General features: G+C 74.5%; 50 protein-coding genes and 2 pseudogenes (1 of these 52 cut by a window edge). 28 read left to right on the top strand and 24 right to left on the bottom strand.

What is annotated here, in order from left to right; translation table 11 throughout:
- Nucleotides 1-1365: the 5' portion of an SMI1/KNR4 family protein gene (locus tag IE225_RS23840; RefSeq protein WP_190059647.1), read on the bottom strand. It extends 594 nt beyond the left edge of the window; 1365 of the gene's 1959 nt are visible here — the first part of the coding sequence; it begins with the start codon at nt 1363-1365; the stop codon falls past the left edge of the window.
- A gap of 565 nt (nt 1366-1930) precedes the next feature.
- Between IE225_RS23840 and IE225_RS23835 the strand changes: the two genes are divergently transcribed.
- The 4 genes from IE225_RS23835 (at nt 1931) to IE225_RS23820 (ending at nt 5976) form a co-directional block, all read left to right on the top strand.
- Nucleotides 1931-3847: a glycoside hydrolase family 5 protein gene (locus IE225_RS23835; protein ID WP_190059646.1), complete on the top strand. Its 1917-nt coding sequence runs from the start codon at nt 1931-1933 to the stop codon at nt 3845-3847.
- Nucleotides 3751-4263 carry a transposase gene (locus tag IE225_RS34120; RefSeq protein WP_373303265.1) on the top strand — a complete coding sequence of 171 codons (513 nt, stop codon included), beginning with the start codon at nt 3751-3753 and terminating at the stop codon, nt 4261-4263. The genes IE225_RS23835 and IE225_RS34120 overlap by 97 nt, the downstream gene beginning before the upstream one ends.
- Nucleotides 4264-4496: 233 nt before the next feature.
- Nucleotides 4497-5507: a LacI family DNA-binding transcriptional regulator gene (locus IE225_RS23825; protein ID WP_190059644.1), complete on the top strand. Its 1011-nt coding sequence runs from the start codon at nt 4497-4499 to the stop codon at nt 5505-5507.
- A 184-nt stretch (nt 5508-5691) separates the two neighbouring features.
- Nucleotides 5692-5976: a GlsB/YeaQ/YmgE family stress response membrane protein gene (locus IE225_RS23820; protein WP_190059643.1), complete on the top strand. Its 285-nt coding sequence runs from the start codon at nt 5692-5694 to the stop codon at nt 5974-5976.
- A 706-nt stretch (nt 5977-6682) separates the two neighbouring features.
- On the opposite strand, the pseudogene IE225_RS33415 reads toward IE225_RS23820, so the two are convergent.
- A pseudogene (locus IE225_RS33415) lies at nt 6683-7088 on the bottom strand (AMP-binding protein); the annotation flags it as partial.
- A 677-nt stretch (nt 7089-7765) separates the two neighbouring features.
- Between IE225_RS33415 and IE225_RS23810 the strand changes: the two are divergent.
- Complete coding sequence (locus tag IE225_RS23810) at nt 7766-8599, top strand: oxygenase MpaB family protein (protein ID WP_190059642.1); 834 nt, start codon at nt 7766-7768, stop codon at nt 8597-8599.
- 100 nt (nt 8600-8699) lie between these two features.
- Here the strand turns inward: IE225_RS23810 and IE225_RS23805 are convergent, their stop codons facing one another.
- Nucleotides 8700-9194: an ArsI/CadI family heavy metal resistance metalloenzyme gene (locus IE225_RS23805; protein ID WP_190059641.1), complete on the bottom strand. Its 495-nt coding sequence runs from the start codon at nt 9192-9194 to the stop codon at nt 8700-8702.
- Between the two features lie 238 nt (nt 9195-9432).
- Here IE225_RS23805 and IE225_RS23800 point away from each other — a divergent pair, with 238 nt between their 5' ends.
- The 3 genes from IE225_RS23800 (at nt 9433) to IE225_RS23790 (ending at nt 10896) form a co-directional block, all read left to right on the top strand.
- Nucleotides 9433-9807, top strand: coding sequence for an ArsR/SmtB family transcription factor (locus tag IE225_RS23800; protein ID WP_190059640.1), 375 nt, complete (start codon nt 9433-9435; stop codon nt 9805-9807).
- A gap of 65 nt (nt 9808-9872) precedes the next feature.
- Nucleotides 9873-10346, top strand: a complete 474-nt coding sequence (locus IE225_RS23795) for a GNAT family N-acetyltransferase (RefSeq protein ID WP_190059699.1) — start codon at nt 9873-9875, stop codon at nt 10344-10346.
- Nucleotides 10347-10476: 130 nt separating this feature from the next.
- The gene (locus tag IE225_RS23790; RefSeq protein WP_190059639.1) at nt 10477-10896 is read left to right on the top strand and encodes an arsenate reductase ArsC; all 420 of its coding nucleotides are present in this window, start codon (nt 10477-10479) and stop codon (nt 10894-10896) included.
- 244 nt (nt 10897-11140) lie between these two features.
- Here IE225_RS23790 and IE225_RS33410 read toward each other — a convergent pair whose 3' ends face one another.
- The 4 genes from IE225_RS33410 to IE225_RS23775 form a co-directional block, all read right to left on the bottom strand.
- Nucleotides 11141-11350 carry an NUDIX domain-containing protein gene (locus tag IE225_RS33410; protein WP_229879974.1) on the bottom strand — a complete coding sequence of 70 codons (210 nt, stop codon included), beginning with the start codon at nt 11348-11350 and terminating at the stop codon, nt 11141-11143.
- Entirely contained in the window at nt 11272-12042 is a 771-nt protein-coding gene (locus IE225_RS33405; RefSeq protein ID WP_229879953.1) for a class I SAM-dependent methyltransferase, read from the bottom strand. The genes IE225_RS33410 and IE225_RS33405 overlap by 79 nt, the downstream gene beginning before the upstream one ends.
- A gap of 92 nt (nt 12043-12134) precedes the next feature.
- Nucleotides 12135-13403, bottom strand: coding sequence for a methyltransferase domain-containing protein (locus tag IE225_RS23780; protein ID WP_229879952.1), 1269 nt, complete (start codon nt 13401-13403; stop codon nt 12135-12137).
- 712 nt (nt 13404-14115) lie between these two features.
- A complete protein-coding gene (locus tag IE225_RS23775; protein ID WP_190059698.1) occupies nt 14116-15144 on the bottom strand; it encodes a LacI family DNA-binding transcriptional regulator in 1029 nt (342 codons plus the stop codon).
- A 298-nt stretch (nt 15145-15442) separates the two neighbouring features.
- On the opposite strand from IE225_RS23775, the gene arfA reads away from it, so the two are divergent.
- The 4 genes from arfA to IE225_RS23755 all read left to right on the top strand — a co-directional run bounded on the left by arfA (nt 15443) and on the right by IE225_RS23755 (nt 20250).
- Nucleotides 15443-16948 carry an arabinosylfuranosidase ArfA gene (arfA, locus tag IE225_RS23770; RefSeq protein WP_190059637.1) on the top strand — a complete coding sequence of 502 codons (1506 nt, stop codon included), beginning with the start codon at nt 15443-15445 and terminating at the stop codon, nt 16946-16948.
- A gap of 56 nt (nt 16949-17004) precedes the next feature.
- Nucleotides 17005-18351, top strand: a complete 1347-nt coding sequence (locus IE225_RS23765) for an ABC transporter substrate-binding protein (protein WP_190059636.1) — start codon at nt 17005-17007, stop codon at nt 18349-18351.
- 118 nt (nt 18352-18469) lie between these two features.
- The gene (locus IE225_RS23760) at nt 18470-19324 is read left to right on the top strand and encodes a carbohydrate ABC transporter permease (RefSeq protein ID WP_190059635.1); all 855 of its coding nucleotides are present in this window, start codon (nt 18470-18472) and stop codon (nt 19322-19324) included.
- On the top strand, nt 19321-20250 hold the full coding sequence (locus IE225_RS23755) for a carbohydrate ABC transporter permease (protein ID WP_190059634.1): 930 nt from the start codon (nt 19321-19323) through the stop codon (nt 20248-20250). The genes IE225_RS23760 and IE225_RS23755 overlap by 4 nt, the downstream gene beginning before the upstream one ends.
- A gap of 110 nt (nt 20251-20360) precedes the next feature.
- Here the strand turns inward: IE225_RS23755 and IE225_RS23750 are convergent, their stop codons facing one another.
- Both IE225_RS23750 and IE225_RS23745 read right to left on the bottom strand, forming a co-directional pair.
- Entirely contained in the window at nt 20361-21962 is a 1602-nt protein-coding gene (locus IE225_RS23750; protein ID WP_190059633.1) for an alpha/beta hydrolase, read from the bottom strand.
- Nucleotides 21963-22041: 79 nt separating this feature from the next.
- Nucleotides 22042-23205 (bottom strand): annotated as a pseudogene (locus IE225_RS23745) (serine hydrolase domain-containing protein); the annotation flags it as partial.
- Between the two features lie 536 nt (nt 23206-23741).
- Between IE225_RS23745 and IE225_RS23740 the strand changes: the two are divergent.
- The 4 genes from IE225_RS23740 (at nt 23742) to IE225_RS23725 (ending at nt 28447) form a co-directional block, all read left to right on the top strand.
- Entirely contained in the window at nt 23742-24188 is a 447-nt protein-coding gene (locus IE225_RS23740; protein ID WP_190059632.1) for a Fur family transcriptional regulator, read from the top strand.
- A 25-nt stretch (nt 24189-24213) separates the two neighbouring features.
- Complete coding sequence (katG, locus tag IE225_RS23735; protein ID WP_190059631.1) at nt 24214-26448, top strand: catalase/peroxidase HPI; 2235 nt, start codon at nt 24214-24216, stop codon at nt 26446-26448.
- A 175-nt stretch (nt 26449-26623) separates the two neighbouring features.
- The gene (bla, locus tag IE225_RS23730) at nt 26624-27586 is read left to right on the top strand and encodes a class A beta-lactamase (protein WP_190059630.1); all 963 of its coding nucleotides are present in this window, start codon (nt 26624-26626) and stop codon (nt 27584-27586) included.
- Between the two features lie 168 nt (nt 27587-27754).
- The gene (locus IE225_RS23725) at nt 27755-28447 is read left to right on the top strand and encodes a GAF and ANTAR domain-containing protein (protein ID WP_190059629.1); all 693 of its coding nucleotides are present in this window, start codon (nt 27755-27757) and stop codon (nt 28445-28447) included.
- A gap of 42 nt (nt 28448-28489) precedes the next feature.
- Here IE225_RS23725 and IE225_RS23720 read toward each other — a convergent pair whose 3' ends face one another.
- Both IE225_RS23720 and IE225_RS23715 read right to left on the bottom strand, forming a co-directional pair.
- Nucleotides 28490-29065, bottom strand: coding sequence for a DUF488 domain-containing protein (locus IE225_RS23720; protein ID WP_190059628.1), 576 nt, complete (start codon nt 29063-29065; stop codon nt 28490-28492).
- Between the two features lie 163 nt (nt 29066-29228).
- Nucleotides 29229-30533: a PP2C family protein-serine/threonine phosphatase gene (locus tag IE225_RS23715; RefSeq protein ID WP_229879964.1), complete on the bottom strand. Its 1305-nt coding sequence runs from the start codon at nt 30531-30533 to the stop codon at nt 29229-29231.
- A 199-nt stretch (nt 30534-30732) separates the two neighbouring features.
- On the opposite strand from IE225_RS23715, the gene IE225_RS23710 reads away from it, so the two are divergent.
- Together IE225_RS23710 and IE225_RS23705 are read left to right on the top strand one after the other, a co-directional pair.
- Entirely contained in the window at nt 30733-31545 is an 813-nt protein-coding gene (locus tag IE225_RS23710) for an SAM-dependent methyltransferase (RefSeq protein ID WP_190059626.1), read from the top strand.
- 162 nt (nt 31546-31707) lie between these two features.
- A complete protein-coding gene (locus tag IE225_RS23705) occupies nt 31708-32007 on the top strand; it encodes a hypothetical protein (RefSeq protein WP_190059625.1) in 300 nt (99 codons plus the stop codon).
- 123 nt (nt 32008-32130) lie between these two features.
- Here IE225_RS23705 and IE225_RS23700 read toward each other — a convergent pair whose 3' ends face one another.
- The 3 genes from IE225_RS23700 to IE225_RS23690 form a co-directional block, all read right to left on the bottom strand.
- Nucleotides 32131-32598, bottom strand: a complete 468-nt coding sequence (locus IE225_RS23700; RefSeq protein WP_229879951.1) for an ATP-binding protein — start codon at nt 32596-32598, stop codon at nt 32131-32133.
- A 5-nt stretch (nt 32599-32603) separates the two neighbouring features.
- Nucleotides 32604-33122 carry a DUF1360 domain-containing protein gene (locus IE225_RS23695; RefSeq protein WP_190059624.1) on the bottom strand — a complete coding sequence of 173 codons (519 nt, stop codon included), beginning with the start codon at nt 33120-33122 and terminating at the stop codon, nt 32604-32606.
- A 449-nt stretch (nt 33123-33571) separates the two neighbouring features.
- The gene (locus IE225_RS23690; RefSeq protein WP_190059623.1) at nt 33572-33892 is read right to left on the bottom strand and encodes a DUF2795 domain-containing protein; all 321 of its coding nucleotides are present in this window, start codon (nt 33890-33892) and stop codon (nt 33572-33574) included.
- Between the two features lie 500 nt (nt 33893-34392).
- Here IE225_RS23690 and IE225_RS23685 point away from each other — a divergent pair, with 500 nt between their 5' ends.
- Nucleotides 34393-34791: an SseB family protein gene (locus tag IE225_RS23685; RefSeq protein ID WP_190059622.1), complete on the top strand. Its 399-nt coding sequence runs from the start codon at nt 34393-34395 to the stop codon at nt 34789-34791.
- 43 nt (nt 34792-34834) lie between these two features.
- Here the strand turns inward: IE225_RS23685 and IE225_RS23680 are convergent, their stop codons facing one another.
- The gene (locus tag IE225_RS23680) at nt 34835-35236 is read right to left on the bottom strand and encodes a MarR family winged helix-turn-helix transcriptional regulator (RefSeq protein WP_190059621.1); all 402 of its coding nucleotides are present in this window, start codon (nt 35234-35236) and stop codon (nt 34835-34837) included.
- Between the two features lie 39 nt (nt 35237-35275).
- Nucleotides 35276-35632, bottom strand: coding sequence for a VOC family protein (locus IE225_RS23675; protein ID WP_190059620.1), 357 nt, complete (start codon nt 35630-35632; stop codon nt 35276-35278).
- A 501-nt stretch (nt 35633-36133) separates the two neighbouring features.
- On the opposite strand from IE225_RS23675, the gene IE225_RS23670 reads away from it, so the two are divergent.
- Together IE225_RS23670 and IE225_RS23665 are read left to right on the top strand one after the other, a co-directional pair.
- Nucleotides 36134-37144, top strand: coding sequence for an SMP-30/gluconolactonase/LRE family protein (locus IE225_RS23670; protein WP_190059619.1), 1011 nt, complete (start codon nt 36134-36136; stop codon nt 37142-37144).
- Between the two features lie 324 nt (nt 37145-37468).
- Nucleotides 37469-38305: an undecaprenyl-diphosphate phosphatase gene (locus IE225_RS23665; RefSeq protein WP_190059618.1), complete on the top strand. Its 837-nt coding sequence runs from the start codon at nt 37469-37471 to the stop codon at nt 38303-38305.
- A gap of 115 nt (nt 38306-38420) precedes the next feature.
- Here the strand turns inward: IE225_RS23665 and IE225_RS23660 are convergent, their stop codons facing one another.
- Complete coding sequence (locus IE225_RS23660) at nt 38421-39614, bottom strand: D-alanyl-D-alanine carboxypeptidase family protein (protein ID WP_190059617.1); 1194 nt, start codon at nt 39612-39614, stop codon at nt 38421-38423.
- A 216-nt stretch (nt 39615-39830) separates the two neighbouring features.
- Between IE225_RS23660 and IE225_RS23655 the strand changes: the two genes are divergently transcribed.
- The gene (locus IE225_RS23655; protein WP_190059616.1) at nt 39831-41096 is read left to right on the top strand and encodes a cytochrome P450; all 1266 of its coding nucleotides are present in this window, start codon (nt 39831-39833) and stop codon (nt 41094-41096) included.
- Nucleotides 41097-41141: 45 nt separating this feature from the next.
- Here the strand turns inward: IE225_RS23655 and rho are convergent, their stop codons facing one another.
- The gene (gene rho, locus IE225_RS23650) at nt 41142-42296 is read right to left on the bottom strand and encodes a transcription termination factor Rho (protein WP_190059615.1); all 1155 of its coding nucleotides are present in this window, start codon (nt 42294-42296) and stop codon (nt 41142-41144) included.
- 495 nt (nt 42297-42791) lie between these two features.
- Here rho and IE225_RS23645 point away from each other — a divergent pair, with 495 nt between their 5' ends.
- On the top strand, nt 42792-43529 hold the full coding sequence (locus IE225_RS23645) for a class I SAM-dependent methyltransferase (protein ID WP_190059614.1): 738 nt from the start codon (nt 42792-42794) through the stop codon (nt 43527-43529).
- A gap of 25 nt (nt 43530-43554) precedes the next feature.
- Here the strand turns inward: IE225_RS23645 and IE225_RS23640 are convergent, their stop codons facing one another.
- From IE225_RS23640 to IE225_RS23630, 3 genes are all read right to left on the bottom strand, one after another.
- A complete protein-coding gene (locus tag IE225_RS23640; protein WP_190059613.1) occupies nt 43555-44523 on the bottom strand; it encodes an acetylxylan esterase in 969 nt (322 codons plus the stop codon).
- Nucleotides 44524-44630: 107 nt separating this feature from the next.
- Nucleotides 44631-45215 carry an Rv1733c family protein gene (locus IE225_RS23635; protein WP_190059612.1) on the bottom strand — a complete coding sequence of 195 codons (585 nt, stop codon included), beginning with the start codon at nt 45213-45215 and terminating at the stop codon, nt 44631-44633.
- Nucleotides 45216-45487: 272 nt separating this feature from the next.
- Nucleotides 45488-45907: a MarR family winged helix-turn-helix transcriptional regulator gene (locus IE225_RS23630; RefSeq protein ID WP_190059696.1), complete on the bottom strand. Its 420-nt coding sequence runs from the start codon at nt 45905-45907 to the stop codon at nt 45488-45490.
- A 562-nt stretch (nt 45908-46469) separates the two neighbouring features.
- Here IE225_RS23630 and IE225_RS23625 point away from each other — a divergent pair.
- On the top strand, nt 46470-47273 hold the full coding sequence (locus tag IE225_RS23625; RefSeq protein ID WP_190059611.1) for a putative protein N(5)-glutamine methyltransferase: 804 nt from the start codon (nt 46470-46472) through the stop codon (nt 47271-47273).
- A 40-nt stretch (nt 47274-47313) separates the two neighbouring features.
- Here the strand turns inward: IE225_RS23625 and IE225_RS23620 are convergent, their stop codons facing one another.
- Together IE225_RS23620 and IE225_RS23615 are read right to left on the bottom strand one after the other, a co-directional pair.
- On the bottom strand, nt 47314-48129 hold the full coding sequence (locus IE225_RS23620) for a hypothetical protein (protein WP_190059610.1): 816 nt from the start codon (nt 48127-48129) through the stop codon (nt 47314-47316).
- Between the two features lie 124 nt (nt 48130-48253).
- Nucleotides 48254-50344 (bottom strand): SpoIIE family protein phosphatase, encoded by a 2091-nt coding sequence (locus IE225_RS23615; protein ID WP_190059609.1) that lies wholly within the window; start codon nt 50342-50344, stop codon nt 48254-48256.
- Between the two features lie 316 nt (nt 50345-50660).
- On the opposite strand from IE225_RS23615, the gene IE225_RS23610 reads away from it, so the two are divergent.
- From IE225_RS23610 to IE225_RS23600, 3 genes are all read left to right on the top strand, one after another.
- Nucleotides 50661-51032 carry a hypothetical protein gene (locus tag IE225_RS23610; protein ID WP_190059695.1) on the top strand — a complete coding sequence of 124 codons (372 nt, stop codon included), beginning with the start codon at nt 50661-50663 and terminating at the stop codon, nt 51030-51032.
- 129 nt (nt 51033-51161) lie between these two features.
- Nucleotides 51162-53177, top strand: coding sequence for an NADPH-dependent 2,4-dienoyl-CoA reductase (locus IE225_RS23605; protein ID WP_190059608.1), 2016 nt, complete (start codon nt 51162-51164; stop codon nt 53175-53177).
- A gap of 30 nt (nt 53178-53207) precedes the next feature.
- Complete coding sequence (locus IE225_RS23600; RefSeq protein ID WP_190059607.1) at nt 53208-53783, top strand: PadR family transcriptional regulator; 576 nt, start codon at nt 53208-53210, stop codon at nt 53781-53783.
- 15 nt (nt 53784-53798) lie between these two features.
- Here IE225_RS23600 and IE225_RS23595 read toward each other — a convergent pair whose 3' ends face one another.
- Nucleotides 53799-54374, bottom strand: a complete 576-nt coding sequence (locus tag IE225_RS23595; protein WP_190059606.1) for a hypothetical protein — start codon at nt 54372-54374, stop codon at nt 53799-53801.
- A gap of 884 nt (nt 54375-55258) precedes the next feature.
- Here IE225_RS23595 and IE225_RS23590 point away from each other — a divergent pair.
- On the top strand, nt 55259-56107 hold an 849-nt coding region (locus tag IE225_RS23590), incomplete at its 3' end, for a glycoside hydrolase family 75 protein (protein ID WP_190059605.1).

The following is a 56107-nucleotide window of genomic DNA, read 5'->3' as shown; positions in this document are numbered from 1 at the left end:
TTCGCTCAGCACGGCCCCGTCCCCGCCTCCGTCCGCGAGGCGTCCGGGCAGTTCCTCCGGCTCCACACCTTCCACCAGGACGAACCGGTAGGACGTGCGGTTGTTGCCCGGGTCCGGCTCCGCGAGCCACGCCAGGTTGCCCGGGTCCAGCCCGGCCGTCGGCCTCGGTGCCTCACCGCGCTGCCCGCCCCTGGGAGTGGACAGCAGCTCGCGGCCCCGCTCCGGGGTCAGCAGCGGCCCGAGCAGAGGGTCGGCCACCCACCCCAGCGGCGCCAGGTGGTCCGGGCCCAGCGGTTCCCACCGGGGCAGAGCGTTCATCAGCGTCCGCCATGCTCCGTCGGTGTCTCCCCACCGCGCCAGCTCCCGCGCCCGCTCGACCGCCTCCCCGAACGGTCCGGCCGCCGTGTACCGGTACGTGCCGTTGCGCACCTGCTCCAGCGTCGCGTACGCCAGGGACACCAAGTCGCCGTCGGCACCCCGCAGAGGGAACGTCAGCGTGGAGTCGTCCCGGTGGGAGTGCGCCGCGTGCTCGGCGACCAGCGGCGGCAGCAGCTCGGGCGCGTACCGCGGGTCCGTCACCAGGTCGTCGAAGTACACCATGTAGGTCTGTCCGAGCAGGCGGCGTATCTGGTCGCCCAGCCCGGCGGCCCGCGGCCGGCCGTACCCCTTGGCCTCGTCCAGCGTCTTCAAGGCCCGTTCCCAGTCGCCGCGCAGCGCCTCCAGCCGGGCCTCCTCCACCAGGGCGTCCAGCTTCCGCGTCGTGTCGTTGACGAACACCGGCTCCCCGTCGCTCCGGTGCGCCCGCAGGCTGTGGAACTCCCGGTACATGTCCCGCATGAACTCGAGGAAGTTCGCGTGCCGTTCGGGTGGCGCGGCCCGCCAGCTCGCCCACGTGTACACGGCCCACTCGCCGTCCTCGTCCACGTCCCCGGGATCCATCAGGACGTGGGTGATGTCGGACTCGACGTCGAGCTGCAGCCCGCGCCGCCAGACGTCCGCCTCCCGCCGCTCCTCGGGCCCGGCGTCCTCGTCCAGGTACTCCTCGAAGATGTCCGCGAGTCCCGACTCGTTGTCGTGCCAGCGCGCGTCCTCGGTCCCCGCCAGCAGCCACACGAATCCGCCCGCGTGCCGCCAGCCGTCGCTGACCTTGAGGAACTCCCGGTACGACGGGGGCATCCGTCGGCCGAGGCGTTCCTCCATGGCTGCGATCCGCTCCTCGGACGCGGGTGGGAAGCCCAGCCACCGCGCCCGTCGCGCGGCCTCGTCGTCCTCGCTCCGCGTCTCGCTGTCCGGCAGGGAATCCGCCCACTCCCCGCTCCACCTGAGCAGGAAGGACCGCCAGTCGAATGCCGTGGTGTCCGTCATGCGCCCGATGCTGTCACCCGCCACTGACAACAACGCTCCGCTGCTCGCCCGCGCCGGCGGGACTCGGCACCTCCTTCCTCGGCGATCCCGGGGATCCGGCAACAGCCCTGGTACACGGGGGTCTTGAACCACCCCCCGACACGCCGAACCTGCGGCGGTGTTCCCGCGGTCGTCGCACGAGGAAGCGCGGGGCGGGGCCGGACACGTCGGCGCCGGACGGGTGGACGGGTGGGCAAACACGTGAAGCCTCTGGAGAGCGCGGACTCCTTGGTCGAGAAACCCTGTTCAGCAGGGGATTTGCCCATGTGCCGACCCAACTTGCCGATTCACGCGCCCGGTTGGGAAAGACGCGGTGCGGGATTCCGTCTCGCGCGGTCGACGCCTTCGCTCGCGAAGGCTAGTATCCGCACGCCAAATGCTTCCGGGACAACGACAGTTGTCGCGCAGACTGACGGGCACTGCCCAGGGGCGGCCGTGCCGATCGGGTGCGCGACAACTGCTGAGGAACGCCGTGCCCTGCGCAGCCCGTCACCCCCACACGTCAACGTCTGTTTGCAGAGGACCCATGCCCATCACCAGTATTGTCAAGTACCTGACAGGCATGGCGTCGGCCGTGATGCTGCTGGCCACGGCGCCGGGGGCGCTTGCCGCTCCTGCCGCCTCGAATCCCACGAATCCCACGGAGCCCCGCGCGGCGGCGGAGGCCGACACCTGGCAGCCGCCCTTGTCGACCCGGGGCCGGTACATCGTCGACGCGGCGGGCAACCGGTTCCGGCTGAAGTCGGCCAACTGGGACGGTGCGCAGGGATCGTGGACCGGAAGCGGCGACATCGCCGATCCCGCCCACCACCACGCCGGCCAGAACTCCCACGGCATACCCCTCGGTCTGGACCGCGTCCCCCTGGCCCGGCTGCTCGCCGATTTCCACGCACTCGGCATCAACAGCATCCGGCTGCCCTTCTCCAACGAGATGATCCACACGACGGCCCCCGTGCCGGACGCCGCGGTCACGGCCAATCCGCAGCTGCGCGGCAGGACACCGCTGCAGGTCTTCGACTCCGTGGTGGCCGCTCTCACCCAGGACGGCTTCGCGGTCGTACTCAACAACCACACCGTCACCTCCCGCTGGTGCTGCGGCATCGACGGCAACGAGCGGTGGAACAGCAGCCAGGACACCCAGCGGTGGGTGAACGACTGGATCTTCATGGCCCGCCGCTACGCCTCCAACCCCCGCGTGGTCGGAGCCGATCTGTACAACGAGGTACGACGGGACGTTCTGCACGATCCCGACTGGGGCGACGGCGACGCATACGACTGGTACGCAGCCGCCCAGCTCGCCGCGGACCGCATCCTCACCGAAGCCAACCCCGACCTGCTCATCGTCATCGAGGGGATCAACTGGACCGGCCTGCCCGTCGACGGGTTCCCGCACGGCCGCCCGACGCTCACCCCCGCACGCACGCTCTCGCACACCCTCGTGGCCGCCGGCAAGCTGGTCTACTCCGCGCACTTCTACGGCTACACCGGCCCCCACCACAGCGGAGCCACCGGTGTCGGTGAGACCAGCGACCCCCGCTATCAGGACCTCACCCGCGACGAGCTCGAGCAAGCCCTCCACGACCAGGCCTTCTTCGTCTCGGAGGAAAGCGGCCGGCACTTCACGGCGCCCTTGTGGATCAGCGAGTTCGGCATCGGGGCCAACGAAACCAACAGCGCCGCCCGCACCTGGTTCGACAGGATCACCGACTACTTCGCCCGCCATGACGCCGACTTCGCCTACTGGCCCCTGGTCGGCTGGGAGGGACACGACGACTGGGCTCTGCTGCGCTACGACACCGACGGTCACCGGCATGGTCTTCTGGACCAGGCCGACTGGCGCCAGGCGGGCTGGACCCGTCTCATGACCTCGCCGACCCGCACCGGACCCGTCGCCCCCGTGCCCACCTGGCGCATGCTCACCACCGACCACGGCGATCACGTCCAGTCGCTTCGGGTGCGCGCCGACGGCGACTGGGACCAGGGCGCCTACAAGGCCGCCTGCCCCGACGGGCTGAGGCTGATCGGCCTCAGCCACACCACGGGCCGCGGATTGTGCACCGACGTCACCGCCGGCGACCTGCGTGCCGCACAGGACACCCAGATTGTCGTGACCGACGAACGCCACGTTCCGCAAGGCGGCGACTGGGCGTCCGGCTACACGAAGCTGCAGTGCCCTTCCGGCTCCTTCCTGATCGGCTACAGCCGCCGCGGTGGCCGCATGTCGGCAGCCCTGTGCGTCCCCGGCCGCACCTCCCTCGGCACCACGGGCCGGACCGTCTGGTTCGACCGGTCGGACAACCGCCCCGCCTCGGGCGGTGACTTCGCCTACGGCGACTACAAGGGCCAGTGCGCCGACGACGAGTACGCCGCCGGGATCGCGTTCACCACACGCGTGGGCAGCTCCGGGGGCCCTGCCGCGCTGCTCTGCCGCCGGCTGTCCTGAGGCGGACGGGGACCGGTCCTCCGAATGGACGGTGGGGACGGATCGTGCCGGACGGGCCGCGGGGGGTCACCAGACCTCCACTGCCGTCGGCGTGGGTGCGTTTGCAAGGTGGCGGGGGCGCGGACATCGATGAGGAAGCGGCGTTCGCGGCGATCGTCCACGTCCTGGCCGGTGGTTGTGCCTGGCGGGCCTTGCCACCGTGCTCCGGGGCGTCGAAGCCGACGGTGCACCGCCGTTTCCCCATCCGGTCCCGGATCGGCGTGTGGGGCCGACCCGGGACCGGAAGACGCATCGAGATGCCCCGGGCCGTGCTCGACACCGCCCACGTCAGGGCGGAAAGGGGACGAAATCGCAGGCCCGGGTCCCGTGCACCGTGGCACTGGCTCTGCTGGTGCCGGGCTGCCACGTCGACGTGACGGCCGCTCTGCCGCGGTCCCAGGTCCTCCTGCCTTTCGGGCTGCCGTTCACCTCGGTCCCGCTCCGGTGGCTCACGAGCAGGACCACGGCGATGGAAACCTGCGCGCATCGACGTGGGTGTGATGCGTTCCTCGGCTCGGTGGGCGCGGCCATCCGACGGCTAACCTGAAGGCGGCCTTCGACGCCGCCGGTTGATGCGGTGTCACCCGAGCGGCGAGAGGAAGAGGGGCAGTTGGAGGGACGACGAGCGACGCTCGACGCGGTGGCGGCCCGTGCGGGGGTGGGCCGGGGGACCGCGTCACGGGTGATCAACGGCTCCGACCAGGTCAGCCAAACCGCCCGCGAGGCCGTGCTGCGCGCCGTCCGGGAGCTGGAATATGTGCCCAACTCGGCTGCCCGGGCCCTGGTGCGCCGGCGCACCGACACGGTCGCCCTCGTCGTCGCGGTCGACGAGGAGCGGGTCTTCTGGGAGGAGCCGTACTTCTCGGCCATCGTGCGCGGGGCCACGGCGGGCCTGGCGGCCGAGGGGGTCCAGCTGCTGCTGGCGATCTCCCAGTCCCAGCAGGACCGGGACCGGCTGACCGAGTTTCTGAAGGCGCGTCACGTCGACGGGGTGCTGCTCAGTTCGCTGCGTGGCTCGGACCCCCTGCCGGGCGAACTGGAGCGGTCCGGGATCCCCACCGTTCTGGTGGGCCGGCCGACCGGCCATGCCGCGGACTGGTCCGTCGACGTCGACAACGTGGCCGGCGCACGGCTGGCCGTCCGGCATCTCGTCGAGCGCGGCCGGCGCCGCATCGCGACCATCACCGGTCCGCTGGACATCCAGGCGGGCGTGGACCGGCGCACCGGCTGTCGCGAGGTGCTCCAGGAGAGCGGACTGGACCCGCTCGTCGAGGTGCAGGGCGACTTCACCCGCGCCTCGGGTGTCGCAGCCATGCGCGAACTGCTCGAACGCTGCCCGCAGTTGGACGGGTTGTTCGCCGCGTCCGACAGCATGGCGGCCGGAGCGCTGCACGCCCTGCGGCAGTCGGGGCGCCGGGTTCCCGACGACGTGGCCGTGGTGGGCTTCGACGACTCTCCTGTGGCGGTCGACGCCGATCCGCCCTTGACGACCGTGCGTCAGCCCCTGGAGGACATGGGCCGGGAAATGGCCCGACTCCTGATCACCCGGCTCAACGACGGGACCGCCGCGGGGCGGAAGTCGGTACTCCGGCCCGTACTGGTCGTACGCCAGTCGTCCTGAGGCGGCGTGCCCGACCGGAACCGCCCCGGCCCGCACGGTGTCCGGGCCGGGGTCTCGCGGCGGCGCGGGGCAGGGCGGCGGAGGCGAGGCGGAGGCGAGGCGGAGGCGAGGCGGATCGTGAGGGGCAGTTTGGTCACGCGCTTCTTGGAAACACGTTCGGCGAACCGAGAGGCAAGGAGAAGACATGGGTATCATCGCGTGGATTGTCATCGGTCTGCTCGCCGGAGCCATCGCCAAGCTGATCATGCCGGGGAAGGACCCGGGCGGGATCATCGTCACCATGCTCATCGGTATCGCCGGAGGTCTGCTCGGGGGCTTCCTCGGAAAGGTGATCTTCGGAGTCGACTCGATCGACGGCTTCTTCGACCTGTCCACCTGGGTCGCGGCCATCATCGGGTCCGTCATCCTCCTCGCCCTGTACCGGCTGTTCACCGGCCGCGGGCACGGGCGTCGGCACGTCCACGCGTGACAGGCCCGGGTGACCGCCGCGGCCGGCTGCGCGGCGGCATGAAGGACACGGGTGCCCCCGTCCTCGGGACGGGGGCACCTTTTCGTCTCTCACGCCTCGGGCGGTGAGACGCACGGGCTTTCGCCGTGATCCGTGACTTCCGGGGCCGCACCGCCGCCCGCGGGACGACGGGGAGGCCGGCCGTGCCGGGAGACCGGCTGGGCCTGCGGCCCGGTCGGCCGCGGCGGTTTTGGGGGCGCATTCAACCTCGTCACACCTGGCGGCGAGTCGGGAACGCCGCGGCGTTTGCCTCACCCACGTTCACGGGGCCGTCGTCGCGGTGGAACGAGCATGGGGGCGCGCGGAGGTGGACGGGGACGCCGGAGGGTGACTCGGGTGCAGTGCGGCCGGGAGCGGGGCGAGCGACACGCACAGCGACGTCGGGAAGGCCGGTTCGACGCGGTGTACGTCCCGGCAGCCCCCGGCCGTACCGTGTGCGATCGGCACCCAGCCGCGGTGCTCGGCCCGGAGGAACCAGCGGTCGCCCAGCCGGGACGAGCAGCCGGGTCCGGCCGCGCCGCAGACCGGTCCGGTGGGCCAGGAGATGCCCAGTACCAGCCACTTCCCGTCACCTCCTGGGGCGCGGTGAACTCGAGGACGGCGTCCCGGGCCTGCCGGCCGCGGCCAGGACGGCGGAGAGCTCCTGCGCCTGGGGGATCGTGCGGGGGAAGCCGCCGAAGACCACGCTGTGCGGCAGCCCGAGCCGGGTGCAGGCCGGCATGGCGAAGACGGCCTCGGGGATCATCGGCAGTTGGATGGCGACCCCGGTCACCGGCCGTGAGGCCCAGCGAGAGCAGGGCATTGGCGGCCTTGCGGACCTCGCGCCGCAGTTCGGCGCAGGTGAGGGTGCGGGTGTCGCCGGGCTCGCCCTCCCGGTGGAAGACGACCTCCTCGCCGTGACCGGCCTCGACGCGGCGGTCGACGCAGTGGTGCGCGGCGTTCAGCCTTCCGCCGGTGAACCAGCGGGCGAACGGCGCGTTCGTCCAGTCCAGGACGGTGGGCCGGCGGGTCTCCCGGTGCAGGTGCTCCGCCTGCCGCGCCCAGAACGCGAGACGGTCGTCTGCGGCCTCTTCCGCGCCGACGGACGGGCGGCCGCCGACGGGCGGGCGGCCGGATGCGGGGCGGAGGCCGGAGCGGGGGGACGTGCCGGTGTTTCCTCCGGTGACGCGGGTGGTGGGTGACGCACGGGCCGTTCGGGGAGCCGCGGGGCACGGCCCGCCCGTCACCAGGTCTCCACGGTGGCCGGGGCGGGCCGGCGCGAGGTCGGCGCCGACGGGCGCGGCTCCCACGGACGCGGCGCGCGGCGGCCGTGCGCGGGCAGGGCGAGGCGGAGCGCCGGCGGCGCGGCGCAGTGACCTCCGGCGGCACCCGGAACGGGGCGGCCTCCCGCTGCGCCGGCCGGTCGACGAGCCGTCCGGCGAACTGCGCGGCATCGCCGGCGACGCCGAGACCCCGGTGATCACGCCGGGGTGCCCGGCCGTGCCGGGGCTCGGCAGGACGCGCCGCCCGGCGCCCTCCCCGGCGGTGAGCGGGCCGTTCGCGCGGTGCCGGCCGACGACGCCCTGGCACGTGGTGGTCATCGCGCGGACCGCGTCGGCCGGGATCGGCGTGGTGAACGGGCCCCGGGCGGTACCGGCTGCGCCCGCGCCGGGCGGCATGGTGTGCTGGAGGTGGTCGCGCGGGGCGGCGCAGCGGGCCCAGGGGTGCGGGCACCGCCCCCGCCGCCCGACGGCCTCTGGAGCGCACCGACATGACGACCCGGACCGAACCGGAACCGCTCGCCCCGGGGAGCATCCTGTGGGACATCGCGGGCGACGTACGGCTGCTGCTCTCGCTGCCCGCCGCCGCCGTCCTCCAGGTCGCCCACCCCGCGGTCGGCGCGGGCGTCGACGACCATTCGGTCTTCCGCACCGACCCCTGGGGACGCGCCCGACGCTCCCTGGACTCCCTCCAGCTGTGGGTCTACGGCGGCGACCGGGCGATCGAGGAGGGACGCCGGCTGCGCCGACTGCACAGGGCCATCAGCGGCACCGACAGCCACGGCCGCGCCTACCACGCCCTCACCCCCGCCCACTACGCCTGGGTGCACGCCACCGCCTACCCGGTCTTCCTGCGGGCCGCCCGCTACGTCTCCCGCCCGCTCACACCCCTGGACGAGCGCCGCCTGTACGACGAACTGCTCCAGCTCGGCCGCGTCCTCGGCATCGACGACCGCGACATACCGCAGACGCCCGAGGAGTTCTGGCCGTACTTCGACACGATGGTCGAGAACGAGCTGGAACGGACGGTCGTGGTGGACGAACTGCTCGACCCGCGCCGCCCCGTCCCACCGCCGCCCGGCGCGGGCGCGCTGTTGCGCCGCGTCTGGCCGCTGCTCCGCGCACCCCTCGTCCGCCTGCACGTCTTCGTCACCGTCGGCCTGCTCCCGCCCGCCGCCCGCGAACGCCTCGGCGTGGCCTGGACGCCCCGGCAGGAACGCAGACTGCGCCGCCTCGGAGCCGTCGTACGCACCGTGGTCCGGTCGCTGCCCGACCGCCTGCGCTATCTGCCCGTGGCCCGGGCCGCCCGCTCGGCGGCACGGTGAGCCCGGTGGCGGCGGAGTTCCGCGGAGGCCGGACGATGCTGCGCCCGACGACCCGCGGGAACGCGCCGCCCGGTCGGCGCGGAGGTCCGCCACGGGCCGGTCAGCAGCTGTCTGCGGCGGCGGGCTCCTCGGCGTCGGTGGCGGCGGGCTCCTCGGTGTCGGCGTCGGTGTCGGTGGCTGCGGCCGGGCTGGTGCAGCAGGTGCTGCCCTGCTGTTCGGCGAGGGTGCCGGCGTCGGCCTTGACGACGTACACCTCCCAGGGTTCCCGGCCGGGGCCGTGGACCCAGACCTTGTCCTGGAGGGCGTAGCAGCAGGTGGTGTCGTTCTCCTCCGCGGTGGCCAGGCCGGCCTCGTTCAGGCGGGCGGTGGCGGCGCGGACGGCCTCGGCCGACTCGACCTCGACGCCGAGGTGGTCCAGGCGGGTGGCCTCCTCCGCCGCACCTTCGATCAGGACGAGCTTGAGCGGGGGCTCGGCGACGGCGAAGTTGGCGTAGCCGTCGCGGAGTTTGGCGGGTTCGGTGCCGAACAGCCTGCTGTAGAAGGCGACGGACGCGCCGAGGTCGGGGACATGGAGGGCGAGTTGGACGCGGGACATGGTGCACCTCTTGCCGGGTGGGCGGATGGGTGGATGGGTGGGGGTGGCGGCTCGGCGGCCGCCCTTTGATTCGACAGTTGTCGATGACTTGGTGCGGTCAGTGTGACACCTGATTCGACAAACGTCAACATAGACATTCGCCGAATCAGTGGATCGGGGTGGGGGTGGTCGACGTGGCGGTCCCGCCCGTTCCGGCGCGGCATCGTCCAACTGGTTCGACGCGTGTCAACATAGATGCATGTCGAACACGAAGGTGCTGCCGCTGATCGCGCCCGAGTCCGATGCCGTGGCGCCGTGCTGCCCCCCGCTCACCGAGCGCCCGTTCACCGCGGAGGAGGCCGAGACGGCCGCGCGGATGTTCAAGGCGCTGGGCGATCCGGTGCGGCTGCGGCTGTTCTCGGCGGTCGCCTCGCACGAGGGCGGCGAGGCGTGCGTGTGCGACATCTCCGACGTCGGCGTCTCCCAGCCGACCGTCTCCCACCACCTGAAGAAGCTCAAGGAGGCCGGGCTGCTCACCTCCGAACGGCGTGGTACCTGGGTGTACTACCGGGTCGAGCCGTCCGTACTGGCGGCGATGGGCAGACTGCTGACCGTCGCGCCCGCCGCGACCTGACCCCGACCGGAAACCCAGGGAGTTGCGACACCGTGTCCGACCCGACCAGCGTGACCGTCGCGCCGATGACCGCCGCGCACGCCGACGAGGTCCTGGCGATCTACCAGGCGGGCATCGACGAGGGCGACGCCACCTTCGAGACGACCGCCCCGGCCTGGCAGGCGTTCGACGCCGCGAAGCTGCCCGAGCACCGCTTCGTCGCCCTGGACGAGCGCGGGGCCGTCCTCGGCTGGGTCGCCGCCACCAGGGTCTCCGACCGCTGCGCGTACGCCGGTGTCGTGGAGCACTCCGTGTACGTCCACCCCGACGCCCGGGGACGCGGAGTGGCCTCCGCCCTGCTGAAGGCCCTGATCGACTCGACCGAGGCGGCGGGGATCTGGACCATCCAGTCCGGCATCTTCCCCGAGAACACCGCCAGCCTCGCCCTGCACCGGCGGGCCGGCTTCCGCGTCATCGGCACCCGCGAACGCGTCGGCCGCCACCACGGTCGCTGGCGCGACGTCGTCCTCCTCGAACGCCGCAGCCCCGTCGTCCTCTGACCGCTGCCCCGTGCCGGCGACGGCCGGCCTCCCCGGCCGATGCCGACCGGTCGACCCTGCCGATGCCGGCCGGACCGCCTCGAGTCGGCCCCTTCACCGCCGACCGCGAAAGAAACTGAAGGAAGTACCGATGTCCTCCCGCCCGCTCGCCTCCGTGCTGTTCGTCTGCGTCCACAACGCCGGCCGCTCGCAGATGGCCGCCGGATTCCTCAGGCACCTCGCGGGCGACCGGATCGAGGTCCGCTCCGCCGGGTCCCTGCCCGCCGACCAGGTCAACCCGGCCGCGGTCGAGGCGATGAAGGAGGTCGGCATCGACATCGCCGACCAGAAGCCCAAGGTGCTCACCCCCGAGGCCGTCCAGGCGTCCGACTATGTGATCACCATGGGCTGCGGTGACGCCTGCCCGGTCTTCCCCGGCAGGAAGTACCTCGACTGGCGGCTGGAGGACCCGGCGGGCAAGGGCGTCGAAGCCGTACGCCCGATCCGCGACGAGATCAGGGCTCGCGTCGAGGCCCTGATCGCCGAGATCGACGCGCCGCGGGGGGTGTGACGCCGTGCCCCGCCCGGCCCTGTTCGACGAGTCGGCCGTCCGTCCTGAGCGGCGGTTCGGCCGCCGGCACCGCCTGCTCGGCGGGCTCGGGCGTCGCGGAGGGGGCGACGGGGTAGCGGTGGACGGGCGGCAGGCCGGTGAGCAGGCCGGGCCGGACGGTGTCGATGACGTGTGCGCTGGGGGGTGAACAGGGGCTGGGGGAGCGTGGGCAGGTCGGTGGGCTCGTGCCACTCCCAGCGGCGGATCAGGTGCGGCTCGGTGACGGCCGGTTCGCCGGTGTGGGCCGTGATGCGGACGGCCGCCGCGTCAGGCGGGGGACGCCGTGGACGTAGTCCATCAGCAGCGCCAGGAGTCGTGCGTCGGTACGGTCGGCCTTCAGGCCGGTCTCCTCCTCCAGTTCGCGCACGGCCGTGTCGAGGAAGTCCTCGCCGGCGTCGTTCTTGCCGCCGGGCAGCTCCCAGACGCCTCGCGCCGACCAGCCCAGCAGGATCGCCCTTTCGCGTCGGTGACGACGACTCCGGCACCGGTCGGCGCGTGCGGGGCGGGGCGCCCCTTGTCGGCGCAGGCGACGCGGGTGGGGAGGGGGTCGCGCAGGACGAGGAAGGCGAGCCCGTCGGCGTCGTGGCGTTCGGCGACCCTCCAACCGGTGCGCAGCAGGTCGAGTTCGTCCTCGTCGAGCGCGATGTCGCGCTTGCCGTCCGGTACGGCGCCGGCGACGGGGGTGACCACGCAGAGGGTGCCGTTCGGGCGCAGCCGTTCGCGCAGCCGGTTCAGCACGCGGGTGCGGTCGCGGACGAAGGCCCGGCTGAGGCGGAAGACGATCAGGTCGTAGGCGGGGTGGGGCAGGTCGTCCGGGTCGCCGTGTTCGCTGCCGGACAGCCGGTGGGTGACCGCCGCGGGGCCGGTCTGCCCGGCTTCGGCCCGGGCGAGGGCGGCGGATGCGATGTCGACGGCGTCGACCCGGTAGCCGGTGGCGGCCAGGTGGCGGGCGAGTTCGCCGGTCCCGCGGCCGGCATCGAGGGCGAGGCCGCCGTCGGGGGCCGGTGCGTGCTCGGCGAGCAGACGGCGCTCGGCGTCCGTAAGGAGCCGGAAGGTCTTGCCGTCCGCGTAGTGCGTGTCCCCTTCCTGGGGCGGAATATGTCCCACCGTGAGGGTCTCCTGGTCTGGTCCATCGGCCGGGACCGGTGGGGAACGGTTGGTGCGGAAACGCGACGCATCAAGGTGGCCGTCGTACCGGCTCATGGCGGGTTTTCCTCCCGGCGCGGGCGCGGATCGACCAGCGGCCAGGACAGGGCGGTGCGGCCCCGCCCGGCGGCGGCCCACTGCTCACCGTCCGCGTCGAAGCCGATTCGGTAGGCGGCGGGTTCACCGGCTGCCCGCCACCGGGCCGCGACCTGCTGGATCTCGTCCCAGAGGGCGCGCGGCCCGCATTCCGTGACGGTCCAGGTACCGTCTCCGTCCGGGCGGGCACGCACCCACGAGCCGCATTCCGGGGCGCCGATCTCCAGGTGCTGCGCGCCGAGGTTGCGCACCAGACCGGGACGCAGATGGTCCAGGGCCAGCCACATCCCCCGGGCCTGTCGCGGCGGCGGTGCGGGACAACCGCGTACGGTGCGGCCCCGCCCGGCGGCGATCCGGTCGCGGAACGCGGCGGACAGGAACAGCCGTTGCCATCCCCACCCGGCCCGGTGCCCGTACTCGACCGCGCGCAGTTCTCCCTCGATCCGCCCCCCTGCCGTCCTGGTGATCACGGCCAGGCCCGGCCAGGACGGGGAGGACGTACCGATCGTCGCCAGCGCGCGGCCCCCACGGGCGAGCTGCTCCACGAGCGCGGCCGGCACGCGGGGGACGGCGAAGGAGACGAACACCCGGTCGTACGGCGCCCTGTCGGGCCATCCGGCCTCCCCGTCGCCGGTGACCGCGGCGGGCCGGTGGCCGAGGGCGGCCAGGTGCCGGGCCGCGGCCGCGGTGACATGCTCGTCGAGGTCGATCGTGACCACGCCCGCGTCCCCGCAGACGAAGCACGCGACCGCCGCGGTCACCCCCGCTCCGGTGCCCACGTCCAGCACCCGTTGCCCGGGCCGCAGATCCAGTCGCTGGAGCAGTCCGGCCGTCATCCCCAGCACGCTCGACATCGCGGTGATGGCCCCGCCCGAGCGGAAGCCGCCCGCCCGGGCCCGCATCGCCTCCCCGTCGTGCTGCACGGCGACGCTGTCGCCGCTGTGCAGCACGCGCAGCAGCTCCGGACGGTGGGCGGGGACGGCCCAGTCCAGCAGCTCCCAGCGCGGTGGGGTCTCGTCGGGTGCGCTGCGCCGCACGTACGCCTGGGGCATGAGCACGTGGCGCGGCAGCGCCAGCAGGGCTTCGCGCACCGGGCCGGGCCGGAGGTCACCGCTCGCCTCCAGCCGGGTGACCATCTCGGCGCGGGCGGCGGCCGCCTCGGCGTCGGCCACCTCGGGGGCAGGGACCGGGGTGCCGCCGATCGCGGGGCATGCGGGTTCGGACACCGTGGTGACCTCCATGAACAACGGACGGGGCGGGGGCGGGGATGCGTTCGCGGGTCGGGACCAGCTTGTTCCGGGGCAGCGGCGTTTGCGCCGGATGCCGTCGATCGCGGCCCGGGTGCAGGCCACGGCCGGCTCCGGCAGCGCGTCGAGGGGGTGGTACGGCCGGTTCGGGCAAGAGCCCCTCCGGTCAGAAGTCAGCCGCGTTCAGCGGTCGCGGGACAGGGCGAGGAGTTCGGCGAACAGGCCTCCCGCACGGGCGGGTTCGCCGTAGGCGCCGGACGTGCGGTGCGGGTGGCGCGGAGCCGCGCGGCGTCAGCGGCGCGTCCCGGACGCGCCCGTGCGGAAGACGAGCCCCAAACGGCCTGTTCGAGGACCGGAAGTGAGAGGGAGGGGACGGCGGCGAAAGGCACGGGCTCCTCCTGCGGGCGGTGGGGCGGGGCCGGTGACGTGACAACGCGCCTGACGCAGAAGGCGTTACGGGCGAGGGCGGGCTAATCGCCGGACGAAGACGCGAGCCGGCGGGCAGGGGGCGTGCGGGAACCGGTGAGGAAGCCGTGACGCGGTGTTCGATCACTCCTGCGGGTGGTCGTCGCCCGGTTGAGGAGGTGCGGTCAGGGGTGCGGGCCGGCCGGGAGTTGACCTTCCGGACCGGCGCGGCGTACGCGCCCCGTATGCCAGGGCGTCCGCGTCCCCGTCCGCCGCCGCGGCGGGCTCACGGCTCGCACCGGGTGCTCTCCCGCACCAGCAGCCGGTGTTCCGCGGTCACCTCGCGCGGGTTCGTACGGCGGCGGGCCGCGTGCCGCACGCCGGTGAGCTGGGCGTCCAGCATGTCGACGGCGGCGCGGGCGATCTGCGCCTTGTCGGGGGAGACCGTGGTGAGGGTCGGGGTGCTGTAGCGGCCGTCCTCGATGTCGTCGAAGCCCGCCAGGGCGATGTCCTGCGGCACGCGCAGACCGGAGGACAGAACGGTGCGCAGGGCGCCGAGGGCCAGCAGGTCGTTGAAGCAGAAGACGGCCTGGGGAGGTTCGGGCAGGTCCAGGAGGTGCCGCATGACCTGCGCGCCGTCGGCGCGGTGGTAGGACGCCGTGGGCGGGGCGAGCCGCTCGTCGTAGTCGATGCCCGCGGCCCGGAGCGCGTCGCGGTATCCGGCCAGGCGCAGGTGCGCGGTGTTCGCACCGGGGTTGTCCTGCCGGCCGATGGCCGCGATCCGGGTGTGGCCGCACGCGATCAGGTGCTCGGTGACCTCGCGGGCGGCCCGCTGGTTGTCGATGGCCACGTGGTGGGTCGGGCCGTCGAGCACGCGCTCGCCGAGCAGGACCAGCGCCGTGGTGTCGGTGCGGGCGGCCAGTTCCTCGCGGCCCACCGCGATCGGGCTGAAGATCAGCCCGTCGATGCGCTGCTCCCGCACTCCCTCCAGGACCTCCCGCTCCCGTTCGGGCAGCCCGTCGGTCTGCTCGATGAGGACGGTCCAGCCGCGGTCGCCGGCGGCCTCGATCACGAAGCGGCTCAGCTCGGCGAAGTAGGGGGCGTCCAGTTCGGGCAGCGCCAGGGCGATGACCCCGGTGCGGCCCCGGCGCAGGTTGCGCGCCGAGAGGTTGGGCCGGTAGTCGAGCTGGGCCAGGGCCCGTTCGACCTTCTCCCGCGTGGGCGGTGACACGTACGTGTAACCGTTGACCACGTTGGACACCGTCTTCACGGACACGCCGGCCAGTGCCGCGACGTCCTTCAGGCTCGCCCCCACCCTGTTCACCTCCATCGCACCCCGCGGGTGCTGCTGCCCCGTTGCACGTCTCACCGTCGCACACGGCCCGCGCGCGGCGGGCCGGGCCCCGCCGCGGCGCCCCGGACGCATTGTGCGAAGAATCTTGCCGCCCCTATTTACGACGCTGTTTCAACGATGTAATCGTAACGGGCGACGACGGCCCGCGCCTCCCCGGCCATCCGAGCGGCCGTCCGCGCCCACCTCACGGTGGTGCGTGCCGCCGCCGACGGCCGCGGCACGCACCACCGTCCGCAGAGACCCCAGGGAGCCCAGCTTCATGCCCACGGCCCGCCTCACCCTGGACCCGGCCTTCCGGATCGGGTCCGTCGACCGGCGTCTGTTCGGCTCGTTCGTCGAGCACATGGGCAGGTGCGTCTACACCGGCGTCTACGAGCCGGACCATCCCGCCGCCGACGAGGACGGTTTCCGCACGGACGTCCTGGACCTGGTGCGCGAACTCGGTGTCACGGTCGTGCGCTACCCGGGCGGCAACTTCGTCTCCAACTACCGCTGGGAGGACGGCGTCGGGCCCCGCGAGGCCCGCCCCCGCCGGCTCGACCTGGCCTGGCGCAGTGTGGAGTCGAACGCCTTCGGCCTCAACGAGTTCATGGCCTGGGCCGGCAAGGCCGGCGTCGAGCCGATGATGGCCGTCAACCTCGGCACCCGCGGCACCGCCGAGGCGCTGGACCTGCTGGAGTACACCAACCACCCCTCCGGCACGACCCTGTCCGACCTGCGCCGCTCCCACGGCGTGGACAAGCCGCACGACGTCCGCATGTGGTGCCTGGGCAACGAACTCGACGGCCCCTGGCAGATGGGCCACAAGACGGCGCACGAGTACGGCCGGATCGCCGCCGAGACGGCCCGGGCGATGAAACGCTTCGACCCCTCACTGCAGCTCGTGGCCTGCGGCAGCTCCAACGCCCACATCGACACCTTCGCCTCCTGGGAGGCGACGGTGCTGGAACACACCTACGACTTCGTCGACTTCGTCTCCCTGCACGCCTACTACGAGCCCGTCGGCGGGGACGTCGACTCCTTCCTCGCCAGCGCCGCCGGGATGGACCGGATGATCACGGCCGTCACGGCCACCGCCGACCACGTGGGCGCCAAACTGCGCAGCGACAAGAGAATCAAGCTCTCCTTCGACGAGTGGAACGTCTGGTACCAGAGCCGGTTCGCGGGCGAGCATGCGCTCGACTGGCGGCCCGCGCCCGAACTGATCGAGGACGTGTACGACGTCACCGACGCCGTCGTCGTGGGCAGCCTGCTGATCACGCTGCTGCGCCACGCCGACCGGGTGGGCGCGGCCTGCCAGGCCCAGTTGGCGAACGTGATCGCGCCGATCATGACCCGGCCCCAGGGACCGGCCTGGCGGCAGACGATCTTCCACCCCTTCGCCCGCACCGCACGGCACGCGCGCGGCACCGTCCTGCGCGTCGAACCGGACTCCCCGGTGGTGGACACCGCCCGGTACGGCGAGGTGCCCGCCCTGTGGGCCACCGCCACGCACGACGAGGAGAGCGGCGAGGTGGTGCTGTTCGCCGTGCACCGCGGCCGCGGGGAACCGCTGACCCTCACCGCCGACCTGCGCGCCTTCCCGGCGGCGCGGGTGAGGGAGCACCTGCTCCTGCACGACGCCGACACCACCGCGGCCAACACCGCCGAGCAGCCCGACCGCGTCCGGCCCCGCCCGGTCGCGGGCACCAGGGCCGACGGCGGCGCGCTCACCGTCGAACTGCCCCCCGTGTCCTGGACCATGATCCGCCTGGCCACGCGCTGACTTCGATCCGACCGTCCCCGGGCCCGGTCGCGGGCCCCCGTTCGAGGAGCACCGGAATGCGTACCACCACATCCCCCGGCCGCCCGTCCCGCAGGGCCCTGCTCGGCGCCACCGCCGCGACCGCCGCGGGACTGCTCACCGCCTGCAGTTCGGGCACCAGGATCGGATCGGACCAGGGCGGGGAGCCGGCACCGGCCTTCAGCGGCGGCGAGTACGACGGCCCCAAGGTCACCCTGGAGTACTGGAACGGCTTCACCGGCGGCGACGGCCCGCACATGCAGGCCATGCTGGCCTCGTTCAACAAGCGCTACGCCGGCCGCATCACGGTCAGGAACACCACCCGCCAGTGGGCCGACCTCTACCCGGCGATGCCCACCGCGATAGCCGCCGGCAAGGGACCGGACGTCGCGGTCATCCACAACGACCAGATCGCCACCTTCGCCGCGCGCCGCACCCTGGTGCCGCTGGACGACGTCGTCTCCGCGCTCGGCCTGAGCGAGTCCGACTTCATCCCGGCGGTCTGGCGGGCCGGCGTCTACGACGGCAGGCGCTACAGTGTGCCGCTCGACGTGCACTGCCTGGCCGACTACTGGAACGCCCGCCACCTGGCGAAGGCCGGTCTGAAGGACGCCCCGAAGGACCGCGAGGGCTTCGAGGGCGCGCTGCGCGAGCTGAAGTCCGCCGGGATCGCGCACCCGTTCTGGATGCCCAACAAGTGGCCCGGCCACCTGATGTTCATGACCCTGCTGTGGCAGTTCGGCGGCGAGCTGTACGACGAGGAGGGCACCAGGGCCCTGTGGGGCTCCGACGCCGGCAAGGAGGCGCTGAACTGGATGGTGAAGCAGATCCACCAGGGCTACAGCCCCGCCCAGGTCGCGCAGGACGCCCAGTACAACGCCTTCAAGAACAACAAGGGCAGCTTCACCTGGGACGGCATCTGGCAGATCAACGACCTGAAGGAGACCGCCAAGAGCGTCGACTGGCGGATGTCGCCGGTGCCCTCCATCGGCGGCACCGCGGCGGTGTGGACCGCCGGCCACAACTTCGTGGTCACCTCGCAGGCCGCCCGGGACAAGAACAAGGTGAAGGCCGCCAAGTTCTTCATCGACTACATGAGCGCCCGCTCCACCGAGTGGGCCAAGGCCGGCATGATCCCCGCCCGCAACAGCGTGCGCGCCAAGCCCGAGGTGGCCGCGCTGCCGCAGGTCCCGCTCGCCGAGGACGTCGGCGTGTTCCGCTTCCTGCCGGCCCTGCCCGGCATCGGCGACGTGCAGACCAAGGCGCTGGAACTGGCCGTGCAGCAGGCCGTGCTGGGCAGGAAGTCGCCGGCCGAGGCGCTGGAGGAGGGCGTGCGGACCGCGAACAAGGTCCTGGCCGAGAACAAGCAGAAGTACGCGAAGTGAGGCGGTCCGGGTGGTGCAGCGGCTGAAAGCCGGACCGTCCGCCGCGCAGGAGAGGCGGCCCCGGGGCGGCACCCCGCCCCGGGCCGTTCGCCACCGGTGGTGGACCCCGTACGTGTTCATGGCGCCCTACCTGGCGCTCTTCCTCACCTTCGTGGTGGCTCCCGTCGTCTACGGACTGTGGATCAGCCTGCACGACTGGGACATCAACGTGCCCGTCAAACCGTTCGTCGGCCTGGACAACTACCGGGAACTGTTCGACCCCGACGGCGTGGACGGCCCCAGGTTCTGGCGGGCGATGCGGGCCACCGGCGTCTTCACCGCGCTGTCCGTGCCGCTGCTGCTGGTGGTGCCGCTGCTGGTGGCCCTGCTGATGAACGGCAGGTTCCGCGGCCGCACCCTCTACCGGGCGGTCTACTTCGCCCCGTACGTCCTGGGCGTCGCCGTGGTCGGCCTGCTGTGGCGCTTCCTGCTGGACGGCAACATCGGCCTGGTCAACCACTACCTCGGCCTGCTCGGTCTGCCCGACGACCTGCAGTGGACCACCGACACCCCGGCCGCCTGGTGGGGCCTGGTGCTGGTCACCGTGTGGTGGACGCTCGGCTTCAACGCCGTCATCTACCTGGCCGGCCTGCAGGACATCCCCGCCGAGCTGTACGAGTCGGCCCGCGTGGACGGGGCCAACGCCTGGCACCGGTTCCGCCACGTCACGCTGCCCGGCCTGCGGCCCGTCGCCCTGTTCGTGGTCAACTCCACTCTGCTGGCCTCCGCCAACATGTTCGGCCAGTCCTACCTGATCACCACGGGAGCGCCGGCCGACGAGACCAAGACCGCGATCTACCTGATCGCCGAGACCGGCCTGCGGCGCTTCGAGATGGGCTCGGCGTCCGCGATGAGCTTCGTGCTGGCCCTGGCGCTGATGGCCGCCAGCGCCCTGGTCTTCCGCATCTTCCGCGAGCGGCAGGAGGACCGATGACCGAGACGCACGTCCAGCACTCCCGAGGCCCCGCATCCGCCGCGTCCCCACAACCGGCCGGCGGGCCGTCCGCCCCGGGCGGCACCGCGGGGGTCGTCGCCCGCCGGCGGCTGCGGCGCTCCCTGCTGCACCTGGTGCTCGCCGTGGTGGCGGCGCTGTACCTGAGCCCGCTGCTGTACATGCTGGTCACCTCGTTCAAGACCAGTGCGCAGGCGGGGTCCACGACTCCGCGGTGGATTCCCTCACCGGTCACCCTGCACGCCTACCGCACGGTGCTCGGCGCCACCGACAGCCCCGTGCTGCGCTGGCTGCTCAACAGCGTCCTCGCCGCGTCCGCGCACACGGCCCTGGTGCTCGCCACGGCCACTCCGGCGGCCTACGCCCTCGCCCGGATGCGCTTTTGGGGCCGCACGGCGATCTTCACCGCCGTCGTGGCCACGCTGTTCGTGCCGCCGATGGTGCTGCTGATCCCCAACTTCCTGATCGTGAACCAACTCGCCTGGGTGGACAGCCTGCCCGCGGTCGTCGTGCCCGGCGCGGCGAGCGCGTTCGGCGTCTTCTTCCTGCGGCAGTTCTTCCTGACCCTGCCGGGCGAGCTGGAGGAGGCGGCGGAGATCGACGGCTGCAACCGGTGGCAGATCTTCGTCCGGGTGGTCCTGCCGCTGACCAAGCCGGCCCTGGCCACGCTGGGCCTGCTGGCGTTCCTGGCCAACTGGAACGACTTCCTGTGGCCGCTGTACGTCCTGCTCAGCCCGGAGTCGCTGACCCTGCCCGCCGGCCTGGCGAACTTCCAGAGCGCCAACACCATCCACTACGACCTGTTGATGGCCGGCGCCGTCATCGCCAGCGTCCCCGTGCTGCTGCTGTACGTCGTGGCCCAGCGCTGGGTGATCGAGGGCGTCTCCCGGTCCGGCCTGAAGGGCTGACCCCCTGCCTCCCCGCCCCGCCGGGACCGGGGGCGGCGGGGCGGGGAGGTGCCGGCACTCCGGACGGGGAGATGCCGGCCCCCCGAGGCGACCCTCCGGGGCGGGCCCCGTCAGAGCCGTTCGCAGGTGAGGTCCCCGGCCGGCAGACGGCCGGTGGCGAGGTAGGCGTTGACCGCCGAGTCCGCGCAGGAGCTGCCGAAGACGCCGTACACCGCGTGCTGGTCCGCGCCGCGCAGCGTCACCAGGCGGGAGGAGCGCCAGCGGTGGCGCACCGCGAGCGCGCCGTCGTACGGGGTGCGGGGGTCGCCGGTGGCGTTGACGAGGAGCGCCGGCAGGTCGGGGCGGACCGCCGTGGGCCGCTCGCGCGGCGGCTGCCAGAAGGCGCAGGGGCCGATGTCGTGGGTGACCGGGCCGAACAGGGGGTCCGCGGCGCGGGCGCGTTGCACGTCCCGCCAGTACACCTCGGGATCGCGCGGCGCCGGCACGTCCCCGCACAGGATCGCCGTCTGCGCGCTGCCGTAGGAGGAGTCGGATCCGGTCAGCACGAAACGCAGGGCGTCGGCCAGCCAGGGCGACGGCGCGACCCGGTGCCCGTCGGCGGCCCGCACGAGGTCGCGCACGGCCCGCGCGAGGTCGCCGTAGGCGGAGTCGTTGTCCTGCGAGAGGCCGTTGAAGACGACGACGGGCATCGTGTGCGCGTCCACGCGGTAGCCGCCCACGTGCAGCGGGGCGCGCTCGGCGGCCGTCCGGACACGGTCGACGGCGGCCAGCACCTCGTCCCGGGTGCGCCCCAGCCCGTAGGTGCCGTCGCGGGCCGCCGTCCACGCCGCCCAGTGGGTGAGGGCGGCGCGGTGGGCGGCCGTCGCGCCGAGCAGCAGCCGCGGCCCGTAGCGGTGCGGGTCGATCACCCCGTCCAGGACCACCCGGTCGGTGCGGCCGGGGAACATCGTGGCGTACACCTGGCCCAGGTAACTCCCGTACGAGTAGCCGAGGTAGGAGATCCGGTCCTGGCCGAGCGCGGCCCGCACCACGTCCAGGTCGCGCGCGGTGTCGCGCGTGGTGGCGTACGGCAGCAGGTCGCGCGCGTACGCCCGGCAGCGGCGGGCCAGCTCCCGGGAGAGGGCCGTCACCTGCTCGAAGCCGGCCCGGCCGGTGCCCGCCCCGCGGAAGGAGGTGCCGGTGGGCCAGTGGCAGTCCAGCGGCGTGCTGCGGCCGACGAAGCGCGGATCGACGCCGACGATGTCGTAGCGCGCGCCGGCGTCCCGCATCGCCGTGCGCACCCACGGCGGATCGCCGAGCGTCTGCCCGCCCGGGCCGCCGCTGTTGAGCAGCAGCGCGCCGACGCGGTGGGCGGTGTCCGTGGCCCGGATGCGGGAGATCGCGACGGTGATCGTGCGGCCGCCGGGCACGCCGTAGTCGAGGGGGACGGTGACGTCGGCGCATTGCGCCCCGGCCCGTTCCAGCTCCTTGCCCAGGTCGTCGCCGGAGCCGCGTACACAGCTCTGCCAGGCGAGGTGCTGGTGGTGGTAGCGGGCCAGGGGGTCCGCGGCGGCGGCACCGGCCCGCGGCGCGAGCACGCGGAGCACGCCGGTGAGGCAGACGGCCGCGGCCACGGCGGTGCGGAACGCCGGCCGGCGCAGGCGGGCGGCGCGGCGGCGGGAGGCGGCGGTGCCCGGGTGGTTCCGGGACGCGGGCGCCGGGACGGCGGTCATGCGGTTGCCCTGCCTTTCGCGGTGGGATGCGCCGTGGGGTGCGTCGCCGTGGGGTGCGCCGCGGTGAGGTGCGTCGCGGTGGGGGCGTCGCGGTGGGCCGTTCCTCGCACAGGGCCGTGCGCACCACGTCCAGGAAGTCCTCCTCGGCCCGGAGGCTGTCCGGTACGCCGTTGAGCGCCACGGCGACGGTGCGGCCGCCGGGCGCGACCGCGACGAGGGCCCGGTGGCCGCCGGGCACGGTTCCGGCGTGCCCCAGCCACCGCCCGCCGCACGGCAGCGGGGAGCTGATCAGGCCCAGGCCGTAGCGGGCGCCGGGCCACAGCCGGTCCGGGTCCGCGGCCACCGTGCGCCGCATCTCGGCGAGTTGGGGCGCCGGCAGCAGACGCCCGCCGAGCAGCGCGGTGGCGAACCGGGTGAGGTCGGCGGGGGTGGAGACCAGGGCGCCGCCCACGCCGGCGAAGGTGGTGTTCCACTCGGTGCCGTCGGCGCGGCGGCCGTCCGCGGCGGTGAAGCAGCTGTGCGAGTGCGGCCCCCGGAGGTGCGGCGAGTCGCCGGGCCAGTACGTGTCCCGCAGGCCGAGCGGGCGGATGACGCGGCGGGTGATCTCGGCCTCGGGCGAGTGCCCGGTCACCTTCCGGACGATCAGCCCCGCGACGAGGTAGTTCGTCGTCGCGTAGTGCCAACCGCCCCGCGGACGCGGAAGGTCCAGCGCCCGGCGGACGAGCCGGCGCGGGGCGAAGTGACGCCGGCGCAGGCGCTCCGGGTGCTCCCACTCGGGGGCGTCGAGGTAGTCGGGCAACCCGCTGGTGTGCCGCAGGAGTTGACGGACGGTGATGCGCCGGCCGTCGTAGCCGTGCCCGCGGATCAGTCCGGGTGCGTAGTGCTCCACGGAGGCGTCCAGCGCGAGGCGGTGCTCGGCGGCGAGCTGGAGGACGACGGTCGCGGTGAACGTCTTGGTGACGCTGCCGACGCGCAGCCGGTCGGTGGCGTTCATCGGGCGGCCGGTGCGCAGGTCCGCGGTTCCGGCGCGCACCGCCCACCGGCCGCAAAAGGTCCCCGGGCCGCAGTCCGTGACCAGGGCGGCGGCTCCCGGGATCCCGTCCCGCACGGTCAGGACGCGCAGCGCCCGCCGCAGCGCGCCGTGCGCGTCGCAGGCGGCCGGGGAGCCGCCGGCCCGCGGCGGCGCGGCGGCGGCCGCGGGGACCGCGACCGCCGGCCCGGCCAGCAGCAGCGCGGCGGTCAGGGCCGCCGCCCCGGTACGCCGGCCACATGCGCGCGCCGGGGGAGCCGCGGGTGTCGGGGAAGCCGCCTGTGCCGGGGAAGCCCCGGTTGCCGGAGGTGCCCCCGGCGCCGGGCGGGCCGGGGAACCGGCGGCGGCACCGGCCGGGGAATCGGGTGGGGAGCCGAACGGAGAAGCGGGTGGGGAACCGGACGGGGAACCGGCACGGGAACCGGGTGCCGGGCCGCTGGGGAGGCCCGCCGACGGGCGGGCCGACAAGGTTGTCATGCGCCCCCACGCCAGGCACGGGCGGCGGCGCGAACACTCCGGCGGGCAGCAGGTTCGCACCGGGGGATCCCCCCACCGCGGCGAGGGGGCCGCCCGCACCCGACGACAGCGGTCGCGGCACCGCGTCGCCGCCGCAGCCGCGCCGTGACCAGCGGCGACACGGAGAGCGCGGCGCGGCGCCGCGACGGTCGGGGCAGCCAACTGACGGAATGTCAGACTTGAATCGTTCATTTTCCTGTACTGCTCGCCTCAAGCGCGGTAGGTTCGGCGCCATGACCGCATCCCGGCCTTTGGGCATCGCCGAGGAACTGCGTGGTGCCGGCCTGCGGGTGACGGCCGCGCGCGTCGCACTGCTCGAGACCGTCCGCGCGGGCGACCACCTCAGTGCCGAGGCGATCGCCTCCGGGGTGCGGGAACGCGTCGGCCACATCTCCGTCCAGGCCGTGTACGAGGCCCTGCACGCGCTCACCGACGCGGGGCTGATACGTCGGATCGAGCCGCCCGGAAGCCCGGCGCGGTTCGAAGGGCGGGTCGGGGACAACCACCACCACCTCGTCTGCCGGTCCTGCGGAGTCCTCGCCGACGTCGACTGCGCGGTCGGACAGGCGCCCTGCCTGACCGCGTCCGACGACCACGGCTTCTCGATCGACGAGGCCGAGGTCATCTACTGGGGCCTGTGCCCCGGTTGCTCCACCGCTCGCAGTTCCTCAGCACCGTGACTTGCTCTGCCCCGGAAGGATGTCCATGTCCGAGAACCCCGATGCGATCGTCACCGACCCCAAGACGGACGGTGACTCAGGCGGCTGCCCGGTCGCGCACGGGCGTGCCCTCCACCCGACCCAGGGCGGCGGAAACCGCCAGTGGTGGCCGGAACGGCTGAACCTGAAGATCCTGGCCAAGAACCCCCCTGCCGCCAACCCGCTCGGCGAGGACTTCGACTACGCCGAGGCGTTCAAGAGCCTGGACCTGCCGGCGGTCAAACGGGACATCGCCCAGGTGCTCACCACCTCGCAGGACTGGTGGCCCGCCGACTTCGGCCACTACGGCCCGTTCATCATCCGCATGGCCTGGCACAGCGCCGGCACCTACCGCATCAGCGACGGCCGCGGCGGCGCCGGCGCCGGCCAGCAGCGCTTCGCCCCGCTCAACAGCTGGCCGGACAACGCCAACCTCGACAAGGCCCGCCGCCTGCTGTGGCCGGTGAAGAAGAAGTACGGCCAGAAGATCTCCTGGGCCGACCTGCTGATCCTCGCCGGCAACGTGGCGCTGGAGTCCATGGGCTTCAAGACCTTCGGCTTCGGCGGCGGCCGCGAGGACGTGTGGGAGTCCGACGAGGACGTGTACTGGGGTCCCGAGACCACCTGGCTCGGCGACGAGCGCTACAGCGGCGACCGCGAGCTGGAGGAACCGCTGGCCGCCGTCCAGATGGGCCTGATCTACGTCAACCCCGAGGGCCCCAACGGCAACCCGGACCCGCTGGCCGCGGCCCGCGACATCCGTGAGACGTTCCGCCGCATGGCGATGAACGACGAGGAGACCGTCGCCCTGATCGCCGGCGGCCACACCTTCGGCAAGACCCACGGCGCCGGCCCGGCCGAGCACGTCGGCCCCGACCCCGAGGCCGCCCCGCTGGAGGAGCAGGGCCTCGGCTGGCGGAACACCTACGGCACCGGCAAGGGCAACGACACGATCACCTCCGGCCTGGAGGGCATCTGGACGCCCACCCCGACGCAGTGGGACAACAGCTTCTTCGAGACGCTGTTCCGCTACGAGTGGGAGCTGTACAAGAGCCCGGCCGGCGCCTGGCAGTGGCGGCCCAAGGACGGCGCCGGCGACGGCACCGTGCCCGACCCGCACGACCCGTCCAAGCGCCGTCACCCGACGATGCTCACCACCGACCTGGCGCTGCGCTTCGACCCGGTCTACGAGCCGATCTCGCGCCGGTTCGCGGAGAACCCCGACGAGTTCGCGGACGCCTTCGCGCGCGCCTGGTTCAAGCTGACCCACCGCGACATGGGCCCGGTCGTGCGCTACCTCGGCCCGGAGGTTCCCAGCGAGACGCTGCTGTGGCAGGACCCGCTGCCCGAGCGGACGTACGAACTCATCGACGACGAGGACGTCGCCGCCCTCAAGGCGCAGGTCCTCGCCTCCGGCCTGACGGTGTCGCAGCTGGTGTCCACCGCGTGGGCGGCGGCCTCCTCCTTCCGCGCCAGCGACAAGCGCGGCGGCGCCAACGGCGCGCGCATCCGCCTGGAGCCGCAGCGCACCTGGGAGGTCAACGACCCCGACCAGCTCGCGCAGGTGCTGCGCACCCTGGAGGGCATCCAGGAGTCCTTCAACGCCGCGCAGAGCGGCGGCAAGCAGGTCTCGCTCGCCGACCTGATCGTCCTCGCCGGCTGCGCGGGCGTCGAACGGGCCGCGAAGGAGGCCGGCTTCGAGATCCGCGTCCCCTTCACCCCGGGCCGCGTGGACGCCTCGCAGGAGCAGACGGACGTCGAGTCCTTCGCCGCGCTGGAGCCGAAGGCCGACGGCTTCCGCAACTACCTCGGCAAGGGCAACCGGCTGCCCGCCGAGTACCTGCTGATCGACCGGGCCAACCTGCTCGGCCTCAGCGCCCCCGAGATGACCGTCCTCGTCGGTGGCCTGCGCGTCCTGGGCGCCAACCACCAGCAGTCGCAGCTCGGTGTCTTCACCAAGACGCCCGGCTCGCTGACCAACGACTTCTTCGTCAACCTGCTCGATTTGGGCACGATGTGGAAGCCGACGTCCGAGGACGCCCACACCTTCGAGGGCCGCGACGCCGCCACGGGCGAGCTGAAGTGGGCCGGCAGCCGCGTCGACCTCGTCTTCGGCTCCAACTCCGAGCTGCGTGCGCTGGCGGAGGTCTACGCGAGCGACGACGCCAAGGAGAAGTTCGTGAAGGACTTCGTCGCGGCGTGGGACAAGGTCATGAACCTCGACCGGTTCGACCTCGCCTGACCGGCGGCCGGTTCGACCTCGACTGACCGGCGGCCGGTGACGACGTCCGGGCCGGACCCCGCGCGGGGCCCGGCCCGGACGCCTGTCCGCCCGCTTTCGTCCGGCCGTCGGAAGGGTGGCCGGGTTTCGCCCATGGCACATGACACCGGCCGTTGCTCACTGGTTCGCTGCCGCCATGACCGACGCCTCTCACGCCCCTCACGTCCCTCCCGCCACTTCACTGCCGCGCCGCCGCCTGCTCCGGGCCGCCGGCCTCGCCGTCCCGGCCGCCGTCCTCGCCTCCACCGGGACCGCCGCGCCCGCCGAGGCCGCCGCGCCCGCGCCGGCCCCGGACACCCGACTCCGCGACGCCGAGGACGAGTTGCGCCGACTCGAACAGCGGTACGGCGCACGCCTGGGCATCCACGCCCGCAACACCCGCACCGGGCAGGTCCTGGAGCACCGGGCGCAGGAGCCGTTCGCGATGTGCTCGACGTTCAAGGCGGTCGTCGCCGCGGCTGTCCTGCGCGACCACGGCCACTGCGCCCCGCTGGACAGACTGGTCTTCTACCCGTCCACCGACCTGCTGCCCAACTCGCCGATCACCACCGAGCACTTGGACACCGGCATGACGGTGGGCGACCTGTGCGCGGCGGCGATCCAGTACAGCGACAACGCGGCCGGCAACCTGCTGCTGCGCCAGGTCGGCGGACCGGCCGGCCTGACCCGGTTCTTCCGCACGCTCGGCGACCCGGTCAGCCGGCTCGACCGCTGGGAGACCGACCTCAACGCCGCCGTCCCCGAAGATCCGCGCGACACCACCACACCGCGGGCGCTGGGCCGCAGCTACGCGCGCCTGCTGCTGGGCGAGGCCCTCCCGGCCGCCGAACGCCGGCAGCTGGTGACCTGGCTCAAGGGCAGCGTCACCAGCGGCGAGCGGTTCCGCGCCGGGCTGCCGAAGGAGTGGACCGTCGCGGACAAGACGGGCACCGGCGACTACGCCAGCGCCCACGACGTCGGCGTCGCCTGGACCACCCGGGGCACGCCGATCGCGCTGGCCGTGCTGTCGTCCAAGCCCACCCGGGATGCCGCCGTCGACAACCACCTGATCGAGGCCGCGGCACGGGTCGTCGCCCGGACCCTGGCCCCGGACGAGTGAGGAGCCAGGCCACCACGGGACGGCACCCGCCCACCCGCCCACCGGCCCCGGTGCTCCGGCACCCGCCGGGGGCCCGTGGGCGGGCACCGGAGGCCTTCCGGCCCAGTGGTACCCCGCGCGGCGGGGGATAGTGTGGGGTCAACCGGCGAGTGAGGCGGGTGGTGGCCCATGGAGTGGCGGGAATACGCCGAGGCGATGGCGCTGCTCGCCCGCGACCTGCTGGAACAGGACTCGGTGCAGGCGACACTCGACGAGATCACCTCGGCCGCGGTGAAACTGGTCGACGACTGCGACGCGGCCGGCGTCCTGGCCGTGCGCAAGGGCCGGCCCGTGACGCTGGCCTCCAGCGGGGACCTGGCCCGGGAGTGCGACCGCGTCCAGGGCGAGCTGGGCGAGGGCCCCTGCTTCGACCTGGCCCGCCGCAGGGACGGCGAGCGCCTGTACCGGATCGCGGACCTCGGCCGGCCCCGGCCGACCTGGCGGCGCTTCGCCGCCGCGGCCGGCGAACTCGGCGTGGGCAGCATGACCGGCGTCCTGCTCTACACCCACGACGAGGACTTCGGCGCGCTCAACCTGTACGCGCGCCGGCCCGGAGCCTTCACGAAGGACAGCGAGACCGTGGCCTGGCTGCTGGCCTCGCACGCCGCCGTCGCCCTGGCCGATGCCCATACCATCGACCAGCTCGAACACGCCCTGGAGACCCGGCACGCCATCGGCGAGGCCATGGGCATCCTCATGGAGCGGCACCGCCTCACCGAGGAGGACGCCTTCGGCGTGCTGCGCCGCATCTCCCAGACCCACAACGTCAAGCTGCGCGAGGTGGCCCAGCGCATCCGCACCCGGCACAGCGGCTCCCTCTGACCACGCCGGGCCCGTTCACGGTCACGCCGGGCCCGTCCGCGGTCACGCCGGGTCCGTCCACAGCGGAAGCGTCCCGCCGGCCGCCGGTCCGGTGCCGCCGTCGTACACCAGCAGCCCGTCCCCGCGCAGCCGCGCGCCCGCCGTCACCACGTGCGCCGTGAGCCGCCCGTCGTGCAGGAGGTGGTACGCCGGCACGCGGCGGGCGAGCACCGCGAAGTCCGCGACGATACGGCGGTGACAGCGCCACCAGACCGCCTCGCTGCACATCACCGCCGTGCGCACGGCGGCCGCCTGCTCCAGCAGCCGGTCCATGGCCGCCACGAACTCCGGGGAGCGGGCGTGCGCCGCGTAGCCCCGGAACGACGCGTTGCGCCACACGGTGTCCGGGCCGTCTGCGGGCGGCCTGCGGAAGCCGCCGAGGCCGGGTTCCCACCGGTAGGCGATCCCGTCCGCCGGCAGCCACGCGGCCAGCCGGTGCCGGGACACGTCGGGGTTGCGCCGGCTGCCGGGAGCGGTGCGCACGTCCACCACGGCCGCGACACCGGCCCCGCGCAGCAGTTCCACGATCCGCTCCCGCCGCGCGGTGCCGTGACCGAAGGTCACCAGCAGCGCTCCCACACGGACGAACCTACGCGTCCGCACCGGGAAAGGCGCGGGCGGCAGCGCCCGGCCGCGATACCGGACGCCCGCGGTGTTCGCGGTGTCCGCGGTGTTCGCGGTGTCCGCAATGTCTGCTGTGCCGGCACCGGGGCACGGCGGCACGCCGGTGCCATGCCCCGGGTCAGCCGGCGGAGGGGACCAGCTCCGCCAGGAGCAGCGTGCGGTCGTCCGCGCCGCCCGTGGCGGCCGTGTCCCGCAGGAGGCGCCGGCACAGGTCGTGCAGCGGGTCCGTGCCCGGCTCGGGCGCCGGGCCGGCGGTGTGCGCGGTGACGAGGTCGGCGAGGCGGGCGATGCCCTGGTCGATGTCGCTGTCGCGGGACTCGACCAGGCCGTCGCTGTAGAGCAGCAGGACCCCCGGCTCGGGCACCGGGACCACCGTGGGGTCGTAGGCGTCCGTGCCCAGCCCCAGGGGCAGGCCCGCGCTGGCGAGCGCGACCGGGGCGGCCCGGCCGTCGGGGCCGCGCAGCAGCGGCGGCGGATGCCCGGCACCGACGAAGGTGCAGGTCCGCCGCCGCGGATCCCACTCGGCGTACACGCAGGTGGCGAAGGAGGCGCCGGGCGTGTCGCAGGCCAGGGCGTCCAGCCGGCGCATGATCTCGGCCGGGGGCAGGTCGAGCGCGGCGAGGGTCCGGACCGCGGTGCGCAGCTGGATCATGGCGACGGCGGCATCCGGACCGTGGCCCATGGCGTCCCCGACGACGAGACCGACCCGCCCGCCGGGGCGCGGCAGCACGTCGAACCAGTCGCCGCCGATGACGTTGTCCTGACCGCCGGGCCGGTAGCCGGGCACGATGCGGCAGCCGTCGAGTTTGTGCGCGGTGTCGGGCAGCAGGCTGCGGCGGATGGCCAGCGCGGTGCGTCGCTCGTGCTCGTAGCGGCGCGCGTTGTCCAGTGCCACGCAGGCCCGCGCGGCCAGCGACTGCACGGCCACGGCGTCGTCCGGCAGGAACGGGCCGCGGTCGGGGCCGCGGGTGCAGGCGATGAAGCCGACGGCGGTGCCGCGCAGGCGCAGCGGCACGACCAGGAAGGACGCCGCCCGCAGCAGGTCCTGTACGCGGGCGTCGCCGCCGCCGGAGGCGGCCAGCCGCTGGGAGGTGTGCGAGTCGACCGCGTCCAGGACCTGCGCCTGCCCGGTCGCGCAGGCGCGGGCGTAGGGCGTGTCGCCGGGGAAGACGACCACCTCGTCGACCGGCAGCACGCCGTCCCAGTGCTCCGGCCCGTCCGTCCCCACCCGCAGCGCCAGCCGGCGGGCCTCGATCTGCTCCGGATCGGTGGAGGCGTGCGCGTCCTCGCCGAGCAGCCAGCGCTCCAGCAGGTACACCGACGCGGCGTCGCTGAACCCGGGCGCCAGCGCGTGCACGACATGCCTGCCGGTCAGGTGCAGGTCGAGCTCGGAGCCGATGGCGTCCGCCGCCGGGGCCAACAGCGATCTGCGGCGGGGTGGTGGGCCGGGATCGCCGGGAGGATCGGATGTCTCGTACCGCAGGGTCGTGCCTTTCCGGGGGATCGTGCCTGTCCGGGTGGGGAGGCTGCACCTGTCCGCACGGCACGGGCAGGACCTCGCCGTACGCTGTCGGCAACTATATGATGTTGCGTCAAGTCGTTTCTGGGAATCGGGGGTTGTGGTGACGGACGGCGCAGGTCTGCCGCGCGGCGTGGATCCGAACAAGGCCAGTGTCGCCCGCATGTACGACGCGATGCTGGGCGGGGAGCACAACTTCGCCATAGACCGGGAGGCGGTGGCGGCCTTCACCGCCATCGAACCCCAGGTGCGCACCCTGGCCCGCGCCAACCGCGCCTTCCTCGGCCGGGCCGTGCGCTTCCTCGTCGACTCCGGGGTGCGCCAGTTCATCGACCTCGGCTCCGGCATCCCCACGCAGGGCAACGTGCACGAGGTGGCCCAGGCCGCCGCGCCGGGAGCGCGCGTGGTCTACGTCGACAACGACCCGGTGGCCGTCGCGCACAGCGCCGCCCTGCTCGCCGACAACCCCGACGCGGAGATCCTCGACGCCGACATCCGGCGCCCCGCCGACGTCCTCGCCTCCGCACCCGTGCGGAAGCTGATCGACTTCGACCAGCCGGTCGCGGTGCTGATGATCACGATCCTGCACTTCATCACGCCCGAGGACGACCCGGCCGGCATCGTCGCCGCCTTCCGGGACGCCCTGCCCGCGGGCAGCTGGCTGGCCCTGACCCATGCCACCAACGAGGAACGCCCCGGCACCGCCGCCGCCGTGGGGCAGCTCTACCGCTCCCGGGCCAGCTCCCCGGTCACCCCGCGCTCCCGCGAGGAGATCCTCGGCCTGTTCGACGGCTTCGACCTGGTCGAACCCGGCCTCGTCCACCTGCCCCTGTGGCGTCCCGGCCCGGACGACGAGATCCCGGACAACCCGTCGGAGTACTGGGTGTACGCGGGAGTCGGCCGCAAGTCGTCGTAGCCCCCGGTTCCTCCGGTCCTTCTTCCTTCGCCCTTCTCCCTCCCTCCTCCTTCTTCTTCCGCCCCTCTCCCGCACGTCGTTTCCCCGCCGTGTACGCCGCCCGGACCGGGGAACCCGTCCGGCGCCGACAGAGGGCACCACCGAGGGCAAGGGGGAAGCACGATGCCCGAACGCCCCGCAGACCGTCCCGAGGCGAGTCGGCCCCCGATGCGGGGCGGCGCGGACGTACCCGAGCACGCCGAGCCGGGCCGGCCGAGCGACACCCGGGAACGCGCACACGACGACCGGGCGCCGGAGGCCGTGGAGGACAGGCCGGAGGTGCGGCGGGCCGTCGACGACGACACCACGTCGGAGGCGTTCACCACCGAGCCGGAACAGGACACGGGCGCGGACGCGGACGAGGGCACCGAGGGTCCCGTCTTCCGCGAGCCCCAGCCGCCGCCGGACGGCCCGGCGGACTGAAACCCGGTCGGCCGACCGGGCTGTTCCGCACGTCCCGAAGGGCCTCGTACGCCTCGAAGGAGTTCGCGCGTCCCGTAGGGCCTCGGAGGGCTCGAAGGATCAGGTCTCGTACTCGTAGGAGGATCAGGCCTCGTACGCCGTCTCGTGCACCTCGAAGTCGCCCCGTCCGTCGAACCGGACCGTGAACACGGCGTCGAAGCCGTCGGCGGGGGAGGGGCGGCGCAACCGCCGCAGCGTGTCGTGGACGCCGACGTCGGGCACCCGGTCCCGGCCGGTGCGCAGCGCGTTGCGGCGCAGCGAGCCGGCCAGGTCGGGCGGGAACCAGTAGGCGGTCACAGTGGCGCCGTGGGCGTGCCCCGCCTCGACCAGCGGGCCCCACTCGTCGGGAGAGGGGTTGGTGTTGTCCACGGCGACCGACCGGCCGGCGGCCAGCGCCTCCGTCACCAGCCGCATCTGGCGCGCCTGCTTGTTGCGGGCGCCGCGCGGGAAGAGGTCCTTGCTCACCAGCACGTGGCCGGCGTGCAACCGCCGGCGGTAGAAGGTGGACTTGCCGGAGGCCTGCAGGCCGACGAGCACCGCCAGGTCGGCCACCGCGGTCAGCCCTCCGCGGACTGCTGCGTCATGCTCCAGGCGTACTGGAGCCAGTCCGCCATGGTGACGGCGCTCAGGCCCGCGCAGACCAGACGGGTCGCCCGGGGCGCGCACGCGTAGGAGCCGACCAGGGCCCCGGCCACCCAGGCGGAGGTGCAGAACGGGCAGGACAGCAGGTCGCCCACGGCCCGGCGGACGCCGCCGCCGCGGGAGACGTCCGTCACCTCGGCGGCCGGGTTGTCGGCCTCACGACGGGTGAACGGCGCCCGCAGAAAACTGGTGATCTTGTCCTTGGTCAGCAGCCGGGACGCCTTGAACGTCGCCGTGCCCAGCAGGGCCAGGTCCCACGGCGGGACCTGCTGCGGCAGCCGCACCCCCCGCCGGCGCGCCACCAGCGCGAACAACCCGGCGCCCGTCACGAACGCGGTGGCCAGCAGCGCGTACCCGCCCAGCGGCGTCTCGCCCTCGTCGTAGCCAAGGCCGGCGTCGTCCTGCTCGTCGTAGCCGGTTTTGTCCGCCGTCATGACACCTCCCTCGCATCGCGTCGGTCCGGCCGGGGGCCGGGCCCGGCCCCGAGTGCCCCCGCCGGCGGCGGCGACACGTCGAGCCGGGCGCGCGCCGCCCGCGGGAACGCGGTCACCGGCGCGGCTTCACCCCGTAGCGCGGTAGCGCGGCCCTCGGTCGGGGCTGTCGGCGCCCGCCACCTCGGTGACCAGGCGGTGGACCCGGTGATCATGCTCTGCTCACGGGGAGCCCGGCCGGCCTCGTGGGCGGTGCGGGCCGCGGGCCGGCGCTGCGCCTCGTCGCCTTCCGCCTTCTTGCGCACCGTGCGGCACTCACTCCTGTCCCGTCGTCCGGCGAATCGGTTACGGACGTGGCCCGGAAGGGGCTGCCCGGGGACTGCCCGAAAGGGGCTGCCCGGGGCCGCCCGGCAAGGGCCGCCCGGTCACGCGGGCCGCCCCGGGAGGGCGCGTCAGCGCTCCAGCTCCTCCTCGACGGGCGTCTTCGGCACCTCGCGCAGGTGCTGCGACTGGCCCGGCCTGCCGCCGGCACGGGCCTGCCGGGCACGCTGCGACGCGCTGGTGCCGAGGCCGGAGTCGGGATCGACGCGCACCGACCGGGCCACCTCCTCGCGGTTGGCGTACTGCTCGGGCGGGATGCCGCGCACGGCCGCGACGACCTCCGCGGAGGCACCGGCCTTGCGGGCGGCCTCGACGAGCCGGTCCTTGCCCGCCGGGAAGTCGACGTCCTTGACGGCCTCCACCACGTCACGGGCGCTCGTGCCGTGGGTCATGGGAATCCCCTGACTGCTCCGACTGGTCACTCCTTGCCCGCAGGTCCCCCGAGAACTGCGGGCTTCCCGAGTAACCGCCCTCCCCTGCCCTTCACCTCCCGATCATGGGACGCCGGACGCCGGCATCCCGCCGGCACTCCCGCCCCGGGCACCGTCCTCGTCTCCGGCTCTGTTCCCACGGCCCCGTCCGCGCCGCGTGCACCCCAGGCCGGAGTCCGGCGGCCGGCACCGCGGCCGGCATCGTGGCCGGGACCGAGCGGCCGCCCGGGGGAGCGGGGGCAGGGACACGGGGTACGGGGCAAGGAGCACAGGCACGGGGACCGGGGATGGGACCGGGGTCCTTCACCAGGTCCGTCGGAGTCCGTCATATTCGCCGGACATCGTGACCGAGGCGCATGCCCAGCGGCCGACCGGGTAGGGGACCGGCGTCGGACCGGGGACCGTCGTGTCTCCGGGGCCGGCCGCACGACCGACACCACCAGGGATCCAGGGGATCTGCCATGGAGACACCCGCCCACCACCACGCCACCCCGGCCCAGCGGGCGCTGGACGTCCTCGCCGAGAACGCCGAGGACGCCGAGGCCCTGGACGCGCTCGCCCACAGCGACGTGCTCGTCCCGGTGCCCGACGACGCGACCGAGCAGGACACCGACGACCCGACGCTGGTGGCGCTGCCGGTGCTGGAGCAGCCCGGCGGCCACCCCGTGGTGCCCGTGTTCACCTCCGAGCTGGAGATGGCCGAGCTGCTGCCGTCCGTCTCCCGCTACCGTCTGGTGCCGCTCGGCGCGCTCGCCGCCCAGTGGCCCTCCGACGACCTGTCGCTCACCATCGACGGCAGCTGTGAGCACGGCCTGACCCTCACCTCGGAGGGCGTGCGCACGCTGCTCGCGCGCCCGTAGGGCCGAGCCGGCCGTGAGCCCCGCGCGGGGCTGAGCCGGACCGTCAGGCCCCGCGCCCCTCCTGGAGCATCCGGGCCAGCACCTCCCGCTGCAGCGGGAGCACCTCGGCGTGCAGGGCGCGGCCCTTGCGGGTGAGGGCCACCCACACGCCGCGCCGGTCCTCCGCGCACACGGAACGCTCCACCAGGCCCTCCTTCTCCAGCCGGCCGATCAGGCGGGAGAGGGCGCTCTGGCTGAGGTGGACCCGCCCGACGAGGTTCTGCACCCGGCACTGGGCGCCTTCCTCGGGCGTGCCGGAGGCCAGCAGGTCGAGCACCTCGAAGTCGCTCGCGCCGAGGCCGTACGGGTGCAGGACCCGGTCGATCTCGCACGTCGTGCGCGCGTGCAGCGAGAGGATGTCCCGCCACCGTTCCTCGAGCCGGGCGCCGGCCGCGTTCACTGCCATACACCGCATGTTAATGCGCGTGCATGGACGGTGCAGGGCTCAGTCCTCCCCGGCCGGGTCCTGCAGCAGCCCGATCAGGTTGCCGTCGGCGTCCTTCACCGAGGCGATCAGCCTGCCGCCGCCGACGTCCTGCACGTCCTGCAGCAGCTCGGCGCCCGCCTCCCGCAGCGCCGCCAGTCGCGCCCGCAGGTCGGGGACGTGCCAGTAGGGCACCGGCCCGGTCATGCCCTTGGCGTGCCCGTTCGGGTCGAGCCCCACGTCCTGGCCGGCGGACCGGAAGCCCACGTAGTACGGCTCGTCCGCATACGGCTCGGTCCGCAGCAGCGCCGCGAACAGGGCCTTGGCGCGGTTCAGGTCCTTGACGGGGTAGATGACGGTCTTCAGGGCCGCGGTCATGGCGTCCTCCTGACAGGGACGGTGACGAGGGAGGGGACCGGCGAAGCGCCGCCGGTCCCCTCACGCTACGGCGGAGCACGGGCGGAGGGCTTCTCCGATCCTGACCGTCCCACCACCGCGCCTGTTCCCGGCCCCGTCACCGCGCCTGTCCCCGGCCCCACCACCGCGCCAGTCCCGGCCGCCGTCGCGTTTCGCACGGCCGCCGCCCGCCGGCCCCCGGGGTCCAGGCCCCGCCCGCACCGGGGCGGCGCCCGCCACCCCGGCCCGCTCACCGCCGTGGGGCTTCCGCGCGCCCGGCGCGCCGGATGGGGCGCGGAAGCCCCGGGCGTGGCGCGGGCGCGCCGCCGGACGCGCCGGGTGCGCGGGGGCTCCGCTGCGGCGCGCCGCGCCGCGCACCGCCCGGGTGGCGCGCCTCCTCTGGAAGTCCTCCGGGTTTTTCAGAAGTCTTCTGGAAGGGCTGGGCAGCCGTACCGAGGCCGGTGGCCGGAAGGGCAGGCGTCCATGGAGCAGCATCCCGCACGACTGGTACCGCGTCGCTATGTCGCCGTCGGCGGCCGCGGCCCGGAGGACGTGGTGGCCGACGCGCGCGGCCGCGTCCTCACCGGTGTCGCCGACGGCCGCATCCTGCGCCTGGACGGGCTGGCCGAACCGGACCGGCCGGCGCCGCGGGTCGAGGTGCTCGCCGACACCGGGGGCAGGCCGCTCGGGCTGGAGCTCCTCGACGACGCCCTGCTGGTGTGCGACGCGGAGCGCGGCCTGCTGCGCGCCGACCTCACCGACGGCACCGTGCGGGTGCTGGCCGGCACGGTGGCGGGGGAGCGGCTGCGGTTCTGCAGCAACGCGGTGGCCCTGTCCGACGGCAGCGTGTACCTCACCGTCTCCAGCCGCGTGTACGGCCTTGACCGGTGGATCGGTGACATCGCCGAGCACACCGGCACCGGGCGGTTGCTGCGGCTCGCACCGGGCGCCGCCGAGCCCGAGGTGCTGCTGGAGGGCCTGCAGTTCGCCAACGGCCTCGCCCCGAGCGGGGACGAGTCCTTCCTGGTCGTCGCCGAGACCGGCGCCTGCCGCCTGATCCGGTACTGGCTCACCGGTCCCCGGGCGGGCCGTGCCGAGCCCTTCGCCGCGCCGCTGCCCGGCATGCCGGACAACCTCTGGCGCGCCGGCCCCGCCGGCCCCGTCTGGGTGGCCCTGGCCTCCCCGCGCCGGTCCCCGCTGGAACTCCTCCACCGCTCGCCCGCGCCCGTCCGCCGCGCCGCCGCCCGCCTCGCCGTCCGCGCCCCCTTCCGCCCCTCCGGCACCACGGCCGTCCTCGCCGTCGACGACACCGGCCGCATCGTGCACCACCTCACCCGCCGCCACGCCGGTTTCCGCATGGTCACCAGCGTGTGCGCGACGGGCGGCCGCCTGGTGCTCGGCAGCCTGTGGGAGCCGGGCGTGGCGGTGTGCGAGGCACCGGAGACGGCGTGCTCCCGCCCCGGAAGGGACGCGGGAGGTAAGAAGTCGTTGTGAACCGGCCGCCGGTCGCCGCCTCTCCCGCGGCCGCCGCCCCGCCGTGCCGGCTCACCGGCCGGGGAAGGACCGGTCCCCGCTCCCGGTCGGTTGCCCGGTCACCGGCCGCCCGGCGGCGCCGCAGGCCCCCGCCTGCCCGCCCGGCCCCGCGGTACGAGACACTGCGGCTGACCCGGACGGGGGCGGGCCTCTAGGCTGCCGCCGACGTCGTCGGGAGCGTGACCGCGGGCCTCGGCGCGGACACGCCTCCCTCCGGGTCGGAACAAGACCGAGTCGTAGTAAGACTGTCTACAGCACTGTCGACCAACTCAGAACTGGATCCGCATGAGCGCCATCTCCGTCGGTCAGGCCCTTGTCCTCGGAGTCGTCGAGGGGGTGACCGAGTTCCTGCCCGTCTCCTCCACCGGCCACCTGAAGATCGCCGAGGGCCTGATGGGCATTCCCGTCGACGACGACGCCGTCGTCGGGTTCTCGGCCGTCATCCAGGTCGGCGCCATCGCCGCCGTGCTCGTGTACTTCTTCAAGGACATCGTGCGGATCGTCTCCGCCTGGTTCCGCGGCCTGCTGCACAAGGAGGAGCGGTACCACCACGACTACAAGTTCGCGTGGTGGGTCATCTGCGCCACCCTCCCGATCGTGGCCGTGGGCCTGGCCGCCAAGCCGCTCATCGAGGGCCCGCTCGCCTCGCTGTGGGTGGTCGCCGGTTCCCTGATCGTCGGCAGCGGCGTGATGTGGGCGGCGGACCAGATGGGCCGGCACAAGCGCGGCGAGGACGACACCTCCTTCAAGGACGCCATGCTGGTCGGCTCCTCGCAGATCCTCGCGCTGCTCTTCCCGGGCTTCTCCCGCTCCGGCGCCACCATGTCCACCGCGCTCGTCCTCGACCTCGACCGGGTCGCCGCCACCCGCCTGTCGTTCTTCCTCGGCATCCCCGCCCTGACCGGCGCCGGCCTGTACGAGTTGAAGGACGCGCTGGGCACCGGCGTGGGCGCGGCCCCGCTGGCCGTCGGCACGATCGTGTCGTTCGTCGTCGCCTACGCCTCCATCGCCTGGCTGCTGAAGTTCGTCGCCAAGCACTCCTTCAACGCCTTCGTGCTCTACCGCATCGCCGTCGGCATCCTGCTGTTCGGGCTGCTGGCCACCGGCGTCCTCGAGAGCTGAACCGCGCCGGCGTGGTGCGGTCGCGGTGCGGCGACGCCCCGGGCCCGGACGGCCGCGTCGGCGGTGACGCCCGCACCCGGAGCGTCCCGGGCCTGTCGTGCGAGCTGTCGGCGGGTCAGTTCCGTACGGACCGCCCGGCCCTGCGCAGCACCAGCGCCACCGCACCCGCCCCCAGCCCGACGGCGCCCGCGAGCGCCCCGGCCTCCGGCCAGCCGGAACCGTCCGCCGGCGCCGACACCGGCGTCGGCGTCGACACCGGCGCCGGTGCCGCGGCGCCGGCCCGCATCTCCCGGCGGACGGGGGCCGCGGCGCGCAGGGCGTCCAGCGAGCCCACCGGGCCGACCCGCCCGGACGCCGCGAACCCCCAGTCCAGCAGCGCGCGGGCCTCCTCGTAGACGGTGAGGCCGCCGCCCTGCTGCGGGTTCATCACCGTCACCACCAGGGTGCGCCCGCCGCGCCGCGCCGCCGCGATCAGCGTGTTGCCCGCGTTGCTGGTGTAACCGTTCTTGACGCCGATCAGGCCCGGATACGGCGCCACACCGTCGTCCCCGGTCAGCAGCCGGTTGGTGTTGCGGATCGGGTACGCACCCTCCGTGCCGGGGAAGGGCGCCTCGACGGTGGCGCAGTAGCGCGCGAAGCCGGGGTCGCGCAGTCCGGCCCGGCCGAACACCGCCAGGTCGTACGCCGAGGAGACCTGGCCCGGCGTGTCGTAGCCGTCGGGGGACAGCACCCGGGTGTCGCGGGCGCCCAGCTCCCGGGCCTTGCTCTGCATGCGGGCGGCGGTGGCCCGCCAGCCGCCGCCGAGCTCGGCCAGGACGTGCACGGCGTCGTTGCCGGAGTGCAGGAACACCCCGCGCCACAGGTCGGACACCCGGTAGGTGCGGCCCTCGACGACCCCCACCAGGCTGCTGCCCTCGCCCACGCCCGCGAGTTCCGCCGCGTCGACCCGGTGCCGGGCGTCGCCGGGCAGCATCGGCAGCACGGTCAGCGCGAACAGCGTTTTCAGGGTGCTGGCGGGCGGCAGGGGCCGGTGCGCGTCGTACGAGGCGAGCACGTCGCCGGAGCGGGCGTCGGCCACCAGCCAGGACAGTGCGGAGACCTCCGGCACCCGCGGCGCTCCGGCCCGCGGCCGCACCTGCACCCCGGGGCGGTACAGCAGGTCCGGCGGCGGCAGGGCCGCCCGTGCGCCGCCCGGGGCGACCGGGTCCGGCGTCGGCCGGATGGACGCGGCAGCCGGAGCCGGCGCCAGGAGCCCGGCCACGCACAGCGCGCAGAACGCCACCATCCGGGAGGTAAATCCGATTTTCATACCGGAAACGTACGGTGTGGCGGCCCAACCACCCTGTCGTTCGTGCCGCATGGCGACGGCGAACACCCAAATGCCGCAGATGGACGGCGCCGGGCGGGAACGGCTGTGACGGAAACGGCCGAGGCGGGAACGGCTGTGGCGGAAACGGCCGTGGCGGGAACTGACGTGGCGACATTCCGGCGGTTCTCCCGCAATCCACCGGGGCACCCGCCCGCCATGTCCACCTACAGCCGCTCGTTGACCGACCGGTCCCTGCCGCTGCTCGCGCAGGGCTATGCCTGGCTTCCCCACCGGATGCGCAGGAGCCCGGCACACGTGGTGCGCACCCGGCTCATGGGCCGGCCGGCGCTGACCGTGCGCGGTCCGGACGCGGTGCGCTTCTTCTACGACGAGCGCAACGTCCGCCGCCACGACGCGATCCCCGGGCCCGTCCTGGGCACGCTGTTCGGCCACGGCGCGGTGCACACCCTCGACGGCCCGGTCCACCGCGTCCGCAAGGAACTGTTCCTCCCCCTGCTCGACCCGGCGTCGATCGCCGGCCTGGTCGAGCACGTGACCGACGCCTGGGACGACACGGTGCCCGCCTGGGAACGGCGCGACCGCGTCGTGCTGTTCGACGAGGCGGGTGTCGTCCTGACCCGCGGCGTGTGCCGGTGGGCGGGGATTCCGCTGGACGACGCCGACGCCCAGCCGTTCGCCCGCGACCTGATCGCGATGGTCGACGGCTTCGCCGCCCTCGGCCCGCGCCACTGGCGCGCCCGCCGCGCCCGCGGCCGGCAGGAGGAGAGGCTGGGCCGCCTGATCGAGGACGTGCGCGCCGGCACGGTCACCGCGCCCGCGGACTCGGTGCTCGACCGGGTCGCCCGGCACCGCGACGCCGACGGCCGGCGGCTCGACACCAGGACGGCCGCCGTGGAACTGCTCAACGTCGTCCGGCCCACGGTCGCCGTCGGCTGGTTCGTCGCCTTCGCCGCCCACGCCCTGCACCACCGGCCGGAGAACCGGCGGCTCCTGCGCTCGGGCGACATGGCCCACGTCGCCGCGTTCGTGCACGAGGTGCGCCGCTTCTACCCGTTCGCGCCGTTCCTCGGCGGGCGCGCCGCCCGCGACCTGACCTGGCGCGGCGAGCACGTCGAGGAGGGCGGCCTGGTGCTGCTGGACGTCTTCGGCCAGAACCACGACGATGAACTGTGGGGCGACCCGTACGCCTTCCGCCCCCGGCGGTTCCTCGAACACCCCGTGGAACGCGACGAGTTGATCCCGCAGGGCGGCGGGGATCCGCGCACCGGCCACCGCTGCCCCGGCGAGGGCATGACGATCGGCCTGCTGGAGGCGCTGTCGGTGCGCCTGGCGGACCTGGAGTACCGGGTGCCGGAGCAGGACCTGCGCATCCCGCTGAGCCGCGTCCCGACCCGGCCGCGCAGCGGCTTCGTGGTCACCGGCGTGCGCGTGCCCGCCCGGCGGCCGGCCGGGGCGAGGTGAGCACCGCGCGGCTCGGGACCCCGGCCGCCGTGGTGACCGGCGGCGTCACTCCGGCCGCCCGGTGGGCAGCGTGGCCCAAACGCGGCGCAGGAAGGCGGCGTTGTCCGGTGTCCGCCGCAGCCGCTCCAGCAGCGTCTCCAGGTGCGCCTGGCCGTCCCGCCCCCGCAGCGCCCGCCGCAGCCCGCGTACGGTCGTCGACTCGGCCTCGGTGAGCAGCAGTTCCTCGCGGCGCGTGCCGGAGGCGGGCAGGTCGACGGCCGGGAAGACACGGCGTTCGGCGAGTTCGCGGCTCAGCCGCAGCTCCATGTTGCCGGTGCTCTTCAGCTCCTCGAAGAAGAAGTCGTCGGCGCGTGAGCCGGTCTCCACCAGCGCGGTGGCGAGGATCGTCAGCGAGCCGCCCTCCTCGGCGAGCCGGGCGGCGCCGAACAGCCGCTTGGGGCCCTGCAGCGCGGCCGCGTCGACACCGCCGCTGAGGGTGCGGCCCCCGGAGGCGGCCGCGTGGTTGTGCGCCCGGCACAACCGGGTCAGGGAGTCGAGGAGGACCACGACGTCCTCGCCCTCCTCCACGAGCCGCTTGGCGCGCTCCACGACGAGGTCGGCGAGTGCGATGTGCTGCTTCGGCGTCCGGTCGAAGGTCGAGGCGTACACCTCGCCGCGCACCGAGCGCCGCATGTCGGTGACCTCCTCCGGCCGCTCGTCCAGCAGCACCACCATCAGCCGGCACTCCGGGTGGTTGCCGGTGATCGCGGCCGCGATCTGCTGCAGCAGCACCGTCTTGCCGGTCCTGGGCGGCGCCACGACGAGCCCGCGCTGGCCCTTGCCGACGGGCGCGATCAGGTCGACGACGCGCCCGGTGAGGCCGGACGCCGGGTGCTCCAGGCGCAGCCGCTGCCGCGGATGCAGCGGCGTCAGGTCCTGGAAGCGGCGCCGCGGCCGGTCCGACGGGCTGCGGCCGTTGACCCGTGCGACGTCGCCGAGCCCGCCCCGGTCCGCGCGCACGCCCTCGACGAGGTCGCCGCGGCGCAGACCGTGACGGCCGATCAGCGCGGGCGGGACCTGGAGGTCGGCGGGCGAGGCGAGGCAGTCCGCGGCGCGCAGGTGCCCCCTGCCGCCCGCGTCGATGTCGAGGACACCGCTGACGAGCTGCGGCCGGTCGGCCGCAGCGGGGGGATGTTCGAGTGTGGTGGTCGTGGTGGTCATGGTGGGGGTCCTTTCACGGACGGACGCGGCATGGGGCATGCGCGGGAAACCCGCGAAGTGCGGGAAGCACGAGAGCTGCGGGAGGTGCGGGGCATGCAAGAGACATGGAAGAGGCGAAGGAGGCGGAAGCGGAAAGACGGAGAAGGCGGAAAGACGGAGAAGGCGGAAAGACGGAGAAGGCGGAAACCGTGAGCGGAGGCGTACGAGCACGCGCCTCGGGCGGCCGGGGAACACCACCTGCCGCTCGGCTCGCCCGGCGCGGTGTGCGGCCGGGAGGTGGTGCGAGGACGCCGACCGGCCTGCCGACGAACGGCCGGGCGAGCGGTGACGGGGGGAGGGAAACGGTGCGGTGGGAGACTTCCGGCACCGGCGCCCACGACGGGGCGAGGACACGTTCCCGAAGGCACTGTACCACCCCGGTGCCGGGGCGCGGTGGCCCGTGCCCCGGAGTCCGGGGCGTCCCGGTGCCCGGGCCCGCTCCCGTAAGCTGCCGGGATGTTCCATCCCGAGGGTCCCGGCCTGCGTGAGCTCGTGGTGCAGGCGCTGTCGTCCGTGGAGCGCGGCTATGACCTGCTCGCGCCGAAGTTCGACCGCACGCCGTTCCGCACCCCGGACTCGGTCCTGCGGGCCTGCGCCGGGGTGCTGGAGCGCCTCGGCCCGTTCACCGAAGGGCTCGACCTGTGCTGCGGCACCGGGGCCGGCCTGGGCGTGCTGGCCCGGGTGTGCCGCGCCGGCGTCACCGGTGTCGACTTCAGCGCCGGCATGCTCGCCGTCGCCCGGGAGCGGGTGCCGGGCACGCGCGGGCGGCCCGGGCCCCGTACCGCCTTCGTCCGCGCCGACGCCCGCGCGCTGCCGTTCGCCGAGGCCTTCGACCTCGTCGTCAGCTTCGGCGCGCTCGGTCACTTCCTGCCCCGCGAACTGCCCGTCCTCTTCGGCCAGGTGCGCTCCGTACTGCGGCCCGGCGGCTGCTTCGCCCTGCCGGTACTGGCCCCGCCCCGGCCGTCCTCCCCGGCGTTCTGGGCGCTGCTCGGCTTCGACGCCGTGATGCGCGTGCGCAACGCCGTGTGGCGGCCGCCGTTCGTGATGTACTACCGCGCCTTCCGGTTCGGCGACGTGTGGCGGGAACTGGAGAGGGCCGGATTCGGCGTCGAGCTGTACCCGCTGGAGGAGTTGGGCCGCCGCGGCGACGGCAGCCCGCGTGCGAGGCTGCTGGTGGCCCGCAGGCTGCCGTAGGAACGACAGGCCCTTTTAGCGCGGCTCAGGCGTACGACCGCAGCCAGCGCAGCTTGGCCGCGTCCTGGTAGGGGCCGCCGCCCTCGTGGTCGTTGAAGTCGTACACCTCGATCGCCTTGTCGTCGTGCGCCCAGGCGTTGAAGGCGGCGAAGACGGTCGACGGCGGGCAGGTCTCGTCCTCCAGGGCCGCGGAGAACAGGGCGGGGGCGCGGCCGCGGGCCGCGAAATGCACTCCGTCGAAGTACGACAGGGTGCGCAGGACGTCCTCGGTGCGGCCGCGGTGCGTCTTGAGGAACAGGCCGATCTCCCGGTAGGGGTGACGGTCCGTCAGGGTCGTGGCGCGCGGGAAGTCGCACAGGAACGGCACGTCCGGAGCGACGGCGACCAGGTCCGGCACCAGGCCGCCCACGGCGATCGAGATGCCGCCGCCCTGGCTGGCGCCGGTCACGGCGGTGCGGGCCGCGTCCGCCAGCGGGTGCGAGCGGGCCGCCTCCACCGCGCGCACGGCGTCCGTGAAGACACGCCGGTAGTAGTAGTTCTCGGGGGCGTCGATGCCCCGTGTCATGAAGCCGGGATACGCCGGCGCGCCGCCCACCGGGTCGGGGGTGTCCCCGCCGCCGCCCCAGGCGCTGCCCTGGCCGCGCGTGTCCATCACGAAGTGCACCCGGCCGGTGGACGCCCACAGCAGGTGCTCGTGGCCCAGCCCGCGCCCGCCGCCGTAGCCGACGAACTCCACGACCAGCGGCAGCGGTTCGCCGGCGCTCGCGGGATGCACCAGCCAGCCCTTGACCGGGTGGCCGCCGAACCCCGCGAAGGTCACGTCGTACACCGTCACCGTGGCCAGTCCCGTGTCCATCGGTTCGAAACGCGCGTCCAGTTCGTGCTCGCGGGCCTCCTGGAGCGTCTTGGACCAGAACGCGTCGAAGTCCTCGGGCTCGGCGGACTCGCTGCGGTATTCACGGAGTTCCTCGAGCGGAAGGTCGAACAGGGCCATCAAGGGACCGCCTTCGGTCGGAGGGTGCCGGAACAGTGCCGGTGGGTGCCGGTGAGCACCGTACGTGCGCCGTCGTACGCCCGCCAGAGCCCGGTCCCCGGTGCCCGTCAGGCGTGCCGCCGGGTCCACTCCGGGCCCGTGACGGCCCACTCGCGCTCCCACTCGGCCAGCCGGTGGCGCAGCAGGGCGCGCCGCAGGGCCCACCGCCCGAGCAGGACCGCGGCGGCCGTGCCGCCCGCGGCGCACGCGCCGAGGGTCAGCGTGTGCTGCCACACGGCCGTGTCGTCCGGCGGCGGGGCCACGCTGCGGCCCCGGGAGTCGAACCACACGGGGACCACGTCACCGGGCCGGGTGTCGGCCGGGACCTGCGCGGCGGCCGTGCGCCGGCCCGTGCCCGGCTCGCTCCAGCGCACGGTCGCCCGGTAGGCGTGCTGTCGGCCGCCCGGCACGGCGGCCGGTGTGCCGGGCACCCGGGCGACGACCTCGGCGCGCACCCGGTGGCGTTCGGCGCGCTGCACCGCCTGCAGTGTCCGGGCCTCGTCGTGGGCCCAGCGGCCCGCGGCCACCCCGGCCAGGGGCGCGCCCACGGCGAGCAGGACGGCGGCCACCAGGAGCGTCCACGCCTCGACGACGTCGCAGCGGCGCCGCAGCGGATTGCGCCGCCAGTGCCAGCCGCGCACCCGGATTCGCATGCCGACCTCCTCGCCGTCAGGGGAGCCGGTGCGCGGTGCACCGGGCGGTCCTTCTCCGGTGCCGTCCAACGGCCCCTGCGCGCAGCGCACTCGTGCGAGCGTTCACACGGATCTCGTACTCGTCCTCCGTTCTCGTACCCCGTCCGGCGGGCATCGTTCACCGGGAAGGACGAGGGAGACGTACGACACGGCGCGCCGCCCGCCGGGAGGTCACGGATCCGGCCGCGGCGGGATCGTCGTCGGGGCGGGCACGTGAGCCCGTCCCCGCCGGCTCACTCCTCCCGCCGCGCCGCCGCCTCCTCCGCCTGTTCCGGGGAGGCGGCGTTGTAGCGCACCAGGTATCCGGCGAACCGCACCAGGTCCTCCTCCGGCCAGTCCTTCAGCCGTTCCCGGAAGGCCGCGCGGCGGCTCTCGGTGACCCGGTCCAGGGTCCGCCGGCCCGGGTCGGTCAGGTGCAGCACCTGCACGCGGTGGTCCTGCGGGTCGGCCCGCCGCTCGACGAGCCCGGCCCGCCGCAGCGCGGCCACCTGGCGGCTGACCGTGGACTTGTCCAGGGCGCAGTGCGCGGCCAGGTCGGTGGCGCGGCAGCCGCCGCGCTCCTCCAGGTGGCCGAGCAGCGTGTACGCCACCAGCGACAGCTCCGGGTGCATGCGCCCCGCCACCGCCCGGGCCCGGCGGGCGAAGGCGGTCATCTCCCGCTGGATCGTCTCCACGGCCCTCAGCGCGGCGGTCCCGTCCGCCGCGACGGCTTCCCCGATCACCGGAACACCTCCCTCCGCGGCCTGGTTGCACAGGACAACTGGTGTGATGGTTGCGTAAGTCAAGCGCGGGGGAGCGGCCGATGAGGTGGCAGGCCCTGCGGCACGTGCCCGCCCGCGCGCAGGCCGCCGGCCTGCTGGAGGACCGCGACATCAGGGGCGTGTACGTGCCGGGCGCCCGGGCGCCGGAATTGATCGCGGGCGGACGGACGACCCGGGCGGCCGAGGCGGAGGAGGCAAAGGAGACCGAAAAGCAGAAGAGGCCGAAAAGCAGAAGAGACCGAAGGGGCCGAAGAGGCCGAAGCGGCCGTCGGTGTCCGGGTGTTGGGGTAGGGTGGCTCTCCGGCCGCGGACCGTCCCGGCCGCCCGACGCCGAGGAGGTGGGACCCATCACCGCTGTCATCCGGGTGCTCTCCCCTCGCGCCGGAGCGGGCCGCCACCGCTAGGCGGCTGCGGGAGCGCCCTTCGGCCCCCTCCCGAAAGACTCTCGCCTGCCATGTCCGCCCTGCCGCCCCTGCCCGCCTCCGGCGGTCCGACCCGTCCCGCCGTCGTCGCCGCGCTGCGCGCCGCCGGGTGCGTCTTCGCCGAGGACGAGGCGGAGCTGCTGCTCGCCGCCGCCCGCACGCCGGACGAACTCGCCGCCCTGGTGAGCCGCCGCGTCGCCGGACTCCCCCTGGAACACGTGCTGGGCTGGGCCCGCTTCCGCGGGCTGCGCGTCGCCGTCGAGCCCGGCGTGTTCGTGCCCCGCCGCCGCACCGAGTTCCTCGTCGAACAGGCCCTCGCCCAGGCCCCGGACGCGTCCGTCGTCGTGGACCTGTGCTGCGGCTCCGGCGCCATCGGTGCCGCCCTGGCCGCCGAACTCGGCGACGTCGAGCTGCACGCCGCCGACATCGACCCGGCCGCCGTGCGCTGCGCCCGCCGCAACGTGGCCGCCGCCGGCGGCCACGTGCACACCGGTGACCTGTTCGCGGCGCTGCCGGACCGGCTGCGCGGCCGCGTCGACATCCTCGCCGCCAATGTGCCCTACGTCCCCACCGGCGAGGTCGGGCTGCTGCCCGCCGAGGCCCGCGACCACGAGCCGGCGACCGCCCTCGACGGCGGCCCCGACGGCCTGGACGTGCTGCGCCGCGTCGCCGCCGGGGCGCCCGCGTGGCTCGCCCCCGGCGGCTGCCTGCTGGTGGAGACCAGCGAGCGCCAGGCCCCGCGGGCGGTGGCCGCCTTCACCCGGGCCGGTCTGGCCGCCCGCCTGGCCGTCTCCGAGGAGTGGTACGCCACCGTGGTGGTGGGCGTACGGCCGTAGCACCCGGCCCGCGGGGCGGCGGTCGCCCGCAGGGCGGCGGTCAGGTCGTCGCGCCGCTGTCCGAGGGCGCCGAAGGCATCGAGGGTGCCGGGGAGGTCGGAGGTGCCGGAGAGGCCGGGGGAGTCGGGGAGGCCGGGGAGCCGTCGTCGTCCCGGTGCCACTTGTGGTGCCACGGGAAGCCGCCCCGGCCGTCGTCCTTGCGGTCGAGGAAGGAACCGGCCGCCGCGAGGGCCGCGGTGCGGGTGCCGTTACCGGACCGGGTGCCGGCCAGGAAGACCGTCTCGCCCTTGCGGAGCGCGTCGGCGCCGGTCCCGCCGCTGCCATCACCCTTGTGCACCCGGACGTCCGAACCGACGGTCCACGTCCACGACGCGCCGTCCGCGCTCCGCACGGTGACCCGCTCGCCGTCCACCTTCTGCACGGTGCCGCGCTGCCAGGTGCGCACCACCCACGCGCCCGTGTCGGGGTCCTTGACCGTCGCCTCGCCGTGCACGGCGGCGGCGCCGAGGCGGAACCACGGGCCCAGGCCGTGGCGGGCGCCCGGCCCGTCCCCGGAGGGGGAGGCCGCCGGGGAGGACGCCGCCGCGGGCAGCGCGCCGGAACCGGTGCCGGCGCCGCCCGGTGAGCCGGCGGCGTAGGCGACCGCGCCGCCGGTCGCCAGCACCGCGGCCACGGCCGCCGCCGTCGCCGCCCGGCGCCGTGCGGGCCTGCGCCACCACCGCTCGCGCGGTGCGCCGCCCGCTTCGCCGGGGCCCGTCACGACGTCCCACCGCGCCTGCGCGTGCGGGGCGTGCTCCGGCATCGGCGGCACCGGCCGGCCGTCACCGGTGCGTCGCTCGTCCGGTTCGTACGTCATCGTTCCTCACCTCACCTCGCGCGGACGTCCCCGAGGCCTTCGCTGTGATTGTCCGGCACCGCCGGTAAGGACCGGGTAACCGTTTCCTGTGAGACCGCGCCGCCGGGCAGGGCCCGGGCGGGGTCTACGACAGCGCCTGCGCGCGGGCGACGAGCAGGGCCACGTCGTCGCGGTTGTCCGGGTGGCGCAGCCTGCGCAGCAGCAGGTCGCACAGCTCCTGCAGGGGCCGCTCCGGGTCGTCGACCAGCGTCAGCAGCGTCTCGAGGCGTTCGTCGAGGGAGTGGTGGCGGGTCTCGACGAGGCCGTCGGTGTAGAACACCAGCTCGTCGCCGGGCGACAGCTCGACGGTGGTGGTGGCGAACTCCACGCCGCCCACGCCCAGCGGGACGCCGGTGGGCAGGTCGAGCAGCTCCGGTGGCCGGCCGGCGCGTACCCGGACGGGCGGCAGGTGGCCGGCGTTGGCGATGCGCACCTGCCCCAGATGCGGTTCGTGGATGGCGTAGACGCAGGTGGCGATGGAGTGGTCCAGGTTCGCGGTGATGCGGTCCAGGTGCTCCAGCAGGCGGGCCGGGTCCAGGTCGAGCGCGGCGAGGGTGTTGGTGGCGGTGCGCAGCCGGCCCATCGTGGCCGCGGCGCTGATGCCGCTGCCCATCACGTCGCCCACGACGAGCGCGGTCTTGTCCCCCTCCAGCGGGATCACGTCGAACCAGTCGCCGCCGATCTCGCTGGTCGCGCCGGCGGGCTGGTAGCGCGAGGCCACCTCCAGGCCGCCGGTCACCGACGGGTGGCTGGGCAGCAGGCTGCGCTGCAGGGTGAGGGCGGTGTCGCGGGCGTTCTGGTACCAGCGGGCGTTGTCGATCTGCACCGCCGCGCGGGCGGCCAGCTCCCGGGCGAGCAGCACGTCGTCGTCGCTGAACGGCGCCGGGTTGCGGGTGCGCTTGAGGTCGAGGGCGCCCAGCACCTCGCCGCGCGCGATCAGCGGCACGGCGAGGTAGGAGTGGACGCCCGCGCGGGCCAGCAGTTCGGCCGCCTCCGGGGAGCGGGCGATGCGGGGCAGGTCCTCGTCCTTGACCTGCGCGACCAGGACCGGGCGGCCGGTGCGCACGCACTCGGTGATCAGCCGGTCCGGGGCGTAGCGGGCGATCCGGCCCGGCGGGTCGGCCGCCTCCAGGGCCTCCGGGGCCCGCGGCGCCCGCACGGCCAGCGCCCGGATCACCGCCGGTTCGGCCGGGCCGAGGTCGCTGCGGCGGCCCTCCACGACGGCGGCCAGCAGGTCCACGGCCGCCACGTCGGCGAGCCCGGGCACCGCGACCTCGGCCAGCTCGCAGGCGGTGCGGTCCAGGTCGAGGGTGGTGCCGATGCGGGTGGTGGCGTCGGCGATGCAGACCAGGCGGCGCCGGGCGGCCTCCGCCTCCTGGTTCGCCCGGTGCTGTTCGGTGACGTCCACCACCGACGAGGCGACGCCCAGGACCGTGCCGACGGCGTCCTCCAGCCGGTACAGCGACACCGACCAGGCGTGCTCCTCGTTCGGGTCGGCCGGAGTGCGCCCCGTGACGGCCAGGTCGATGATGGGCCGGCCGGTGCGCAGCACCTGCCGGGTCACCTCCTCCAGATGGCCGACCTCCGGGTCGGAGGCCCTGAGGTGCGGCAGCACCTCCCGGAGGCGGCGGCCGAGGTGCTGCGCGGCGGGTATGCCGTTGATCTTCTCCAGTGCCGGATTGACCGAGACGAACCGCAGGTCGGTGTCGAGGACGGCCAGCCCGATCGGGGACTGGGAGACGATCCGCTCCGACAGCGCCAGGTCGCGCTCCAGCCCCCGTACGGTCGCCCGGTCGGCGGCCAGGCCCAGGGCGTAGACGTCGCCCCGGTCGTCGATGAGCCGCTGGTTGCGGAACTCCACCAGGCGGGTGGAGCCGTCCCGCAGCCGGATCGGGAACGCCCCGGCCCAGCCCCGGCCGGTCTCCAGCACGTCCGAGAAGAGCTTGACCACCATGTCGAAGTGCCGCTCGTGGATCATCAGCCGGGCGGCGTACTCCCCCAGCGCCTCCTGCGCGCTGTAGCCGAACAGCTCCTCGGCCTGCGGACTCCACAGCACGATCCGCCCCTCGGCGTTCAGCACCACCGAGGCGACCCCGAGGACGTCCAGCAGGCCGCTCGGCCGCACCGGGCCGCGCGCCGACGGGCCCTCCGACAGGGGTGTTCCGGCTTCACTCATTCCCCGCACCGCCTCCGACCGTCCCTCGCGGCACGCCGTCCCCTGTGCCGACTCACCTGTTCTACCGCGCTCACACCCACTTCTCGGCCACCCTGTCGTTTTCCCCCACCATGCCGTACCACCGGCCCCGCCGTCCTGGGAAGTTCACCTGCGCGACCCGGGCCCGGCGCGCGCCGGGCGGGACGGGGCGGGGCGGGGCGGAACGCGGTCCGCGGCCGGTGGTGCGGCGGTGGGCGCGGTGCTTTGCTGGGAGTGGGGGCTGGGAGGGGGGCGCACGGAAGGAGCCACCGCGATGGACGGCGAGCGAGCGACCACGATGGACAGCGAACGACCGCACCCGCACGCGGTCTCGGTGGAGCTGAGCGGCTGCAGCAAGGACGACGCCCGCGTCGTGTTCGAGACGCTGTGCGCGTGCTTCTCCTCCGACCGCCGCGCCGACGACGTGCCCCAGGAGCTGGACGAGGTCCGTCCGACGGTCTGGCTCGGCACGTTCGACGTCGGCGACGCCCGGGCCGGCGCCGCCCGCCCGGGCCGTCTGCGCGCCCCGGTCGAGGCCGACGTCCAGGGCGGCTGCTGGGCCGTGGACCGCTTCCGCAGCACCCTGGACGACCTGTTCACGGTGAGCGACCTGTGCACGGCCTCCGGCGACCAGGAGCGCGAGCTGCACCTGCGGCTCGAGAGCCGCTGAGCGGCCGACCGGCCGGGCCCGCCGCGGGGGAGTGACGCAGGTCGCCCCGCGACCCATTGTGCAACTAGTTGCATAAACCGTGCGCGGTCCTCTACAACGAGAGGCACCACACCGCGCACGGAGGGCCCGATGAGCCGTTACCCGCACCTGCTGACCCCGCTCGACCTGGGGTTCACCACGCTGCCCAACCGCGTCCTGATGGGCTCCATGCACGTCGGCCTGGAGGAGGCCGAGCGCGGGTTCGAGCGCATGGCCGCCTTCTACGCCGCCCGCGCCCGCGGGGGAGTGGGCCTGATCGTCACCGGCGGCATCGCCCCCAACGAGGAGGGCCGGCCCTACCCGGGCGGCGCCAAGCTCACCACCCGGCAGGAGGCCGAGCGGCACCGCACGGTCACCGACGCCGTGCACCGCGAGGGCGGCCGCATCGCCCTGCAGATCCTCCACTTCGGCCGCTACGCCTACCACCCCGACCTGGTCGCCCCCAGCGCCCTGAAGGCCCCCATCAGCCCCCATGTGCCGCGCGAGCTGACCGACGCCGACATCGAGCGGACGATCGACGACTACGCCCGCACCGCCCGCCTCGCCCGCGAGGCCGGCTACGACGGCGTGGAGATCATGGGCTCCGAGGGCTACCTCGTCAACGAGTTCACCGCCGCCTGCACCAACCACCGCACCGACCGCTGGGGCGGCTCCTACGACAACCGCATGCGCTTCCCCGTCGAGATCGTCCGCCGGGTGCGCCAGGCGGTCGGCGAGGACTTCATCGTCGTCTACCGCCTGTCCATGCTCGACCTCGTCCCCGGCGGCTCCACCCTCGACGAGGTGATCACTCTCGCCAGGGCCGTCGAGGCCGCCGGGGCGACGATCATCAACACGGGCATCGGCTGGCACGAGGCCCGCATCCCCACCATCGCCACCTCCGTGCCGCGCGGCGCCTACACCTGGGTCACCCGGCGCCTGATGGGCGAGGTCTCCGTCCCCCTGGTGACCACCAACCGCATCAACACCCCCGAACTCGCCGAGCAGTTGCTCGCCGAGGGCTGCGCCGACATGGTGTCGGTGGCCCGCCCGCTGCTGGCCGACCCCGACTTCGTCGCCAAGGCCGCCGCCGGGCGCCCGGAGACGATCAACACCTGCATCGGCTGCAACCAGGCCTGCCTCGACCACACCTTCAGCGGGAGGATCACCTCCTGCCTGGTCAACCCGCGCGCCTGCCACGAGACCGAGCTGGTGTGGTCCCCGACCCGCCGCCGCAAGCGGATCGCCGTCGTCGGCGCCGGCCCCGCCGGACTCGCCTGCGCGGTCACCGCCGCCGAACGCGGCCACGCCGTCACGCTGTTCGACGCCGCGGACGAGATCGGCGGCCAGCTCAACGTCGCCCGCCGCGTCCCCGGCAAGCAGGAGTTCGACGAGACGCTGCGCTACTACGCCACCCGCCTCGCCCAGGAGGGCGTCGACGTCCGCCTCGGCACCCGGGTCACCGCCGCGGACGTCGCCGACCACGACGAGGTGGTCGTCGCCACCGGCGTCACCCCGCGCATCCCGGACATCCCCGGTGTCGACCATCCCAGCGTCCTCGGTTACCTCGACGTCCTGCACGGCAACGCCCCCGTCGGCGACCGGGTGGCGATCATCGGCGCCGGCGGCATCGGCTTCGACGTCGCCGCCTACCTCACCGACCCCGGCGACCACGCGCACCGCGACCCGGCGGTGTACTTCCGCCGCTGGGGCGTCGACACGGACTACCGCGCCCGCGGCGGCCTGGCCGCCCCCGAACGGCCCGTCGTGCCGCGCCGCGTGCACCTGCTGCAGCGCAGGCCCGGCAAGGTCGGCGCCGGCCTGGGCAGGACCACCGGCTGGATCCACCGCACGGAACTGAGGCACCGCGGCGTCACCATGGTCCCGGGCGTGCGCTACGACCGGATCGACGACGTCGGCCTGCACCTCACCGTCGACGGCGCGCCCACCGTCCTGGAGGTCGACACGATCGTGCTGTGCGCCGGGCAGGAGCCGCGCCGCGACCTGTACGACGAGCTGCTCGCCGCCGGCCGCGGCGCGCACCTCGCCGGCGGCGCCGACGTGGCCGCCGAGCTCGACGCGAAGCGGGCGATCCGGCAGGGCACCGAGCTGGCCGCGGCCCTGTAGGGCCGGTGGCGCCTTTCTAGGATGGCCCCCATGTCCCTCCCGCACGCCATCCTCACCGCCCTGCTCGAAAAGCCCTCCTCGGGGCTGGAGCTGACCCGCCGCTTCGACAAGTCGATCGGCTACTTCTGGTCGGCCACCCATCAGCAGATCTACCGCGAGCTGGGGAAGCTGGAGGCCGAGGGCTACATCCGCGCCCTGCCCGCCGCGCAGCCGGCCCGCGGGCAGAAGAAGAGCTACGAGGTGCTGCCCGCCGGCCGTGCCGAACTCGCCCGCTGGACCGCCACCGCCCAGGACCCCCGGCCGGTGCGCGACCCGCTGCTGCTGCGGCTGCGCGCCGCGGCCGTCGTCGGCACCGCCGGCCTGGAAGCCGACCTGCGCCGCCATCTCGCGCTGCACGAGCGGCAGTTGGCGGAGTACCGGGAGATCGAGCGGCGTGACTTCCCGCCCGGCCGGGACAGCACCCGCGACCGGCTGCAGCACTTGGTGCTGCGGGCCGGCATCGACCTGGAGACCTTCTGGACGCGGTGGCTCACCCAGGCGCTGGCCGAGTTCGCCGACCTGCGCGACGACGCGCGCGGCGGCCCGCGCGGCGGCGAACCGGCCTGACGGGCCGCCCCGCGGTCACCACCGGTGCGGCCGGAAGCGGCGGCGCAGGAACCAGCCCGCCGCGATGGCCCCCGTGCCGACCAGCACCCCGCCCGCCGTCAGGGTGACCGTGCCGTAGTCCCTGACGGCACCGCCCAGCCCGCCCATGACGCCCCGCGACGGCGACGGCGAGGAGGTGGCGGAGATCGTCGGGGTGACCGTCGGAGTGGCCGTCGGGGTGGCGCTGCGGGTGGGGCGGGGCGGGACGATCACGGTCTGCGTGCCCGCCGTGTTGTTGTTGGAGCACATGACGATCACCGTGTACGTGCCCGGCGAGACGTCCGACCAGGCGGCGGACTGTCCGGCGCTCGTCCCGGTCAGCGCCACCTGGCGCCCCTGGGCGAATGTCGTCTGGCTGCTGTTGAGCAGTGCCGCGGTGCCCCAGCTGCCGTTGATCTGCGTGCAGGCGGAGGTGAGGACCGACACCGAGGAACCGCTGGTGCTCACCGAGATGCCCGGGCCGGCGACGGCCGGTGCGGCGGCCGGGCCCAGCATCAGCGCGGCGGCCGCCGCGACGAGGCCGCCGCGGAGGAGTGGCTGAGAGTTGCGCATGTGACTGCCCTCCGGCAGCACGGTCGGCGGACATCCCACGCGCCGCCGCGGATCGGGAAACGCCCGTGCCGCCTCACAGCGAAGCCAACGCGTCCCCGGCACCGCCCGCATGCCCACCGCACCCGGAGGAGTGACGCCCCGCGTTCCGGCCGGTGGGCCGGACCCGGGACCGGGCGAGGGCCGTACCCGGGACCGGACCCGGAAACGGACGCGGCTTCACCGACCGCCCGCCGTCACCGTCCGCGGCGCCGGACAGTCGCCCCGGGTGCCGTCCGGCAGCCGGGCCCGCGGGCGCGGACGGCGACCGGGGCCGGCAACAGGCAGAGAGCGCGGCGGCGCGCCTGCCGGCGCGGACGAGACGGGCGGTGCGGACGAGACGGGCGGTGCGGACGAGACGGGCGGTGCGGACGAGACGGGCGGTGCCGGAGGCGGAGCGGGCGGCCGGGACCGGGACACGTCGCACGGTCTGCACCCCACGGGTCCGACGGGCCCCGCGGGCTCCCACGAGCTCCCACGGGACATGCGTCCGGACCGGTAGCGCGCCCTGGCTGTGCGGCCCTCGAGGGGCCGCCGTTTGGTGGCCGGTCGGGGAAGTTACGTATGCTGAGGCTCCTGTCGGCGTGAACTTCCCGAGAGGGCAGGGGAGTTCACGCCGGTGGCGCGGACCGCTGTCGTCGCAGATCCCGCGCCGGCCGGATGGCCGGGCGGACCCGGGCAGGTCAAGAGGCCCGGCCCGCCCGGCCCCTGTCGGAACGTCGGCACCGCGCGGCGCGCCGGGGCGCGGATGCCCCGAACGGCCCCCGGGTGGTGGTCCGAGCGGCCCCATCGGGCAACAGATGGCTCCTGAGCGACCGTCACCGTCTCCCCCGAGAGGGTCTTTCATCGTGCGTGCCCCCTACCTGGCGCTGGCCGCGGCAGGCGCCTCCCTGCTCGCGCCGACCTCCCCGCCGCCCGCTCCCGCCCCGGACCCCGTCCCCGCGCCCTCGGCCGCCGCCGTGCCGCGCCCGGCCGGGAAACCCGCGGCGCGGCACGAGGACCCGGTGACCGCCGCCCGCCTGAGGGCGCGGGTACGCGCCTGCGTCCCCGTCTCCCGCGGCCGCTACCGCACCGACGCCCACGCCCCCGCCACCGTCCCGGTCTGCGGCACGCGCGAGACCGTGTTCTGGAAGGCCGACCTGGACATCGACTGCGACGGGCGGCCCACCCGCCGCTGCAACCGGCGCACCGACCCCTGCTTCGTCCCGCGGACCGCCTACCGGCAGTCCGACGGCCGGCCCCTCGCCGCCGAGCGGCTGCCCTACATCGTCGTCCCCGCCCCCAGCCGCATCTGGAACCACCGCGCCGACGGCGTCCGCGGCGGCTCCGTCGCCGCCGTCGTCTACCGCGGCCGGGTCCGGTACGCCGTCGTCGGCGACACCGGCCCCCGCGACCTCGTCGGCGAGGCCTCCTACGCCACCGCCCGCGCCCTCGGCATCCCCCCGAACCCCCGCCACGGAGGCGCCGACTCGGGGGTGACGTACATCGTCTTCAAGAACTCCCGGGTCACCCCGATCCAGGACCCCGCGGCCGCGGCGGCGACCGGTGAGCGGCTGGCCCGGCGCTTCCTCGGCGCGCCGGCGGGCGCCGGGCACCCGGCTCCCGACCGCACGGGCGGCACCGGCGGGACGGGCGGCACCGCCGGTGCGGGCGGCGGGCCGCGGGGGGCGCCGGCGGGCACGCCCGGCGCGGGGGCC

Source organism: Streptomyces echinoruber (assembly GCF_014651135.1).
Classification (GTDB): domain Bacteria; phylum Actinomycetota; class Actinomycetes; order Streptomycetales; family Streptomycetaceae; genus Streptomyces; species Streptomyces echinoruber.
This window is presented reverse-complemented; position numbering and strand designations above follow the sequence as displayed.

Coding starts and splice junctions, on each gene's coding strand:
- IE225_RS23835 (WP_190059646.1), top strand. CDS start 1,931: ATGCCCATCACCAGTATTGTCAAGTACCTGACAGGCATGGCGTCGGCC.
- IE225_RS23820 (WP_190059643.1), top strand. CDS start 5,692: ATGGGTATCATCGCGTGGATTGTCATCGGTCTGCTCGCCGGAGCCATC.
- IE225_RS23810 (WP_190059642.1), top strand. CDS start 7,766: ATGACGACCCGGACCGAACCGGAACCGCTCGCCCCGGGGAGCATCCTG.
- IE225_RS23805 (WP_190059641.1), bottom strand. CDS start 9,194: ATGTCCCGCGTCCAACTCGCCCTCCATGTCCCCGACCTCGGCGCGTCC.
- IE225_RS23800 (WP_190059640.1), top strand. CDS start 9,433: ATGTCGAACACGAAGGTGCTGCCGCTGATCGCGCCCGAGTCCGATGCC.
- IE225_RS23795 (WP_190059699.1), top strand. CDS start 9,873: ATGACCGCCGCGCACGCCGACGAGGTCCTGGCGATCTACCAGGCGGGC.
- IE225_RS23790 (WP_190059639.1), top strand. CDS start 10,477: ATGTCCTCCCGCCCGCTCGCCTCCGTGCTGTTCGTCTGCGTCCACAAC.
- arfA (WP_190059637.1), top strand. CDS start 15,443: ATGCCCACGGCCCGCCTCACCCTGGACCCGGCCTTCCGGATCGGGTCC.
- IE225_RS23765 (WP_190059636.1), top strand. CDS start 17,005: ATGCGTACCACCACATCCCCCGGCCGCCCGTCCCGCAGGGCCCTGCTC.
- IE225_RS23760 (WP_190059635.1), top strand. CDS start 18,470: ATGGCGCCCTACCTGGCGCTCTTCCTCACCTTCGTGGTGGCTCCCGTC.
- IE225_RS23755 (WP_190059634.1), top strand. CDS start 19,321: ATGACCGAGACGCACGTCCAGCACTCCCGAGGCCCCGCATCCGCCGCG.
- IE225_RS23750 (WP_190059633.1), bottom strand. CDS start 21,962: ATGACCGCCGTCCCGGCGCCCGCGTCCCGGAACCACCCGGGCACCGCC.
- IE225_RS23740 (WP_190059632.1), top strand. CDS start 23,742: ATGACCGCATCCCGGCCTTTGGGCATCGCCGAGGAACTGCGTGGTGCC.
- katG (WP_190059631.1), top strand. CDS start 24,214: ATGTCCGAGAACCCCGATGCGATCGTCACCGACCCCAAGACGGACGGT.
- bla (WP_190059630.1), top strand. CDS start 26,624: ATGACCGACGCCTCTCACGCCCCTCACGTCCCTCCCGCCACTTCACTG.
- IE225_RS23725 (WP_190059629.1), top strand. CDS start 27,755: ATGGAGTGGCGGGAATACGCCGAGGCGATGGCGCTGCTCGCCCGCGAC.
- IE225_RS23705 (WP_190059625.1), top strand. CDS start 31,708: ATGCCCGAACGCCCCGCAGACCGTCCCGAGGCGAGTCGGCCCCCGATG.
- IE225_RS23695 (WP_190059624.1), bottom strand. CDS start 33,122: ATGACGGCGGACAAAACCGGCTACGACGAGCAGGACGACGCCGGCCTT.
- IE225_RS23690 (WP_190059623.1), bottom strand. CDS start 33,892: ATGACCCACGGCACGAGCGCCCGTGACGTGGTGGAGGCCGTCAAGGAC.
- IE225_RS23685 (WP_190059622.1), top strand. CDS start 34,393: ATGGAGACACCCGCCCACCACCACGCCACCCCGGCCCAGCGGGCGCTG.
- IE225_RS23680 (WP_190059621.1), bottom strand. CDS start 35,236: ATGGCAGTGAACGCGGCCGGCGCCCGGCTCGAGGAACGGTGGCGGGAC.
- IE225_RS23675 (WP_190059620.1), bottom strand. CDS start 35,632: ATGACCGCGGCCCTGAAGACCGTCATCTACCCCGTCAAGGACCTGAAC.
- IE225_RS23670 (WP_190059619.1), top strand. CDS start 36,134: ATGGAGCAGCATCCCGCACGACTGGTACCGCGTCGCTATGTCGCCGTC.
- IE225_RS23665 (WP_190059618.1), top strand. CDS start 37,469: ATGAGCGCCATCTCCGTCGGTCAGGCCCTTGTCCTCGGAGTCGTCGAG.
- IE225_RS23660 (WP_190059617.1), bottom strand. CDS start 39,614: ATGAAAATCGGATTTACCTCCCGGATGGTGGCGTTCTGCGCGCTGTGC.
- IE225_RS23655 (WP_190059616.1), top strand. CDS start 39,831: ATGTCCACCTACAGCCGCTCGTTGACCGACCGGTCCCTGCCGCTGCTC.
- rho (WP_190059615.1), bottom strand. CDS start 42,296: ATGACCACCACGACCACCACACTCGAACATCCCCCCGCTGCGGCCGAC.
- IE225_RS23645 (WP_190059614.1), top strand. CDS start 42,792: ATGTTCCATCCCGAGGGTCCCGGCCTGCGTGAGCTCGTGGTGCAGGCG.
- IE225_RS23640 (WP_190059613.1), bottom strand. CDS start 44,523: ATGGCCCTGTTCGACCTTCCGCTCGAGGAACTCCGTGAATACCGCAGC.
- IE225_RS23635 (WP_190059612.1), bottom strand. CDS start 45,215: ATGCGAATCCGGGTGCGCGGCTGGCACTGGCGGCGCAATCCGCTGCGG.
- IE225_RS23630 (WP_190059696.1), bottom strand. CDS start 45,907: ATGACCGCCTTCGCCCGCCGGGCCCGGGCGGTGGCGGGGCGCATGCAC.
- IE225_RS23625 (WP_190059611.1), top strand. CDS start 46,470: ATGTCCGCCCTGCCGCCCCTGCCCGCCTCCGGCGGTCCGACCCGTCCC.
- IE225_RS23620 (WP_190059610.1), bottom strand. CDS start 48,129: ATGACGTACGAACCGGACGAGCGACGCACCGGTGACGGCCGGCCGGTG.
- IE225_RS23615 (WP_190059609.1), bottom strand. CDS start 50,344: ATGAGTGAAGCCGGAACACCCCTGTCGGAGGGCCCGTCGGCGCGCGGC.
- IE225_RS23610 (WP_190059695.1), top strand. CDS start 50,661: ATGGACAGCGAACGACCGCACCCGCACGCGGTCTCGGTGGAGCTGAGC.
- IE225_RS23605 (WP_190059608.1), top strand. CDS start 51,162: ATGAGCCGTTACCCGCACCTGCTGACCCCGCTCGACCTGGGGTTCACC.
- IE225_RS23600 (WP_190059607.1), top strand. CDS start 53,208: ATGTCCCTCCCGCACGCCATCCTCACCGCCCTGCTCGAAAAGCCCTCC.
- IE225_RS23595 (WP_190059606.1), bottom strand. CDS start 54,374: ATGCGCAACTCTCAGCCACTCCTCCGCGGCGGCCTCGTCGCGGCGGCC.